At 66.7% G+C, this 57,253-nt stretch carries 46 protein-coding genes, 1 other RNA gene and 1 pseudogene (1 of these 48 cut by a window edge); 17 read left to right on the plus strand and 31 right to left on the minus strand.

What is annotated here, in order from left to right:
* Positions 1-110: 110 nt before the first annotated feature.
* A pseudogene (locus AACH00_RS02985) lies at positions 111-959 on the plus strand (IS701 family transposase); the annotation flags it as partial.
* Between the two features lie 147 nt (positions 960-1,106).
* Here the strand turns inward: AACH00_RS02985 and AACH00_RS02990 are convergent.
* The gene (locus AACH00_RS02990; RefSeq protein WP_341397475.1) at positions 1,107-1,892 is read right to left on the minus strand and encodes a sugar nucleotide-binding protein; all 786 of its coding nucleotides are present in this window, start codon (positions 1,890-1,892) and stop codon (positions 1,107-1,109) included.
* A gap of 170 nt (positions 1,893-2,062) precedes the next feature.
* On the opposite strand from AACH00_RS02990, the gene AACH00_RS02995 reads away from it, so the two are divergent.
* Both AACH00_RS02995 and AACH00_RS03000 read left to right on the plus strand, forming a co-directional pair.
* A complete protein-coding gene (locus tag AACH00_RS02995; protein WP_341397476.1) occupies positions 2,063-2,623 on the plus strand; it encodes a hypothetical protein in 561 nt (186 codons plus the stop codon).
* Positions 2,586-3,293, plus strand: a complete 708-nt coding sequence (locus AACH00_RS03000) for a hypothetical protein (protein ID WP_341397477.1) — start codon at positions 2,586-2,588, stop codon at positions 3,291-3,293. Before AACH00_RS02995 ends, AACH00_RS03000 begins: the two co-directional genes overlap by 38 nt.
* Here the strand turns inward: AACH00_RS03000 and AACH00_RS03005 are convergent.
* The 9 genes from AACH00_RS03005 to AACH00_RS03045 all read right to left on the minus strand — a co-directional run bounded on the left by AACH00_RS03005 (position 3,290) and on the right by AACH00_RS03045 (position 18,191).
* Positions 3,290-4,765: a glycoside hydrolase family 32 protein gene (locus AACH00_RS03005; RefSeq protein WP_341397478.1), complete on the minus strand. Its 1,476-nt coding sequence runs from the start codon at positions 4,763-4,765 to the stop codon at positions 3,290-3,292. The two genes, AACH00_RS03000 and AACH00_RS03005, sit on opposite strands and share 4 nt — an antisense overlap.
* Positions 4,766-4,776: 11 nt before the next feature.
* Entirely contained in the window at positions 4,777-6,132 is a 1,356-nt protein-coding gene (locus AACH00_RS03010) for an alpha-amylase family glycosyl hydrolase (RefSeq protein ID WP_341397479.1), read from the minus strand.
* Positions 6,133-6,155: 23 nt separating this feature from the next.
* Positions 6,156-7,046 (minus strand): maltose ABC transporter permease MalG, encoded by an 891-nt coding sequence (gene malG, locus AACH00_RS03015; RefSeq protein WP_341397480.1) that lies wholly within the window; start codon positions 7,044-7,046, stop codon positions 6,156-6,158.
* A 39-nt stretch (positions 7,047-7,085) separates the two neighbouring features.
* Positions 7,086-8,687, minus strand: a complete 1,602-nt coding sequence (malF, locus tag AACH00_RS03020; protein ID WP_341397481.1) for a maltose ABC transporter permease MalF — start codon at positions 8,685-8,687, stop codon at positions 7,086-7,088.
* The gene (malE, locus tag AACH00_RS03025) at positions 8,684-9,895 is read right to left on the minus strand and encodes a maltose/maltodextrin ABC transporter substrate-binding protein MalE (RefSeq protein ID WP_341397482.1); all 1,212 of its coding nucleotides are present in this window, start codon (positions 9,893-9,895) and stop codon (positions 8,684-8,686) included. Before malE ends, malF begins: the two co-directional genes overlap by 4 nt.
* A 155-nt stretch (positions 9,896-10,050) precedes the next feature.
* The gene (locus AACH00_RS03030) at positions 10,051-12,099 is read right to left on the minus strand and encodes a S9 family peptidase (protein ID WP_341397483.1); all 2,049 of its coding nucleotides are present in this window, start codon (positions 12,097-12,099) and stop codon (positions 10,051-10,053) included.
* 81 nt (positions 12,100-12,180) lie between these two features.
* Positions 12,181-13,707, minus strand: coding sequence for a tryptophan halogenase family protein (locus AACH00_RS03035; RefSeq protein WP_341397484.1), 1,527 nt, complete (start codon positions 13,705-13,707; stop codon positions 12,181-12,183).
* A gap of 20 nt (positions 13,708-13,727) precedes the next feature.
* A complete protein-coding gene (locus tag AACH00_RS03040) occupies positions 13,728-15,245 on the minus strand; it encodes a tryptophan halogenase family protein (RefSeq protein ID WP_341397485.1) in 1,518 nt (505 codons plus the stop codon).
* A gap of 168 nt (positions 15,246-15,413) precedes the next feature.
* Positions 15,414-18,191, minus strand: coding sequence for a TonB-dependent receptor (locus tag AACH00_RS03045; protein ID WP_341397486.1), 2,778 nt, complete (start codon positions 18,189-18,191; stop codon positions 15,414-15,416).
* A gap of 364 nt (positions 18,192-18,555) precedes the next feature.
* Between AACH00_RS03045 and AACH00_RS03050 the strand changes: the two genes are divergently transcribed.
* The gene (locus tag AACH00_RS03050; RefSeq protein WP_341397487.1) at positions 18,556-21,201 is read left to right on the plus strand and encodes an alpha-amylase family glycosyl hydrolase; all 2,646 of its coding nucleotides are present in this window, start codon (positions 18,556-18,558) and stop codon (positions 21,199-21,201) included.
* A gap of 1 nt (position 21,202) precedes the next feature.
* Here AACH00_RS03050 and AACH00_RS03055 read toward each other — a convergent pair whose 3' ends face one another.
* Both AACH00_RS03055 and glk read right to left on the minus strand, forming a co-directional pair.
* Positions 21,203-22,540, minus strand: coding sequence for an MATE family efflux transporter (locus AACH00_RS03055; RefSeq protein ID WP_341397488.1), 1,338 nt, complete (start codon positions 22,538-22,540; stop codon positions 21,203-21,205).
* 66 nt (positions 22,541-22,606) lie between these two features.
* The gene (gene glk, locus AACH00_RS03060; protein WP_341397489.1) at positions 22,607-23,623 is read right to left on the minus strand and encodes a glucokinase; all 1,017 of its coding nucleotides are present in this window, start codon (positions 23,621-23,623) and stop codon (positions 22,607-22,609) included.
* A gap of 396 nt (positions 23,624-24,019) precedes the next feature.
* On the opposite strand from glk, the gene AACH00_RS03065 reads away from it, so the two are divergent.
* On the plus strand, positions 24,020-25,894 hold the full coding sequence (locus AACH00_RS03065) for a glucokinase (protein WP_341397490.1): 1,875 nt from the start codon (positions 24,020-24,022) through the stop codon (positions 25,892-25,894).
* 76 nt (positions 25,895-25,970) lie between these two features.
* Here AACH00_RS03065 and AACH00_RS03070 read toward each other — a convergent pair whose 3' ends face one another.
* From AACH00_RS03070 to rnpB, 5 genes are all read right to left on the minus strand, one after another.
* Positions 25,971-26,621, minus strand: a complete 651-nt coding sequence (locus tag AACH00_RS03070) for a PEP-CTERM sorting domain-containing protein (RefSeq protein WP_341397491.1) — start codon at positions 26,619-26,621, stop codon at positions 25,971-25,973.
* 8 nt (positions 26,622-26,629) lie between these two features.
* Entirely contained in the window at positions 26,630-29,479 is a 2,850-nt protein-coding gene (locus AACH00_RS03075; protein ID WP_341397492.1) for an ExeM/NucH family extracellular endonuclease, read from the minus strand.
* A 109-nt stretch (positions 29,480-29,588) separates the two neighbouring features.
* Positions 29,589-30,650: a carbonic anhydrase gene (locus AACH00_RS03080; protein WP_341397493.1), complete on the minus strand. Its 1,062-nt coding sequence runs from the start codon at positions 30,648-30,650 to the stop codon at positions 29,589-29,591.
* Between the two features lie 120 nt (positions 30,651-30,770).
* Complete coding sequence (locus tag AACH00_RS03085; RefSeq protein WP_341397494.1) at positions 30,771-31,985, minus strand: multidrug effflux MFS transporter; 1,215 nt, start codon at positions 31,983-31,985, stop codon at positions 30,771-30,773.
* 21 nt (positions 31,986-32,006) lie between these two features.
* Positions 32,007-32,338: RNase P RNA component class A (gene rnpB / locus AACH00_RS03090), an RNA gene on the minus strand.
* A gap of 157 nt (positions 32,339-32,495) precedes the next feature.
* Here rnpB and cysK point away from each other — a divergent pair.
* Entirely contained in the window at positions 32,496-33,422 is a 927-nt protein-coding gene (gene cysK / locus AACH00_RS03095; RefSeq protein ID WP_341397495.1) for a cysteine synthase A, read from the plus strand.
* Positions 33,423-33,513: 91 nt separating this feature from the next.
* Here the strand turns inward: cysK and AACH00_RS03100 are convergent, their stop codons facing one another.
* The gene (locus AACH00_RS03100) at positions 33,514-34,017 is read right to left on the minus strand and encodes a TlpA family protein disulfide reductase (protein WP_341397496.1); all 504 of its coding nucleotides are present in this window, start codon (positions 34,015-34,017) and stop codon (positions 33,514-33,516) included.
* Positions 34,018-34,085: 68 nt separating this feature from the next.
* Here AACH00_RS03100 and AACH00_RS03105 point away from each other — a divergent pair, with 68 nt between their 5' ends.
* The gene (locus tag AACH00_RS03105) at positions 34,086-34,601 is read left to right on the plus strand and encodes a GNAT family N-acetyltransferase (RefSeq protein WP_341397497.1); all 516 of its coding nucleotides are present in this window, start codon (positions 34,086-34,088) and stop codon (positions 34,599-34,601) included.
* A gap of 31 nt (positions 34,602-34,632) precedes the next feature.
* Here the strand turns inward: AACH00_RS03105 and pyrC are convergent, their stop codons facing one another.
* From pyrC to AACH00_RS03120, 3 genes are read right to left on the minus strand one after another with little or no spacing between them, the layout of a single operon-like run.
* Positions 34,633-35,685, minus strand: a complete 1,053-nt coding sequence (pyrC, locus tag AACH00_RS03110; RefSeq protein WP_341397498.1) for a dihydroorotase — start codon at positions 35,683-35,685, stop codon at positions 34,633-34,635.
* A gap of 34 nt (positions 35,686-35,719) precedes the next feature.
* Positions 35,720-36,643 (minus strand): LysR substrate-binding domain-containing protein, encoded by a 924-nt coding sequence (locus AACH00_RS03115; RefSeq protein WP_341397499.1) that lies wholly within the window; start codon positions 36,641-36,643, stop codon positions 35,720-35,722.
* A 4-nt stretch (positions 36,644-36,647) separates the two neighbouring features.
* Entirely contained in the window at positions 36,648-38,495 is a 1,848-nt protein-coding gene (locus AACH00_RS03120; protein WP_341397500.1) for an ABCB family ABC transporter ATP-binding protein/permease, read from the minus strand.
* A gap of 53 nt (positions 38,496-38,548) precedes the next feature.
* On the opposite strand from AACH00_RS03120, the gene AACH00_RS03125 reads away from it, so the two are divergent.
* Together AACH00_RS03125 and AACH00_RS03130 are read left to right on the plus strand one after the other, a co-directional pair.
* Positions 38,549-39,019, plus strand: a complete 471-nt coding sequence (locus AACH00_RS03125) for an acyl-CoA thioesterase (RefSeq protein ID WP_341397501.1) — start codon at positions 38,549-38,551, stop codon at positions 39,017-39,019.
* A gap of 2 nt (positions 39,020-39,021) precedes the next feature.
* Positions 39,022-40,062 (plus strand): zinc ribbon domain-containing protein, encoded by a 1,041-nt coding sequence (locus AACH00_RS03130; protein WP_341397502.1) that lies wholly within the window; start codon positions 39,022-39,024, stop codon positions 40,060-40,062.
* Here AACH00_RS03130 and AACH00_RS03135 read toward each other — a convergent pair.
* The 7 genes from AACH00_RS03135 to AACH00_RS03165 all read right to left on the minus strand — a co-directional run bounded on the left by AACH00_RS03135 (position 40,053) and on the right by AACH00_RS03165 (position 48,475).
* Positions 40,053-40,853, minus strand: a complete 801-nt coding sequence (locus AACH00_RS03135; RefSeq protein ID WP_341397503.1) for an SGNH/GDSL hydrolase family protein — start codon at positions 40,851-40,853, stop codon at positions 40,053-40,055. The genes AACH00_RS03130 and AACH00_RS03135 overlap by 10 nt on opposite strands.
* Positions 40,853-41,617: an enoyl-CoA hydratase gene (locus AACH00_RS03140; protein WP_341397504.1), complete on the minus strand. Its 765-nt coding sequence runs from the start codon at positions 41,615-41,617 to the stop codon at positions 40,853-40,855. The genes AACH00_RS03135 and AACH00_RS03140 overlap by 1 nt, the downstream gene beginning before the upstream one ends.
* A gap of 139 nt (positions 41,618-41,756) precedes the next feature.
* A complete protein-coding gene (locus AACH00_RS03145) occupies positions 41,757-42,956 on the minus strand; it encodes an acetyl-CoA C-acyltransferase (RefSeq protein WP_341397505.1) in 1,200 nt (399 codons plus the stop codon).
* A 79-nt stretch (positions 42,957-43,035) separates the two neighbouring features.
* On the minus strand, positions 43,036-45,417 hold the full coding sequence (locus tag AACH00_RS03150; RefSeq protein WP_341397506.1) for a 3-hydroxyacyl-CoA dehydrogenase/enoyl-CoA hydratase family protein: 2,382 nt from the start codon (positions 45,415-45,417) through the stop codon (positions 43,036-43,038).
* 18 nt (positions 45,418-45,435) lie between these two features.
* A complete protein-coding gene (locus tag AACH00_RS03155) occupies positions 45,436-45,876 on the minus strand; it encodes a DUF2147 domain-containing protein (RefSeq protein ID WP_341397507.1) in 441 nt (146 codons plus the stop codon).
* A 98-nt stretch (positions 45,877-45,974) separates the two neighbouring features.
* Positions 45,975-47,765: an acyl-CoA dehydrogenase C-terminal domain-containing protein gene (locus AACH00_RS03160; RefSeq protein ID WP_341397508.1), complete on the minus strand. Its 1,791-nt coding sequence runs from the start codon at positions 47,763-47,765 to the stop codon at positions 45,975-45,977.
* 41 nt (positions 47,766-47,806) lie between these two features.
* Positions 47,807-48,475: a TetR/AcrR family transcriptional regulator gene (locus AACH00_RS03165; protein WP_341397509.1), complete on the minus strand. Its 669-nt coding sequence runs from the start codon at positions 48,473-48,475 to the stop codon at positions 47,807-47,809.
* A gap of 239 nt (positions 48,476-48,714) precedes the next feature.
* Here AACH00_RS03165 and AACH00_RS03170 point away from each other — a divergent pair, with 239 nt between their 5' ends.
* A complete protein-coding gene (locus AACH00_RS03170) occupies positions 48,715-49,272 on the plus strand; it encodes an HNH endonuclease (protein ID WP_341397510.1) in 558 nt (185 codons plus the stop codon).
* A gap of 129 nt (positions 49,273-49,401) precedes the next feature.
* Positions 49,402-49,908, plus strand: a complete 507-nt coding sequence (locus AACH00_RS03175) for an outer membrane lipoprotein (protein WP_341397511.1) — start codon at positions 49,402-49,404, stop codon at positions 49,906-49,908.
* A gap of 15 nt (positions 49,909-49,923) precedes the next feature.
* On the opposite strand, the gene AACH00_RS03180 is transcribed toward AACH00_RS03175, so the two are convergent.
* The 3 genes from AACH00_RS03180 to AACH00_RS03190 all read right to left on the minus strand — a co-directional run bounded on the left by AACH00_RS03180 (position 49,924) and on the right by AACH00_RS03190 (position 52,317).
* Positions 49,924-50,700: a VOC family protein gene (locus tag AACH00_RS03180; RefSeq protein WP_341397512.1), complete on the minus strand. Its 777-nt coding sequence runs from the start codon at positions 50,698-50,700 to the stop codon at positions 49,924-49,926.
* 89 nt (positions 50,701-50,789) lie between these two features.
* Positions 50,790-51,347, minus strand: coding sequence for a group I truncated hemoglobin (locus tag AACH00_RS03185; RefSeq protein WP_341397513.1), 558 nt, complete (start codon positions 51,345-51,347; stop codon positions 50,790-50,792).
* A gap of 46 nt (positions 51,348-51,393) precedes the next feature.
* Entirely contained in the window at positions 51,394-52,317 is a 924-nt protein-coding gene (locus AACH00_RS03190) for a DUF3034 family protein (protein ID WP_341397514.1), read from the minus strand.
* A 155-nt stretch (positions 52,318-52,472) separates the two neighbouring features.
* Between AACH00_RS03190 and AACH00_RS03195 the strand changes: the two genes are divergently transcribed.
* From AACH00_RS03195 to ligK, 6 genes are all read left to right on the plus strand, one after another.
* Positions 52,473-53,189, plus strand: a complete 717-nt coding sequence (locus tag AACH00_RS03195; RefSeq protein ID WP_341397515.1) for an SDR family NAD(P)-dependent oxidoreductase — start codon at positions 52,473-52,475, stop codon at positions 53,187-53,189.
* Positions 53,190-53,210: 21 nt separating this feature from the next.
* Positions 53,211-54,128: a LysR family transcriptional regulator gene (locus AACH00_RS03200; protein WP_341397516.1), complete on the plus strand. Its 918-nt coding sequence runs from the start codon at positions 53,211-53,213 to the stop codon at positions 54,126-54,128.
* Between the two features lie 50 nt (positions 54,129-54,178).
* A complete protein-coding gene (locus AACH00_RS03205) occupies positions 54,179-54,787 on the plus strand; it encodes a glutathione peroxidase (RefSeq protein ID WP_423221884.1) in 609 nt (202 codons plus the stop codon).
* Positions 54,788-54,925: 138 nt separating this feature from the next.
* Positions 54,926-55,618, plus strand: a complete 693-nt coding sequence (locus AACH00_RS03210; RefSeq protein ID WP_341397517.1) for a substrate-binding domain-containing protein — start codon at positions 54,926-54,928, stop codon at positions 55,616-55,618.
* 57 nt (positions 55,619-55,675) lie between these two features.
* Entirely contained in the window at positions 55,676-56,704 is a 1,029-nt protein-coding gene (locus AACH00_RS03215) for an amidohydrolase family protein (RefSeq protein ID WP_341397518.1), read from the plus strand.
* A 68-nt stretch (positions 56,705-56,772) separates the two neighbouring features.
* Positions 56,773-57,253: the 5' portion of a 4-carboxy-4-hydroxy-2-oxoadipate aldolase/oxaloacetate decarboxylase gene (ligK, locus tag AACH00_RS03220; protein ID WP_479723908.1), read on the plus strand. 203 nt of this gene lie beyond the right edge of the window; only the first 481 of its 684 coding nucleotides appear in the window; the start codon lies at positions 56,773-56,775; its stop codon lies off the right edge, out of view.

The following is a 57,253-nucleotide window of genomic DNA, read 5'->3' on the forward strand; positions in this document are numbered from 1 at the left end:
GGTACATCCCACCCGCAGAGGCTGAGGCAAACTACTACCGGCAACTCGCCAGTCAGACTGCCTTGACGGAAGCCTGACTTAACCCAACGGGCCTCCATGAAACCCGGGGCGCTTCAGGTGCGCCCCGCCACTGTGTGCTGGCCGATGCCGGCTACGGCGTGGACACTGGGTTCCGGCAATCGCTGAGCGACATGGGCTTGCTGTACGCGGTGGGTGTCACCTCAGCGGTCGTGGTCTGGCCACCCGGTGTGGAACCCCTTGCGCCCGAACCCTACAGCGGCAAGGGCAGGCCCCCAGTGATGCCACGGCGCACCGCTGAGTTGCAGCCGATGAGCGTCAAGGCCCTGGCCCTGTCTTTGCCAACGCAGGCGTTCCAGACCATCAGTTGGCGCGAGGGCACCAACGAGCCACTGAGTGGCCGATTCGCGGCGGTGCGGGTTCGCCATGCGGGCGGCAACGCCGGCAAGGCGCGTCTGCGCCCACAGCAGTGGTTGCTCATCGAGTGGCCGGTGGACCAAGCCGAGCCGGTCAAGTACATCCTGTCGACCCTGCCCGAGAGCACGCCCCTCAACGACTTGGTCAGCGCCGCCTACCAGCGCTGGCGCATCGAGCGCGACTACCAGGACCTGAAGCAGGACTTCGGACTGGGGCACTATGAGGGGCGCGGCTGGCGAGGCTTCCACCACCATGCGAGCCTGAGCATCGCGGCCTACGCGTTCTTGATGGCCGAGCGACTCATTGCCGACAAACCCGTCGGCGGCAAAAAAAACTTTGCCGAACGCCAAGTGCCTGCCCTTCCCGAGGATTACATCCCCAGGGGCAGTCCTGCGCGCGCAGCGGCACGTGGCCCACTCGATCACGACGCTGCGCAACCAACTCAGCTACGCGCTGCTCGCCCGTCTCGGCCAGTGTCCTTGCTGCGGTCGCGCAAGCAAAAGACTACTCTTGTGACACAGTAAGACTAACCATTCGCCCTGACTGATGCAGGGGGCCTGCACGGCAATGGCGAGGCAAATGTCGTGACGCTGGCTGATAGCGGCCAGCGAGCTAGCCCGTCTCGACCGAAGCATCTCCAGCCGCTTCGGATCGCTTTGCCGACAGCAGCCTCACCTCGCGCCCCCCAACCTCCCCCCCAACCCCGGCAACACCACCCCCTGCCCCTCCCCAGGCATCAACCGCTGGTCATGCGCATACCCCGCCTCTGGCACCACCCGCCAGGCTCGGCCAGCCGCCTGTCCCAGCGCCTCAGCCACCTGCGCAAAGTTCCAGCCTTCCTGCGCGTTGCTGTCCAGGTGAATCAAGCCCGCAGGGGTGTGCGGTGAAGAGCTGGCGCCGTCCAGACGCAGGCATTGCGCCAGTGCAGCCACGGTGTCGTCCATGAATGAGCAGGCGGGACGCCACAGGGTGCTGGCGCCGATGCGGCCGTCGCGGGCTTGCCAGTCGTCCAGTGCGCGCAGCATGTTGTTGCCGGTGGCTGTCAGGTCGATCTGCCAGCCAATGCGAGCCACCACGGCGTGTGGGTGGGCCCGCCGCACGGCTTGTTCGCACAGCGCCTTGCCGCGGCCGTAGTCGTCTTGCGCGGTGGTGGCGTCGCCCACCTGGTGCGGGCCGTCGGGCTCGTGGTGAAACACCATGGCCGTGCTGGTGAAGACAAACGGCAGTCCGCGTTGCGCGGCCCACCACGCCATCCAGCCGGCCCAGTGCGCATCACCCATGGCCAGGTGCGCCACGGCTTGCACGCCTTGGGCGTCCAGCCAGTCGCGGCCGGCGGCTTCGTTGTTCACGTCCAGCACGTCACGTTGCCAGGCCAGCACCTCGTGGCCCTGCTGGCGCAGCAGCGCCGCCAGCTTGGGCGCCAGGGTGCCGTTCAGTCCAGTCACCAGTACCTTCATGCGGGGTTCCGTTTTGCGTTGCAACTGGCCCATTGTTTGGGGCTGGCGGCCATACGGTCAAGGCGCGCTGGCATACGTTGGCAGCGTGGCCGCGGCGCCAGACGAGCGCTTGCCAAATGCGGCGTCATCGGCGATATTCGCAATTCGCGAATGGCGAATATGCACCTCAGATGGACGCTCTCAAACCCCAAGACCTGCTGGTATTGCTGAAGGTGGCGGCGCACCCGCCTCAGCGCTGGACCTACGCCGCATTGGGCGAAGCGCTGGCCATCAGCGCCTCAGAGGCCCATGCCAGCGTGAAGCGCGCTGTGGCAGCCGGCCTTGCCGTGGCGCCTGCCCGCGGCGAATGGGCGCCGGTGCGGCCCAACCTGCTGGAATTCATCGTGCACGGCGTGCGCTACATCTGGCCGGCCTCTCTCGGTGCCGTCAAGCGTGGCGTGCCAACAGCCTTCGGCGCTGAGCCACTGGCCAGCCAATTGGCGGTGGCCCCCGGAGAAGCCCCCGTCTGGGCGCACCCCACCGGCAGTGCCAAAGGCCCTGCCATCTCGCCGCTGTACCGAACGGTGCCGCAGGCCGCGCTGGCCGATCCGGCGCTGCATCGCCTGTTGGCCTTGCTGGATGCGCTGCGCACCGGCCGCGCACGCGAACGAAGCCTGGCGGCCAAGCTGATGGAAGTCGAGCTGATGCAGTTTGATGCGGGCGGCGCTGGGGCTGGCGATGCGCGCCGATGACCCGAACCTGCCCGGCCTTCGCCAGATAGCCGAGGCGCTGGGCGATCTGCGTGAGCAAGTGGTGTTCGTTGGTGGTGCCGTGGCCGGCCTGCTCGTGACCGACCCGCTGGCCGACCCTGTGCGCGCCACCCGCGACGTGGACGCGGTGGTGAATGCCAACTTGGCCATGTTCCATCGCATCGAACAAGCAGTGGCCGCGCGAGGGTTCGCGCGTGATGTCAGCAGCGATGTAATTTGCCGCTGGGTGCACCGGCCCTCGGGTGTGCTGTTTGACCTGATGCCGATGCAGCCGGAGGTGCTGGGCTTTGCCAACCGCTGGTACCCCTACGCGGTAGAGACCGCCGTGTCTGTGAACCTGGGCCAAGACATGGCGATTCGGCTGGTGAGCGCCGTCGCCTTTGTGGCCACCAAGCTGGAAGCCTTTGCAAGCCGAGGTGGCGGCGACTTCGTGACCAGCCATGACCTGGAAGATGTGCTGAACATCGTCGATGGGCGTGAAGAGCTGGCCGATGAAATGGCCGTTGCACCCGCTGAGCTGCGACATGCCGTGTCTGCCGCAATCAACCAACTGTTGACGAACCAGGACTTCGCGAACGTGCTGCCCGGCTTGATCGCCGAGCCTGAGCGTGCCGACCTCGTCATGGCGCGCCTGAAGGCGCTGAGCCCTTAAGGCTGGGCCAGCGGCCACACCGTCAACGCACTGTGCCGCACGTTGCCGCCGTGGGCATACAGCTGCACGCCGCGGCTGGCGTCATCCGGAAAGATCAGCTCGGTCAGCGTGGCCGCGCCGTCGCCGGTGAACACTTCCACAGAGCAGCGGTCCAGCAGCACGCGCAGGCGCAGCGGGCCGGTGGGCAGCGGGGCTTCGCGGGCACCGGCCCAGCGGGCTTCGTCGGGCACGGCGCCTGAGTTGGATCGGTCAATGAACAGCACGTTGCGGCTGCGGTCCACGCCCACCACGGTGTGCTGGCCGGGGCCGCAGCGCACGCGCAGGCCGAACTGCGTGGCATCGGCCGCGCTGATGTCCCATTGCAGCTCGATGCTGCGGCCGTCCAGCGCGCCCAGGTCAACCTCCTGCACGCTGCCATCACCCGCGTCATCGGCAGTGTGGTTCAGGCTGATCTGCGGCCAGGTGCGGGGCGCACCACGCAGCGCGGCCAGGCCGGGCCAGGGGCGCTGGCCCACCCGCGGGCCGCGCGGCGTGTCCCGCAGGAAGAACTCGCGCGGCACCGTCATCGCCCCGCGCCAGGGCGCCGTGGGCGTGTGCTTGGCGTAGGCGTGGTTGTTCATCCAGCCCACCCACACGGGCGCGCCGTGGGTTGCGGGCAAATCGGCCCAGCTGAGCGCGGCGTAGAAGTCGCAGCCGTGGTCTACCCACAGGCCGTGGGGCTCGGTGGGTGCTTCGGCGGTGAAGCGTTCGCCATCAAAGTGGCCGATGAACACCTGCGCGCCGGTGCCGCCCGGGTGGCCGGCGAAGGTGTCGACCTTCAGCACCCAGCGGCGCGGCTCGTCAGTGCGGCCGGCGGGCATTTCGATCAGGTCCGGGCATTCCCAGATGCCGCCCACTTCACCGGCCGGCCCGAAATCACTCAGGTGTTGCCATTGCTTCAGGTTGGGCGATGCGTAGAAGCTCACCTGGTGGTCGTCGGGCCGCACCACGGCCATCACCCAGCGGGCGGTGGGCTCGTGCCAGAACACTTTCGGATCTCGAAAATCCCGCAGGCCGATATCTAGCACCGGGTTGCCTGCGTACTTCTGCCAGGTGCGGCCGCGGTCGGTGCTGTAGGCCAGCTCCTGGCCCTGCCCGCCCTCGGGCACGCGCTTGCAGCCGGTGTAGATGGCCACCAGCACGGGCTGGCCGGGGGCACCGCCAAAGCCGCTGGTGTTGTGCACATCAAGCACCACGCTGCCGGAGTAGATCGACACGCGTTCGTCTTCCGGAATGGCCAGCGGCAGGTGCTGCCAGTGCAGCAGGTCGGTGCTCACCGCATGGCCCCAGCTCATGTGGCCCCACTGGTCACCAAACGGGTTGTGCTGGTAGAACAGGTGGTACTCACCGTCCAGCCAGATCAGGCCGTTGGGGTCGTTGATCCAGTTCGTGGGCGCGGTGAAGTGCCACAGCGGGCGGTAGGCATCAGGCATGGCCGCAGCGCTCATGCTGTGGTGGTGTCTGTCGTGATGTCGGTCGTGATGTGCCACTGCCAGGCATCCAGCTTGGCAGCGCCAGCAACGCCCTGAAACGCCTGCGCCTGCCCGCTGCAGTTCACCACCACGCTGACGCTGTTGCCAGCCAGCGCGCGGCGGAAGGCAAACACCTGCGCATGGCCGGTGTTCAGCACCTCCACCGGCGCGCCGTATTGGCCGTTGGCCAGCGCCGCATTGTGGTGCTTCAGGGCCAGCAGCTCGGCATAAAACGCCTGGTGCTCAAAGCTGCCCCAGTCCATGGTGTCTTTCTCGAAGAAGGCCAGGCGCTTGTTCAGGCCGCTCTCTTGCCCACCCAGAATCAACGGCATGCCGGGCAGCGTGAAGGCCAGCACGGTCATCGCCTTCCAGGCCGGGCCATACAGCTCGGCGTCGGTGCCATGCCACGAGTTGATGTCGTGGTTGTTCGTGAAGCGCATGCGGTAAGCCGACTTCGGAAATGCCTTCGGCGGCTGAGCCACCCAGGCCGCCAGCGCGCTCGCATCGGCGGTGCCCTTGGCCACCTTCTGCAGCACGTCGCTCAAGTCCCAGCCGTAGGTCATGTCGAAGGCCTGCCCATGCAGGTCGGGCTCGGCCCATTCGGCCAGCATGAACATCGGCTTCATCTTGTCCAGCTCTTGCCTGGCCTGGTTCCAGAAGGGCGTGGGAACGAGGCCGGCCACGTCACACCGGAAGCCGTCCAGATCGACCTGCGCCACCCAGAAGCGCATCGCATCGATCATGGCGAGCCACAGCGCCTTGTTGTCGTAGTTCAGCGCCACCACGTCGGTCCAGTACTCCACCTGCGGCGTACCGGCATTGAAGGTGACGGGGAAGACCTTGCCCTTGGCGTCGAGCTTGTACCAATCGGTGTGGGCGCTGGTCCAGGGGTGGTCCCAGGCGGTGTGGTTGGCCACCCAGTCGAGGATGACCTTCAACCCCAGCGCATGCGCTTGCGCCACCAACGCGCGCACGTCATCGAGCGTGCCGAACTCGGGGTTCACGGCGGTGTAGTCGCTGATCGAGTAGTAGCTGCCCAGCGTGCCCTTGCGCTCGATCTTGCCGATGGGCTGGATCGGCATCAGCCAGAGGATGTCGACACCCATCGCTTTCAGGCGCGGCAGGTGCGCGCTGAAGGCCTTGATGGTGCCTTCGGGCGTGTACTGGCGAATGTTGACTTCGTAGATGTTGGCCTGGCGTGACCAGGGCACATGGGCGAAGTCATCAGGCGAAGGCGTGGCGGCAGCGGCGGTTGGCGGGTTCATGGCAGCAGCAGTGAAGAAGGCCGGCGCAAGCGCACAGCCGATGTTGAATTGACGACGTTGCATGGCGGCTTCCGGTTGCGGGTGGCTCAGCCCTTGACACCGCCGGCCGCCAGGCCCGCGATGAGCCAGCGCTGGGCGAGCAGGAAGACCGCCGTGATGGGCAGGCCCGAGAGGATGGCCGCCGCAGCGAAATCACCCCACCGGAAATTGTGTTCATGGACAAACAGCTTGGCGCCCACGGCCAGCGTGAGCTGGTCTTGCTGGCTGAGCAGCACCGAGGCCACCGGGTACTCGATGATGGCGCCGATGAAGGCCAGCAAGAAGACCACCGCCAGGATGGGCAGGGCCATGGGCAGCAGCACGCGCCAGAAGGTTTGCCAGGGCGTGGCGCCGTCCACGCGGGCGGCTTCTTCCACCTCCACCGGCAGGGTGTCGTAGTAGCCCTTCAGCGTCCACACATGCATGGCGATGCCGCCGGAATAGGCCAGCACCAGCGAGGCATGCGTGTTCAACCCGATGGCCGGCACGACGCTGCCCAGACGGTCAAAGATGGCGTAGATGGCCACCAGCGCCAGCACCGCCGGGAACATCTGCATCAGCATCAGCCCCGTCAGCAATTGGCGCCGCCCACGAAAGCGCAAGCGGGCCAGCGCGTAGGCGGCCGTGGTGCTCAGCAGCAGCGTCACCAGCCCTGACACCGTGGCCACCTTGATGGAGTTCCACAGCCAGCGCAGTACGGGCAAATCGGGCGTGATCATCGTGCCGTCTGGCCCCGCCACCGGCATGCCCAGCACGTAGCGCCAGTGCTCGAAGCTGATGGCTTCTGGAATGAGCGAGCCTGCCGCGAAATTGCCCGGCCGCAGCGACACCGAAATGACGATGAGGAAGGGAAATAGCACCGTGGCGCACAGCGCCAGCAAGAACAGGTGGGCCGCCAGCTTGCGCCAGCGTTGGGCCTTGGAATGCACGATGGCCATGGGCAGCTCCTTCAGGCGTGGCGCGGCGGCACGGGGGTGTCAGGGGCGCGCATCGTCATTGATGCGGGTGGTGCGCATCTGCACCAGCGTGATGGCCGCCACGATCAGGAAGATGACGGTGGAGATGGCCGCAGCCAGGCCGAACTGCTGGCCCGAATCCTGGAAGGCGATGCGCCAGGTGTAGCTGACGAGGATGTCGGTGGTGCCGGCCGGCAGCGCGGTGTCGAGCTGGTCCGGCGCGCCGCCCGTCAGCAGGCTGATCAGCACGAAGTTGTTGAAGTTGAAGGCGAAGGCGCTGATGAGCAGCGGCGTGAGCGGCTTGAGGATCAGCGGCATGGTGATGCGGCTGAAGTTCACCCACGGGCCGGCGCCGGCCACGGCCGAGGCTTCATACAGATCCGCCGGAATGGATTTGATGAGGCCCGAGCACAGCACCATCATGTACGGGAAGCCCAGCCAGATGTTGACGATGAGCAGCATCGTCTTGGCCAGCAGCGGGTCAGAGAACCACGCGGGCTTGATGCCGAACAGGCCGTTGAGGATGAGGTTGATCTCGCCGAGGTTCTGGTTGAACAGGCCCTTGAACACGAGGATGGAAATGAAGCCCGGCACGGCATAGGGCAGGAACAGCACCAGCCGGTAAGCGGGGCGGCATTCCAGCGCGTCCCAGTTCAGCAGCACGGCCAGCAGCAGGCCGAGTGCGGTGGCGCCCACCACGGTGAGTGCCGAGAAAACCACCGTCCATACGAACACGCTGGCGAAGGGTTCGCGGAAGCGCTCGTCGCTGAAGATGCGCAGGTAGTGGCGCAAGCCCACGTTCACCCGGAAGCCGGGTTGCAGTTGCTCACCCGAGGCGCTGGTGAAGAAGCCTTCGGATTCATCAGGCAGGTACACCGTGCCGGTGACACGGTCACGCAGGCCGCCTTCGGGCGTGCTGTCGTACAGCGGCTGGGTTTCGGCGAATTCGCGCAGGGAGCCTAGGCGCAGCAGGGTGGGTGGCTGCTGTTGTGCCTGCTGTTGTGCCTGTTGTTGCGGCTGTTGTTGCGGCTGTATTTGAAGCTGCAACGCGCGCAGGGCGGGCAGCCTGTCCACATGCTCACGCAGCGGTGCGGCGGGTGCCAAGGCGGCCAGGTCAGCCTCGGTGGCGGGCACCATGGCCAGCACCAGCGGGGCATCGGCCAGCAGCGGCACGGCGGCGCTCAGCAGCGTGGTTGCGGGGGCGGCGCCATCAGCCACCGGCGCCAGGCGCACACGCCAGCCACTGCCCGCCGCATGCAGGCTGAAGGCCCGCTGCGAGCCCGCCACCTGCAGGCTTTCTTCACGCAGCTGGGCCTGTGCCCGGTCACGGTCCAGCAGGTTGCGGGCGCTGTAGTTGGTGAAGCTCAACCCGAAGGTGTAGAGCATCGGGAAGATCACGAAGATGAGTGCGGTGGCAATGCCCGGCAGCAGGTAGCGCAAGGCACCACTGCGGCTGGACTGGTACGTCCACACCGCCAGCCCGCCCACCGCCAGCAGCACCATCGCCAGCAGGCTCTGCCCCGCTGCATGCACCGCCACCACGCCCCACAGCACCAGCGCGCTCCACAGCACGCCCAGCACCGGGCGCTGCCAGGTTTGCCAACGGCCGATCAGCCCGCTCATGAGGCCTCCCGGATGCGGCGGGCCGCGGCGGCCAGGGCCTCGGCCGGGCTCTGGCGAGATTCACTCAGGTTGGTCAACGACGATTTCATCGACGACCAGAACCGGCCCATCTCGGGGATGCAGGGCGTGAGCACGCCGTCGCGGGCCGAGGCCATGATGCCGGCCACCTTGGGGCCCACATCGGGCCGGGCCAGCAGCTCGGCATAAAACGCCTTGCTGGCCGGTGCGCCCAGCGGCTCGGCCTGGTCAATGGAACGCAGCCCGGCCTGGCTCAGCAGGCAGTGCTCGATGAACTCCACCGCCACCTCACGCTGGCGCGTGGCCCGGTTGATGATGAAGCCGCGAATGCCGGTGAACGGCCGCGCGGCCTGCCCACCCACCGCCGGAATGCGCGCCACACCGAAGTTGATGCCGGCGCGCTTCAGGTTCACCCAGGCCCAGGGGCCGTTGATCATCATGGCCACCCTGCCCTGCGCCATCGCGGCTTCCATTTCGGGGTAGCCGGCGCCCACGGGCATCACGCCTTCGCGCAGCAGGCGGGCCAGCAGCTCAGCCCCGGCGCGGGCACCGGCGTTGTCCACGCCAATGTCAGTGGGGTCGTAGCGGCCGTCGGGCAGGCGCTTGAAGCTGTAGCCGCCTTGTGCGGCCATCAGGGGCCAGGTGAAGTAGGCGTTGGTGTAGTCCCACAGCAGGGCGTGACGGCCTTGGCGGGCCAGGCGCTGCTCCAGCTCGAACACCTGCTCGAAGGTGGTGGGCGGCTGGCTGACCAGCGCCTTGTTGTAGATGAGCGTGACCGCGTCCAGCGCATACGGATAAGCCCAGGTGCGGCCGCGCCACTCGAAGCCTTGCCAGGCCAACGGGTCGATGTCTTCAAACACCGCGCGGCTGGGGTTCACGGCGTGCATCAGGCCGCCGGCCACCCATTCACCGATGCGGTCATGCGGCGCGGTGCACACGTCCGGGCCTTTGCCGGCCGCGGCGGCTTGCTGGAATTTGGCTGGAATGCCGTCGGGCGTTTCCACCACCACCGGCACACCGGTGGCTGCCGTGAACGACTCCGCCGCGCGCCGGATGCCGGCCGCACCCTCCACGCTGTACCAGACCACCAGCGGCTCACGCCCCGAGGCGCTGCCCGCCAGGGCGGAACGGCCGGCCCCTGCTGCCAGTGACAGCCCGCCCAAGGTGATGCGCCTGCGGAGTCGGTTCATGCTCTGAAAAGTAGTTCAACTACATTTTGGCATCGATTGCAAAACCGTCGCCTACAGGTTTATGCCTAGGCTGTTTCTGGCGATTCAGCGCAACTTGCCGCACTTGCCGGTGCCTCATCGCCTTGACACGCGCGCCGCTCAGGCATGTACTAAAACTACTTCGCACCGATGTGCTGCGCCAGGAAGCCGTCCACCTGCGTCCAGAAGTCGATCTGGGTGGGCGGGTCAAACCAGCCGTGACCGGCTTCGGGGTAGACGATCCAGCGCACGTCGCGGTTGTGCGCCTTCAGGGCGTCGCGCATCTTTTCGCCATGCACCAGCGGCACGCGCTGGTCCTTGGCACCGTAGGCCATCAGCACCGGCACCTTGAAGCGCGCGGCCTGGGCCAGCGGGGAGTTGGCCTCGAACTGCGCCGCATCGGCCTTCGGGTCGCCCATCAGGCGGGGCAGCACCCAGCCCTTCACGTCCTTGCCGAAGTCGCTCCAGTGCACGCTGAACATCAGGCTCTGGTCGGTCACGCCCACCCAGTTCACGGCGCAGCGGTACAGCTCGGGGTGCTTGATCGGGCCCATCATCGCGGCATAACCGCCGTAGCTGGCACCGGCGATGCACACGCGCTTGGGGTCCGCCACGCCCTTGTCCACGGCCCAGCGCACGGCGTCGGCCAGGTCGTCCTGCATGGCCAGGCCCCATTGCTTCAGGCCGGCGCGGAAATGCTTGTCGCCAAAGCCGGCGCTGCCGCGGAATTCCGGTTGCAGCACGGCATAACCCCGGCTCGCCAGGAACTGCACCTCGGGGTTCCAGCCCCACTGCGCACCACGCACCCAGGGGCCGCCGTGCACCCACAGCACCAGCGGCAGGTTCTTGCCATCAGAGCCCGGTGGCAGCGTCAGCCAGGCCGGCACGGGCAGGCCGTCGCGGGCGGTCACGCGCACCAGGTCCATCGCACCCATCGGCACGCCCTTCAAATCCGGGCGCAGCTGGCCCAGGCGGCTGAGCTTGCGGGTCTCGCTGTTGTAGAGCAGGCTGAGGCCCGGCTCCTTGTCGCTGAAGGCATTCACCAGCACCCATGGCGAATCACCATGGCGCGCCACGGCCAACTCGTTCACCGTGTTCGGCAGGGCCTTGTCCATGCTGGCCTGCAAGGCCTTGCGGCGCTCGTCGAACCACTGCGTCACGTGCGCGTCGCTCACGTAGCGCACGCCCGCCAGGTTCTGTCCGGCCCACACCGGGGCAGCGCTCAGGTCGTAATCGGGCGAAGCCACCAGGGCCGGCAGCTGCGGTGCGTTGGTGGCCATGTCCCACACATACACACCCATCTTGTCGCCACCCGCCCGGGTGTTCACCAGCAGGCGGCCCTGGCCGTCCACCAGCAACGGCGAGAATGCGGCGTCCAGCACGTCGGCTTCGGCCAGCGTCTTCCAGCTGCCATCGGTTTGCCTGAACAGCATGGCGCGGCGCTGGCCCTTGCTGGTCAGCACGGCGCGCAGTTCTCCGGCCGGGTCAAACGCGAACTCGACGCTGTCTTTGGGCGCGTCCACATCCACCGTGCGGCCCGTGAGCGTGTTCAGGCGTTGCAGCAGGAAATCACTCGGTGCGGCCTTGTCAAAGGTTTGGGGCCGCACCACCCAGATGTCGTCGCCCTGCTTCAAGCCGACACCCGGCAGAGGCCGGGTGGATTGCGGCAGCAGCTTGCTGTTTTCTCCGCTCTTGACGAAGGCGCCCAAGGTTTCAACCAGCTGGCGGAACTGACTGCCGTCCGCGTTCACCGCGAACAGGCCCGGGTTGAAGCGACGGTCTTCGGGTGGCAACTCCCACACGCCCAGGTTGTAGGCCAGGCGCTGGTTGTTGATCCAGAAGATCTCGCCGATGTCGGCATCTTCGGCAGACGCCACGATGCTCGGCTTCATGGTGTCGAGCTCCATCACGGCCAGGCGCGAGAACTGCCCCTTCACCGCCGTGCGGAACGCCACGCGCCGTCCATCGGGCGACAACACCGCGCCACCAAACACCGGCTTCTGGAAGATGGCTTCGGCCGTCTCGCGGCCGGTGCGTGCGGGGGTGGTTTCAGCAGCTGCGGCTGACACCGGCGCGGTGGTGGTCACCAGCAGTGCGCTGGCCTGCAGCAGCAACGTTGCGCCCATGGCGGCGCGCAGAACACGCCGCGCCACGCCGCCGGCCTGGCGCTTGTCCATCGTCTTCATGCTTGTCTCCCTGTGCCTGTGCGGCTGTTTTTCTGGGTGTCTCGGGCGCGTTGTCGGATCACTCGCCGGTCAGCTTGCTGCTCAACGCTCCGAGCAGATGTGCGACACCACCTCGGCATGCGTGGGCATCACCTCCACGCACTTGGCAATGGTGCCGCTCACGTTGTCGAGGTACTGCGCCAAGGCGTCATCGTCGAGGTTGTCCACCAGCGGGTGATAGCTGCCGGCATGCACGCCCTGGCCGTGCATCACCTGCAGCCAGCTCACATGCGTGAACATCTCGGTGCTCTCGCGGAAGATGCGGCCGCTGCTGCGGTACAGATCGAGCTTGGCCTGCAGCGTGTCCGGAATCGGCATGGTGCGCACGTAGTTCCAGAAGGCTGAATCGGTGCGCCGGGTCTGCTGGTAATGCAGAATCAGGAAGTCGCGGATGCGCTCGAACTCAAAGTCCGCCTGGCGGTTGAATTCGTCGATGTCGGCCTGCGCAAAACCGCGGTCCGGGAAGAACGTGGCGATGCGCGCGATCTGCGACTGGATCAGGTGGATGCTGGTCGATTCCAGCGGCTCCATGAAGCCGCTCGCCAGGCCCACCGCAATCACGTTCTTGTTCCAGAACTTCTTGCGCTTGCCGGTGACGAACTTCAGCGTGCGCGGCTCAGCCAGCTTCGGGCCGTCGAGGTTGGCCAGCAGGATGCTGGTGGCCTCGTCCTCGCTCATGAACTTGCTGGAAAACACATGGCCGTTGCCGATGCGGTGCTGCAGCGGAATGCGCCACTGCCAGCCCGCCGCATGGGCGGTGGAGCGCGTGTAGGGCAGCAGCGGCGTGCTGCCGTGCTCGCAGGGCACGGCCACCGCGCGGTCGCAAGGCAGCCAGTGCGTCCAGTCGTCGTAGCCGGTTTGCAGGGCCTGCTCGATCAGCAAGCCGCGGAAGCCCGAGCAGTCGATGAACAAGTCACCTTCGACCCGCTCGCCGCTGTCGAGCACCAGCGCTTCGATGAAGCCATCAGCACCACGCTGGATGGTTTGCGCCACGATGCCTTCGGTGCGGTGCACGCCGCGGGCCACGGCGAAGTCCCGCAGGAAGCGGGCATACAGCGCGGCGTCGAAGTGGAAGGCGTAGGCGATGTCGGCCAGCGGTGAGTTGGCCAGGTCATGGCGGGCGCGCATGAACTTGTTGTCATGGCAGGCCGCGGTGTTGATGGAGTAGTCCTCCAGCGGCCGGGCCAGGCCACGCTGGTGCTGCTTCAACCAGTAGTGGTAGAAGCTGACCATGCCCTCGTCCTGGCCGATCTTGCCGAAGCCGTGGATGTAGCGCTCACCCACCTGGCCCCAGTTGACGAACTCGATGCCCAGCTTGAAGGTGCCGCGCGTCTGGCGGATGAACTCGTCTTCATCAATGCCCAGCGACGAGTTGAAGAAGCGGATCATCGGGATCGTGGCTTCGCCCACGCCCACGGTGCCGATGTCGTCCGACTCGATCAGGCGCACCTTGCGCCAGGGCGGCAGCAGCTTGGACAGCGCCGCGGCGGTCATCCAGCCGGCGGTGCCCCCGCCCACGATGACGATGTTGCGCACCGAATCAGGTGCGGCATGGTTGTCTTGTTGCATGGCGTTGAACTTCGGGTGAATCAGAACTTGATGGACGGCGCGCGGCAATGCTCGGCGATGAAGGCGGCGTGGCTGGGCATCACGTCCAGGCACTTGCCCACCACTTCACGGATGTTGCCGAGGAACTCGGTGATCTCGGCCTGCGGTACCACGTCCACCAGCGGGTGGTAACGCGTGGCCTTCAGGCCCTGCCCGTCCATCACCTGCAGCCAGCTCACCTCGGAGAACAGCTCGTTGTTCTCACGCGTGATGCGGCCGTGGCTGCGGTACAGGTTCATGCGGCGCTGCAGGCCTTCGGGGATTTCCATGTCTCGGCAGTGGCGCCAGAACGGCGTGTCGTCGCGCAGCGTCTGCTTGTAGTGCAGGATGAGGAAGTCGCGGATGCGCTCGTACTCGAAGCGCACCTGGTCGTTGAACTCGTCGACATCGGCCTGCGCAAAGTCGCGGTCCGGGAAGAAGCTCACGATGCGAGCCACCATGGTTTGAATCAGATGGATGCTGGTCGATTCCAGCGGCTCCATGAAGCCGCTCGCCAGGCCCACCGCGATCACGTTCTTGTTCCAGGCCTTGCGGCGCATGCCGGTGACGAACTTCAGCGGGCGCGGCTCGGCCAGCGGCTCGCCGTCGAGGTTGCGCAGCAGCACCGCCGTGGCTTCGTCGTCGCTGATGAAGCGGCTGCAATACACATGGCCATTGCCGGTGCGGTGCTGCAGAGGAATTCGCCACTGCCAGCCGGCCTCACGCGCCGATGACTTGGTATAGGGAATGGGATCGCCGACCTTGGCACACGGCACCGCCATGGCGCGGTCGCAGGGCAGCCAGTGCGACCAGTCTTCGTAGCCGGTCTTCAGCGCCTGCTCGATCAGCAGGCCGCGGAAGCCGGAGCAATCGATGAACAGGTCACCCGTGATGCGGTCGCCGTTGTCGAGCAGCAGCGAATCGACATGGCCGTCGGACGAGCGCAGCGTCACGTCCAGCACCTTGCCTTCGGTGCGCACCACGCCGCGGGCTTCGCTGTACTTGCGCAGGTAGCGGGCGTACAGGCCGGCGTCAAAGTGGAAGGCGTAAGCGATGTCGGCCAGCGGCGTGCCGGGCAGATCACTCGCCGTGCGCATGAACTTGCCGGCATATGCCGCGCGCTGGGTGATGGAGTAGTCGCCCAGCGGGCCTGCCAGGCCGGCCTGCGACATCTTCTGCCAGTACTGGTCAAACGGCAGCGTGCCCAGGTCCTGGCCCAGGCGACCGAAGCCGTGCATGTAGGACTCGCCGAGGCGGCCCCAGTCGTTGAATTCGATGCCGAGCTTGAAGGTGCCCTGGGTCTCGCGCAGGAACTCGTCCTGGTCGATCTCGAGCGCGGTGTTGAAGCGCTGGATCATCGGAATGGTGGCTTCGCCCACACCCACGGTGCCGATCTCGTCGGACTCGACCACGCGGATGCGGCTCTTGCCGCCCAGCAGCTTGGCCAGCGCCGCGGCGGTCATCCAGCCGGAGGTGCCGCCGCCCACAACCACGATCTGACGGATGGCTCGGTCTTTCATGCTCGGTGCTTTCAACGCTGCTTGTTGCTGATGATTGTGCATGGCCCGATGGGGGCCGGGGCTCAGGGTAGAGCCGATGAAATTGCCATGAAGGCTCTCTTGAGATCCCATTAAAAAACCCCCTGCCCGGGCTGTCCCGGGAGGGGGTTTTCATTCACACCCGGGTGATCAGAACTTGTAGTTCACGCCAGCCAGGATGGTCTTGCCGTACTTGATTTCCTTGTTGATGGAAGTCGGCTTCTTGTAGGCACCGCGGTACTCGACGTATTTCGCGTCGGTCAGGTTGTTGACCTGCAGCAGCAGGCCCAGACCCTTGGCCGGACCGCTCTGGATTTCGTAACCCAGTTGCAGGTCGACCACGGTCTCGCCCTTGATGTAGGTCAGCTGACGCTGTGCGAAGTTGTCGGCAATTTCACCCACGAAGTCCGAACGCTCACGACCGGCCACACGAGCCGAGAAACCGTTCTTCTCGTAGTACACGGTCAGGCCGTACACGTCACGCGACAGACCCGGCAGCGGCATGGAAGCGCCACTGTTGTTGCCGGTGGTGTCAGGCAGCGAGATCGAGCTGGTGGTGCCCGAGTAGCTGGCCTGGATACCGAAGCCGTCCAGGAAACCGGCGACTTGCTTCAGCGGCAGCGAAGCCGACAGTTCCACGCCGTCGATCGAACCACCCTTGCCGTTGATCGGGCTGGTGAAGGTACCGATGGTGTCGGTGACCTTGCCAGCGGCGATCGCAGCAGCCAGGTAATCGGCCGAGACGAAGTTCTTGAAGTCGAAGGCGCGGTTCGTGTAGTTCACGACGTAGCTCGACAGGTCCTTGTGGAAGGCAGCCACACCGACGTAGGCGGCGTTGCCGAAGTACTTCTCGAAGGACACGTCGATGGCCGTGGCACGGAACGGCTTCAGATCAGGCGTACCACCGCTGCCGGTGAAGCGACCTGCATCCTGGCCGGAGCTGCCGATGCTGACGGCACGTGCCGAACGCATGTCGTTCATGGTCGGGCGAGCCATCTGCTTGCCCAGGCCCAGACGCATGGTGTAGCCGTTGCCCAGGTCACCGATCAGGTTCATGCTCGGGAGCACGTCGGTGTAGGTGGTGCCGGAGGTGTACGACACCGGCAGGCCAGCCAGCTTGTCATCACCGCTCAGGACGCGGTTGGTGGTGAAGGCGGTCGAGCTCTGGTCGGTACCCACCATCTGCACACCGATGTTGCCACGCAGCGGCAGCGAGCCAGCGGTGGTGTCGATGTCCAGCTTGGCGTAGGCGGTGGTCATCTTCTCCTTGACCTGCCACGACTTGTTCACGATGTCCGGGGTCGAACGGCCGCCCACTTCGAAGACGCTGCCCAGAGCGGCCAGCACGTCAAACGTGGCGATCTGCAGACCGGTGCCGCCAGCGATGCCAACGCCCGAGCCGGGCATTTCACCGTTCTGGTACAGGGCGCCGTTGGTGCCCTTCAGCCACAGGTAGCCTTCCAGGGTGTCCTTGGTCTTCTGACGGTCGCTCAGGTTCAGGCCGACGCTCAGGTCGCTGAAGATGCCGCCTTCAGGCAGGGCGTACTTGCCGTCCAGGCGAGCGGCCTTGATGTCGTCGCGGATCGTCGGCAGCTTGGAGTAGCCAGGCTGCTCGTCGCCGCAGCAGGACCAGCCCTGCACGTCGGTCAGCTTCACGATGCTGCGGTCAGCGTAGTTCAGGCTCGAGTCGAGCTTGAAGCTGCCTTGCGTGTACGTGATGTTGCCCACCAGCGGGGTGGTGCCCGGGCCGTTGGTGGCGGTGCCGGCGTACGACTCGAGGTTGAACGCGTCGCGCTTGGCCTTCGAGTAGCTCAGGTCAGCAATCAGCTGCAGCTTCTCGGTGGCTTGCCACTTCGTGTTCCAGCCGATCGACGAGGTCTTGTCCTTGTTGCCCAGCGCTTCGTTGCGCACCACGGCGCGCACGTTGTTGAACGTGCCGGTGGTGACGGTGCCGTTGTTCACGGTGGCGTTGATCAGGCTGCCCGGACGGTCGCGGAAGCTGTCGTTGGCCACCCACGAGTCGTTCAGACCCATTTCGATGCCGTAGCTCTTCTGGTTCTGGTCGAACTTGGAATAGAAGATGTCCACGGTGCTGGACAGGTCCTTGTTCGGCTTGAACTGGAACGACGCCATGGCGCCGTCACGCGTCTGCTTGGTCTGGCGGGTATAGCCCTTGAAACCGTTGATGACGTTGACGGTCTGGCCGTTGTAGGTGGTGGTGCCACCGCCCCAGTCGCCGTTGTCCTGAATGGCGCCGCCGGTTTCATCCAGGCGGGCAAAGCCCAGGGCCACGCCGATGGTGCGGTCAGCGAACTGGTCGATGTACGACAGGCTGAAACGCGAGCCGGTGCCGGTCACGTCGGTGCCGACGCCCAGACGCTGCTTGCGGGCGTTGATGGCCACGGTGCGGGCGCTGAAGTCCAGCGGGCGCACGGTGCGCAGGTCGATCGTGCCTGCCAGGCCTTGGCCGATCAGGCCGGCGTCAGGGGTCTTGTAGACCACGGCGCCGCTCAGCAGCTCGGACGGGTACTGGTCGAATTCGACGCCACGGCTGTCGCCGGTGCTGACCTGCTCACGGCCATTCAGCGTGGCGGTGGAGAAATCAGGCGACAGGCCACGGATGCTGATGGCGCTGGCGCGGCCACCGGCGGTGCGCTGTGCCGACACGCCGGGCAGGCGGGCGAGCGATTCAGCGATCGAGGTGTCCGGCAGCTTGCCGATGTCTTCCGCCGAGACCGCTTCAACGATCTGGTCGGAGTTCTTCTTCACCGAGATCGCGTCTTCGATGCCCTTGCGGATACCGGTCACGGTCACGGTCTGGGCTTCTTGAGCCATCACGTTGACGGAGGCCACGAGCAGCACCGCACAAGCGGCGCCCACCGGGCTCAGCGCGAACGCACCCTTTTGCTTCTTGATAGAAATATTCACCAGATGTCTCCTAGTGCACTGAGGAACAACCTATGCCCCGCTTGCGGCCACATCCGCGCACAGAGCCCCACTCTTTCAGTTCCCACGTCGAGTTTGTACCAAAACTAGCTTCTATCATTTCCTGCCGTAAACCCTAGGGAGGTCAGATTTGCAACAACTTTTCCCACACTCCCCATAGGTAAACGAGCCAGTTTCGCGTCAGGATCGCTAGACTTCAGTCGCAAAGCAGCAACACGTTTTGTAGTCCAACTACATATATTTGCCAGAGCGACAACATCCTTCCCCAGGCAGCCATGGCATCGGCATGGCGCGCACTGAGGTGATAGGGCGTTACCCTCGCCGGCGCGTACCGCACCCCGCCAACATGAGCCAACAGCCACTGAACAACCCCCGATGGACCGCCCTGGCACTGGGCGCGTTGCTGGCCATGGCTGCGCCTTCTGCCACGGCTGCGCCCGGCAAGGCAGGGCTCAAGCTGCACGTGCCCTCACCCGACTGGCGCGACCAGGTCATCTACTTCCTGATGACCGACCGCTTCGATGACGGCAACCCAGCGAACAACGACCAGGGCGCGGGCGAGTTCAAGCCGGGCAGCGGCGCGCACTGGCAAGGCGGCGATCTGGCCGGTGTGACGCGGCGCTTGAGCTACATCAAGGGCCTGGGCGCCACCGCCGTGTGGATCACCCCGCCGGTGGCCAACCAGTGGTGGAACGGCGGCATCCAGTTCAGCGGCTACCACGGCTACTGGGCAGAAAACTTCACCCAGGTCGACAAGCACTTGGGCAACCTGGCGGACTACCAGCGGCTCTCACATGAGCTGCACAGCGCCGGCATGTACCTGGTGCAGGACGTGGTTCTGAACCACACCGGCGACTACTTCCACTACGCCGGCCCGTGGCAGGCCAATGACCTGGCCAAACACTGGACGGCCACCCCCGACTCCCGCCCATCACCCCGCCCCACGCAGTGGCCGTTCAGCCAGAACGACCCGCGCGACCCCGCCCAGCGCCAAGCCAACGTCTACCACTGGACGCCCGACGTGGTGGATTACGGCAAGCGTGAGCAGGTACTGAACTGGCAAATGGCGGGGCTGGACGACCTGAACACGGACAACCCGGTGGTGAAGCGCGCCCTGCGCCAGAGCTACGCGCACTGGATCCGTGAGGTGGGCGTGGACGCCTTCCGCGTGGACACCGCGTTTTATGTGCCGCCATCGCTGTTCACTGATTTCCTGCATGCCCGCGACGCCAAGGCGCCGGGCATCAACCAGGTGGCCCGGCAAACCGGCCGGCGCGACTTCTTCGTGTTCGGTGAAGGCTTCGGCATTGACCGGCCGGGCGAGCGTGCCGAATCAGACCGCATCGAGCAGTACATGGGCCGCACGCGCATGGGCGGCATGCTGAACTTTCCGCTGTATGGCGCGATGATGGACGCCTTTGCACGCGGCCGGCCCACGGCAGAGCTGGGCCAGCGCATCATGCAGATGCAGCAGATTCACCCGCGCCTGCACTGGATGCCGAGCTTCATCGACAACCACGACGTCGACCGCTTTCTGGCCGGCGGCCAGGTGCGTGGCCTGGAGCAGGCGCTGCTGGCAATGATGACGCTGCCCGGCATTCCCACCTTGTATTACGGCACCGAGCAAGGCTTCGTGGACCAGCGTGCGTCGATGTTTGCGGCGGGCGTGGGCTCGGAGGGCAAGGACCACTTCAACACCCAGGCACCGCTGTACCGCCGGGTGGCTGAGCTGACGGGCCTGCGGCATGCGAACCGGCTGTTTTCACGCGGGCGGCCCGCCGTGCTGGCGGGGCATGCACTCGGCCCGGGCGCGCTGGCCTGGCGCACGGACCACGCAGGGCAAGCGGCGCTGGTGGTGGTCAACACGGCCGATCAGCCGATGCTGCTCGACCGTCTGCCTACCGGCTTGAAGCCAGGTGCGGTGCTGCGCGGCCTTTACGGCCTGGACGGCACACCCGACGCGTTGAAGGTGGGCACCGCGGGACAGGCGACGCTGGAGCTACCGGCACGGGCCGGGCTGGTGTGGCTGGCGGAACGAGGCGCAGCCGGCCGGCACATCAAGCCAACGACCAAGTTGCCAGCGGCAGTGTCGACCTCCAGCACCCCCACACTGAACGCCGTGCCACCCGTGCTGGCGCAAGAGCAGACCACGCTCAGCGGCCAGAGTGATCCGCGACTCGGGGCCATTCAGGTGGTGCTCGACGGCCAACTCGCCGGCGCCGTGAGTGCCATGCCTGACGCCCAAGGGCACTGGCAAGCCGTGCTGGATACCAGCAGCCTGGCCGACCCCGCCGCACAGCACCGCGTGGTGGTGTGGCGGCCCGCCGACCGGAAGACCTCTGCCCCGGCCGGCTTCCGCATTCAACGTGACTGGCAGGTGCGCGCCCGGGTGAGTGACCCAATCAGCGACGACCGCGGCCCGGCTGGCCGGTATGTGATGCCCACCGACCCGCTGTATGCGCAGGGCGCCATGGACATCCGCGAAGTGACCGCCTCGGTGGCGGGCAAGGCGCTGCAGGTGCAGGTGGAGCTGGGCGCGCACAGCACCTTGTGGAACCCGCCGAACGGGTTCGATCACCTGGCCCTGACGCTGTTCATCGAACTGCCCGGCGAGCCCGGCGGCGCCCGCGTGATGCCGCTGCAGAACGCCACGCTGCCGGGCGACATGCGCTGGCACCGGCGCCTGCGCGTGCATGGCTGGAGCAATGCGCTGTTCGGCCCGGAAGGCGCCAGTGCGCAGAACGAAGGCCGGTCCATCACGCCGTCCGCCGGCTTGAGCGTGGACGCCGCGCGCAAGCGCATCACGTTCACGCTGCCGGCATCCGCACTGGGCGCAGCCACGCTGTCGGGTGCGCGGCTGTATGTGAACAGCTGGGACTGGGACGGCGGTTATCGGCCGGTGCTGGCCACGCCCGGTGGGCAGAACCTCGGTGGCGGTGCGCCAGGCGATGCACTGATCGCCGACGACACCGCCATCATCACCCTGCCCTGATTCAGGCCGCCCGGGCGGCGCGCAAATGACGCCGCGTGGCGCGGGCGAAGGGCACCCAGCGCAGGGTGGTCCAGCGGCGCCACATCAGCAGGCCGCGCAGCCATTCATCGGCCGCGTAGGCAGCCCACAAACCGGCCAGCCCCCAGCCCAGATGCAGGCCGAACCACCAGCTGCCACCGGCCAGCACCAGCACCATCGACGCAGCGCCCGCCATCACCGGAAAGCGTGCGTCGCCGGTGGCGCGCAGCGCATTGATGACCACGAGGTTGAAGGTGCGGCCAGATTCAACCAGCACCGTGATCCACAGCAGCAAAGCGCCGGTGGCGATGATGCCGGCGTCTTTCGTGAACAGGCCCACCAGCGTCGGGCCGGCCAGGGCCACCAGCAGGGCCAGCCCGGTGGACACACCCAGGCAGGCAAACAAGGCCTTGCGCACCAGCCGGTTGGCTTCGTGCAGGTGGCCGGCGCCGATCAGGTGGCCGACCACGATTTCCACCGCCACGCCGGACGCGGCACCGAACAGCAGCACGCCGTGCATGATCTGCGTGACGTAGGCATGGGTGGCCAAAGCCGCCGCGCCGAGTGAGGCAGCCACCGACACACTGACCATGTAGCAAAGCCGCCAGGCGATGTTCTCGGCCGCACCGGGCAGGCCGATGTGCAGCAGCGCCACCATCTCGGTGCGCGGCAGGCGCCACCAATCTGACCAGCGTGGCACCAGGCCCAGGCGCCAGCGCCACAGCCACAGATGCAGCGCGCAGCCCAGCACGCGGCTGCCACCCAGCGCCAGCGGAAAGCCCAGCAGGCCCAGGCCCGGCCAGTCGCCCACGCCGCCCATCAGCGGCACCATCAAGGCCAGGTGCGACAGGTGCATGGCAACGATGACCATCAGCGTGTCGCGTGCATGCAGGTGCGAGCGCATCACGCTGGCCATCGAGGCATTCCACGCGTCCAGCATCTGCACCGGGCCCAGCCACATCAGCAGCGGAATCGCCAGCGGCAGCACTTCGGGCGGCGTGTTCAGCAGGCGCAGCAGCGGCCCGGCGAAGAGCATGGCGCCCAGCCCGGCGATGCCGCCAATCCAGGTGCTCGCGCCCAGGGTGGCACGCGCCACGGCGTCGGCTTGGTCACGGCGGCCGCCGCCCAGGCGCTGGGTCAGCACCACGCTGGCACCGGCACCAATGATGCGGAACAGCACGAAGAGCGTGGCGCCCAGCTGGCTGGCCAGCGCAAAGGCAGCGCCGCTGGTGTCGGAGACCCGCGCGGCCATGCCGGTGCCGATCATGCCGACACCAATGCCCAGCCAGAGTTCAAGGTAGAGCGGCCAGACCAGCGGCAAGAGCCGAGGCCGGGCCGCGGGCGCCGCCGACGCTGCCGGCACCGCGGAGGCCGAAGCACCCATCGGTCAGGCGTCGCGCTGTTCGATGGCCAGGGCCGCGCCCGTCAGGGCCGCCAGGGTGTCGGTGATCAGGGCCGTCGGGATGGCCGCCAGATAGGGCTCGAAACGGCCCTTGGCCTCGAACCGCGCACGGAACTGCGAGGTGAAGAAGCGCTCGCCCAGCCGCGGCACGATGCCGCCGCCGATGTACACACCGCCACGCGCACCCAAGGTCAGCGCCACACTGCCGGCAAAGCTGCCGAGCAAGGCGCAGAACTGGTCCACCGTGCGGCTGCAGGCGGCGTCGGTGCCGGCCAGGCCGGCCTGCACGATGGCTTCGGTGGTGAGCTCAGCGGGCGCCACACCCAGCACGCCGGCCACACCGCGGTACAGCGTGGGCATGCCGATGCCCGACAGCAGGCGCTCGGCCGAGACATGCGGGAATTCGCCGCGCACATGGCGCAGCAATTCGCTTTCGAAATCATCAGCCGGTGCCAGCGTGGCATGACCACCCTCACCCGGCAGAGCCAGCCAGCCGTGGCGGGTCTGCGTGACGCCCGCCACACCCAGGCCAGTGCCCGGGCCGATCACGGCCAGTGTGCCGGCCGCTTGCGGCAGGGCGCCGTGGGCGCGCAGCTGGCCCGCACCCAGGCGCGGCAGCGACAGGGCCAGGGCTTCGAAGTCGTTCAGCACCTGCAGGCTTTCCAGCCCGAGTTGCGCCTGCAGGCCGGTGCGCGAGAAACGCCAGTGGCTGTTCGTGAACGCCACTTCGTCACCCGCCACGGCGGTGGCCACGGCAATGGCCGCGCGACGCGGCGCGCGCCAGGCCGCGCCCTGCTCGGCGGCCAGCGTGGCCAGGTAGGCCTGGATGGCGTCAGCCGGCGTGGCATAGGCGGCCACGGGCAGCGTGCGCACGCACGACACGGCAGCGCCCTCGGCGCCCACCCAGGCCATGCGGGCATTGGTGCCGCCAATGTCGGCGACCAGCCACGGGCCGTCGTTCCAGGATTCCGGTTGCGCGCCGGGCGCCGCTGCTTGCTGCATCAAAACATTCGTCTCGTTCACACCCATGATCATTCAACCCAGGTGCAATGTTGGAAATTTTTTATCAAAACTACAAAACCAGAACCGGTTCCCGATCAGCATTTGCGGAATGCAGGACGGCAGAAATCGCCTGCGCAGCGCGCAATTTGCCTCTCAAAACCCGGAAATTGCAGCTATGGGTCATATTAGCCGACACCCGGTTTCAGGCTGGGTACAAATTGGGTACACCGCGCGTCAATGTAGTGAAGTTACGCGCCAACGTCATCGTTGACAACCCGTAGCCTGACCACCACCGACCGCCTCTCCAGCCCCCGCCGCCTGAGTGACAATTGCACAGGCGCCCAACTTGCAAGAGTCGGGCCATGTTCATCGACTGTTCTGCCCGAGCCGCTCCGGATGACCCCCTTCGATCACCCTCGCCTGATCGCCGACATCGGCGGCACCTATGCCCGTTTCGCACTGGAAACCGGGCCGGGGCATTTTGAACACGCGGCCTCCCTGCGCTGCGCCGAGCACGCTGATTTCCACGCGGCCATCACCGCTTATCTGGCCGGCCTGCCCGCCTCCCCCTGGATCCAGCACGCGGCCATCGCGATTGCCTATCCGGTGGAAGGCGACCAGGTGCGGATGACGAACTACCACTGGCAGTTCTCGATCGAGCAGATGCGCGAGCGCCTGGGCTTCGACACCCTGGTGGTGGTGAACGACTTCACCGCACTCGCCATGGCCCTGCCCAAGCTGCGGCAAGACCAGCGCCGCCAGGTGGGCGGCGGCACCCCGCGTGAACCCAGCGTGGTGGGCCTGCTGGGCGCCGGCAGCGGCCTGGGTGTGTCGGGTCTGATTCCGGCGGCTGATGGCTGGATCGCCCTGGGCACGGAAGGTGGCCACGCCAGCTTCGCACCGCATGACGAGCGCGAGGTCGCCATCCTGCGCCACGCCTGGAAGCAGTTCCCGCACGTGTCGTTCGAGCGTTTGCTGTCGGGCTCGGGCATCGAGCTGATGTACCGCGCACTGGCTGACCATGCCGGCCGCCCGGCTGAGCGCCTGGCCGCACCGGAAATCACCCAGCGCGCACTGGCCGGCACCGACCCGCTGTGCAAGGAAACGCTGGACGTGTTCTGCGGCCTGCTGGGCACCGCCGCCGGCAACCTGGCGGTGACGCTGGGCGCATTTGGTGGCCTGTACATCGGCGGCGGCATCGTGCCGCGCCTGGGCGAGTATTTCGACCGCTCACCGTTCCGCGCCCGCTTTGAAGACAAGGGCCGTTTCAGCGGCTACGTCAGCGCCATTCCCACCTACGTGATCACTGCGCCTGACGCCACGTTTGTCGGCGCCTCAGGCATTCTGGAAGCGCAGCTGCGCACGCTGGACACCTCGCCGGCCAGCGCCATCCTGGAGCAGATCCGCCGGGTGCAGGACCAGCTCTCGCCGGCCGAGCGCCGCGTGGCCGCCCATGTGCTGGCCCACCCGCGCGCGGCATTGAACGACCCGATCGCCGAGATCGCCCGCCAGGCCGAAGTGAGCCAGCCAACGGTGATCCGTTTCTGCCGCACGCTGGGCTGCGAAGGCCTGTCTGACTTCAAGCTGAGGCTGGCCTCCGGCCTGACCGGCACCATCCCGGTCAGCCACACGCAGGTGACCGACGACGACTCGATGGTGGAGCTGGGCGCCAAGGTGCTGGGCAACACCGCCTCGGCGATCCTGCAGGTGCGTGACCAGCTCAACCGCGACAGCATCGACCGCGCCATCAACCTGCTCGACAGCGCCAGCCGCATCGAGTTCCACGCCACCGGCCATTACGGCCCCGTGGCGCAAGACGCGCAGTTCAAGTTCCTGCGCTTCGGCATCTCGTGCACCGCCTGCACCGACCCGCGCCTGCAGGTGCTCTCGGCCGCGGTGCTGGGGGCGCGTGACGTGGTGGTGGTCATCAGCAATTCCGGCAAGGTGCCTGAGCTGCTGGAAGTGGTGGAGCGGGCGCATGAGCGCGGCGCCAAGGTGGTGGCCATCACGGCCAGCCAGTCGCCGCTGGCCCGCAAGGCGGATGCCGTGCTGATCGTCGACCACGAGGAAGACGTGTCGACCCACGTGCCCATGGTCAGCCGCATCCTGCACCTGCTGGTGATCGACATCCTGGCCGTGGGTGTGGCGATGCGCCGCAGTGGTGATGGCGAACGTGCCGCGCCCATCCTCTCAGCCGGCAGCAAGCGCCGCGCCACGCCGGGTGTGGCCACGGCCGTGCCGCTGGCCACGCTCACCTCGCACAGCCGCTGAAAAAGCAGAAAGGCCGGGTGGGTACCCGGCCTTGGATGTGCTCATGCCGCGTCAGTGATGAAGCGGCATGACAACCTCAAGCGCGACGGTTGCGACGACCGCGCCAGCCCAGCGCGCCCAGGCCAGCCAGCATCAGCGCGATCGACGAAGGTTCCGGCACCGGCGAGATCTGCACGCTGGACAAGCCCACGCGCGAATCAGCGGTGAAGTCACCCAGGTCAACCACACCGAAGCTGACCTGGTGCTTGCCCGCACCCAGTGCCAGGTTGAAGCTCTGCCAGCCGGTGTTGCCATCGGCCACCGAAGCCAGACGGTGCAGATTGCCGTCCACCACCACGAAGGCGTAGTCGTGGAAGGCGGCATCGGCACCGGCAGTTTCCTGGGTACCGAACTGCCACTTGAAACGCAGCTGGCCTGCCGCCTGGGTGTTGAAGCTCTGCGTCAGCAGCGAGCCCTCATAGGCCTCGCCCGCCGCCGTGTCGAGCGCCAGCGCGCCCGACAGGCCCGCGGCCGAAGCCAGGGTGCCGGCATCCACCGCGAGCGGATCCACCGTGTCCAGCCAGAGCTGGTTGCCGTTGAGGTTGGCACTGCCCAGCACCGACCAGCCGTTCAGGCCGTCGCTGAAGTTGCCGTTCACCACGTCGGCTTGCGCCTGGCCACACAGGCCGGCCGCCGCCATCAACAGCACCAGGCTGCGCTTGATCATGTTGTTTGTCGTTTTGGTCATGGGGAATCTCACTTCTTCTTGCGTTCGGCAAAGACGGTGGCGCGTTGCACCAGGTCGCGGCTCACCACCAGCTGGCTGGCGCTCACGCCGCGCAGGGTGACCAGGGTGCGGAAGGCCGCGGTGCCGGTCGGGCCGTCGGTGTCGATCTGCACGGCGCAGCCAATGGCCACGTCCTGCAGGCGCACCAGGCCATCAGTCACCGCGTCGGTGCCCGTCCAGCCGAGGCTGGCCAGCAGGTTGCGCAGGTCGATCAGGTCTTTGCCCGGCGCGAAGTCGGTGATGGTGTCGCCGGCATCGCGGATGCTGTTGTAGACGTAGGTGTTGACGCCTGCGCCACCAGTCAGCGTGTCAGCACCTTCACCGCCGATGATGGTGTCGTCACCCGCCGAGCCGGTGAGCGTGTCGCGGCCCGACGTGCCTTGAATCACCTTGCTGAGTTGCAGGCCGAGCACCACCGGGTCGTGGTCCGACGAGCGGTACGGCGTGGCGGTGTAGTAGTCAGGGCCGCAGGTGGCACAGGCGGGCTGCTTGAACTCGGTGTTGTAGTCGATGATGGCGGGCTCATCGGCGTTGATGTGCCACTCCACGGCCCGGGTCACCTTGGCGCTCATGCTGGCGGTGGTCAGAGCGTGGTCGAGGCGGCCGGCGGCGCCGTCAAACACGTACGAGTAGCCGAAGCTGTTGTAGCGGCCGATCTGGTCAACGAAGCCGGTGCTGGTGAGCGCGTTGATCGGGTCTTCCTGCGCATAGGCATTGAAGTCACCCACCATCAGCGCGTCAGGCGCACCGGCGGTGGCGGTGGGCAGCCAGGTGGCCAGGCGCTGGGCCTGAGCCACGCGCTGGGCGTTCCAGCAACCCTGGCCGTCACCGGCGTCGGTGTTGCCTGCAGCGTCCGGGTCACCCGCCGCCGGGCAGCTGCCCTTCGACTTCAGGTGGTTGACCACCAGGGTGAACTTCTCGCCGTTCGCGGCTGCGAAGGTCTGGGCCAGCGGCGGACGGTTGTTGATCGCCGCGGTGTCGCTCTGCGAGGCACCGACGCGCGTCAGCTTGCCCGGCTTGTAGATCATCGCCACCTTGATGGCGTCGGTGCCCGTGCCGGCGGCCGGATCAGGCACGGCCGCATAGGTGCCGGCACCTACGCGGGCGTTCAGGCCATCCACCAGGTTCTGCACTGCCGTGCTGCCGTTGTTCTGGATCTCCATCAGGCCCAGTGCATCGGCGTCGATGGCGGCCATCGCTTCGATGATCTTGCTGCGCTGGCGGTTGAACTCCGCCAGGTTGCTGGCGCCGCGGCAGTTGCTGGCCGCGTTGCTGTTGCCCAGCGTGCAGCCCTGGCCGGTCTGGCCACTGGCGGTGTTGCCGTTGGTGAAGGTGGTGAAGTAGTTCAGCACGTTGAAGCTGCCGAGCTTGAGGTTGCCGCCCACCTTCGGCGGCACCACGGTGCGCGCATTGGCGCGGCTGAACGTGCCCACTTGCACCGGCTGGATCTTCCAGTCACCCGGCTCGGTGTTGGTGCTGCTGGCCAGGCCGAAGTCGACCACGCCCGTCACGCTCGACAGCGTGTCGCCGGCACGCACGGTGTTGTCACCGGCCAGCCACGGCGTGGGGTTCGGGTTCTGCAACGAGGTGGCGTCGTCCAGCATCACACGGCTGCGGGCGTTCAGGGCTGCCAGCGCCAGGGCCTGGCTGCTGCCCGGGCGGTGCTTGTTGGTCGGGGTTTCCAGACGACCGGCCGACAGCGTCAGCTGGCCGAATCGACCCAGGAAATAGTTCTGCGACACGGTCAGCGGGCCGGCGATGTTGACGAGCATGCCTTCAACGCGCTCGAAGTCATCGCGCGAGGCGAGCGGCAGCGTCAGGTTCACCGGGGTGATGCTGTAGCCGGTGCCCAGCACCTGCAGCTGGCTGATGGTGGTGAGCTGGGTCACGGTGTTGGCCACCGTGTCGGCGTTGCCTGCAGCACCGGTGTTGAACTCGGCCACGGTGCCCACCAGCGAGACCAGCTGGCCGGCGGCCACGGTCGGCTTCGTGCTCGTGAAGACCAGGATGCCGTCAGACGTGGCGGGATTGCCGTCGCCCACCAGGTCTTGCATGTAGAAGCTGTTGTTGGTGACCAAGGTGACAACGCCTTGCGTGCGCACCGCGCGGCCGACATGGGCGCTGGTGCGGCCCGTGCCCTGGATCTGCGGAATGCTCAGCGAGACGGTGGTGTCGCTGCCGCCACCACTGCCACCACCGCTGCCGGCGCAGGCGGTGTAGCTGGTGGCCGAGTTGCGCGGAATGGCGTCAACGGCCATGAAGTCGGCCTTGTTGTCGTTGGTGTCGGTGCAGCCGGCGGCGGCGCGCACATCGGCCAGCGTGGCCGACGGCGCAGGGGCCGGGCCAGTGCTGCCCTCAAAGGCGCCGGCGGTGGTGCCGTAGCCGACCAGGTCTTCCAGCGTGGCGCCGGTCGGGTTGGTGCCGGTCAGGGCCGTGGTGCTGGTAACCAGCGCCACCTTGCCCGCCGTGGCGCTCATGGTGAAGGTGCCGGTGGCGTCAGCCGTGGGCAGGTTGGTGGTGCCGCCGCTGCCTGTGGATTGCTGCACCAGGTAGTACTGGCCTGGCTGCAGGGTGACGTTGGTCAGCGCCGTGACACCCCAGCTGCTGCCGGTGGCCGACGCGTACTGCACGGACCACCCATTGAGCGACACCGGTGCCGAGCCCGCATTGCGCAGCTCGATGAAATCGCTCTTGTAGACGGAGCCGGTGTTGCCGCCGCCGCCATACACCTGGCTGATGACCACGCCACTGGTGGATGCAAATGCCAGGGGGGCACAAAACGCCAGCAGCAATGCCGCCGACAAGGGTGTCTGTCTCATGGATGAACCTGCGTGTGAGTGAATCTTCCCGGGCTCGTGGCCCGGTGGATCGCGCAGGATCGCCGCTGCTGATGACGCGGCAGTGTCAGTCAGATGACACGAAATGAGATCAGTTCGAGTCCTTGATCAGGCGGCCGGAATTTGGCTGGATCGGGCGGGCGTTCATCGGATAGAGCCGCGCGAAGATGCCGATCTGGTCGAGCGACAACTGCACCGGCTGCTTCATCACCAGCCACAGCACACCCTCGCTGCAAGGCGGCGTGGTGAGCGAGCCCATGTAGGTGTAGTAGCGCTTGTCCTCGGGCAGCAACTGGTTGAGGTCGATCGCCACCGGCGATGCCAGCTCTTCGCCCTTTTCCAGCGGCAGGGAATTCCACACCGCCTGGATCACGCCTTGCGCACTGCCGCGTTCCAGCAGCACCGCCACCACGGCCAGGCGGCCTTCGGGGTCCTTGTGCACCAGGTGGGCGACCATGTCGAACTGCTTGCCATTCACACGCTCTTCAGACGGGCGGTGGAAGTGGAACTGCAGCAGGTCATAACGACGGCCATTCACCGTGATCGCATTGCCGGCAGGCAGGTTGACCTGCACCGTGTGGCCGTTGTCGATGACGCTGAAACCGCTGGTGTGATAGTCGAACTGGATGGCCGGCAGCTGCACCTGGATGCCACCGCGGATGTCGATCGGGCTCTGACGCTGGCCGATGGCGCAGGTCTTGAACTCGGGCTTCATCTTGCCCCAGCTCTCGGGGCCGGTCTCACCGCCGTAGGCCCAGTGGGCAGCGTGGTCGTGGCCGGGCTCAGGCACGGCGGCGGGCTTGGCAGCAGCAGCCGCCTTGGGGGCACCGCCGTGACCCGAACCACCGCCACTTCCGCCACCACCACCACCGCCTTCGGCCTTGTTGGGCACGCGCATCACGGCGCCGCTCTTGTTCTCAGGCGATTTGGTGGCGCCGAGCCGTTCAGCCAGCTTCTGGCGCAGCACTTCCATCGAGTCACCACTGGCGGCAGGTGCGGCAGGGGCTTCCTTGGGTGCTGCCTTCTCGGCCGGCTTGCGCTCCGGTGCGCCATGGCCGTCACCGCTGGCATGCGCAGGCTGCACCGCCAGGGGCAGCGCCAGGCTCAAGGCGGCCAGCACGGGCCAGAGGGCAAACGGGGACGAGCGGGTCATGAGGGCTCCACAGCGATGTCTTGGGGGTTCGCCATGGATATCGGCCGCCCGCTGCGGCGCTTGAGAGTTGCCCGCTGGTGGCCCGCTGCCGGATCAGGCCAGATCAGCCTGGATCACGACTCAGGAACTGGTGACCATCTGCGGCTTGACCCAGCGCCAGGACAGCAAGCCGATGCTCAGCATGCACAGCGACGCCAGTGCCAGCGCCACGGTGGAGTGCATCACCAGCGGCGCAATGACGCCCGCCACGAAGGCATTGGCCACACTGCCGATGCAGGCCTGCAATGACGAGGCCATGCCCCGCCGGTCGGGGGCCTCATCCAGCACCATCAGCGTCACCACCGGCACCATCAAGGCCCAGCCGAAGGCGAAGAAGGCGATCAGCGGCAAGGCCCAGAACGGGTTGGGCGGCAGCAGCAGGTTCAGCGCCACGTTCAGCAGCGCCACCGTCACCATCACCCGGAAGCCGCGACGGATCTGTCGCTGCGGTGGCAGCTGGCCCGCCAGCCGGCCCGACCACCACGCACCGCCCATGATGCCGCCGATGGTGAGCATGAAGAACCAGAAGAACTGCGTGGGGCCCAGGTGCATGTGCTCACCCAGAAACACCGGCGCCGACAGCACGTAGAGAAACACCCCGTTGAACGGAATGCCCGATGCAAATGCCAGCGCCAGAAAGCGCGGGCTCGAGGTCATCTGCCAGTAGCCGGCCAGCAGGTGGCGGGCGTTGAAGGGCTGCACCTGCGAGGGGTGCAAGGACTCAGGCAGCATGCGCCACATCGTCAGCCACAGCACGGTGCCGACGGTGGCCAGGAACCAGAAGATCGAGTGCCAGTCGGCATGCACGAACAGGAAGCCGCCGATCATCGGCGCGATGGCCGGGGCCACGCCGAAATAGATCGTGACCTGCGACATCACCTTCTGCGCCTGCTCGGGCGGGAACATGTCGCGGATGATGGCGCGTGACACCACCACGCCAGCCCCGGCCGACATGCCCTGCACGGCGCGGAAGAACACCAGCGCGCCGATTGACTGGCTGAGGGCGCAGCCCACCGAGGCCAGCGTGAACAGCGCCACACCAGCCAGCACCACCGGCTTGCGGCCGAAGCTGTCGGCCAGTGCGCCGTGGAACAGGTTCATCACGGCAAAGCCGAGCAGGTAGGCCGACAGGGTCTGCTGCATCTCCACCGGCGTGGCTTGCAGCGCCTGGGCAATGCCCGAAAACGCCGGCAGGTAGGTGTCGATCGAGAACGGACCCAGCATGCCGAGGCAGGCCAGCAAGGCCGCCAACAGCCAGCGGGGGCCTCGCCAGATGGTCGATGCGTCGGGGTTCATGCGTGTGGGGAAAAGTGAAAAGTGTGAAGTCAGCCGATAGGCCGGATTCTGTGCGACCCGGGCAACTTGCGCTGCCAGGGCCGTGACCGCCATTCCTCTGGGCTGGGATGTTGCCACCCCTGCTCGATGCCACCTACCCGCCAGCTCAGCGAGCCGCTTCAATGCTGGCCTATTTGGTGTTGCTGCGCGTAAAGATTGCCGCGTTTCACTCCGGACTTAACCGGCTCGTCTCTGTGGCTCTGATTCGCACCTCGCGGTGGACGGGCATTACCCGCTACGCTGCTCTATGCAGTCCGGACCTTCCTCCAGTGCCACCTTTCGATGCTTGCACCAGCGGCGGTCTGGCCGACTTCACAGGTGCATTGTCCCACGGCTTGGGCGAGCGGCGCCGTCGGGCCGGCCTCATAACCAAAAGCAGGAAGCTTCTGGGCGACAAGCGCCGGGCTTTGGGGCAACATCGCCGCCACTCGCGCCTGTGTGCGCACCCTGTTTTTCGTAGGAGACGCCTGCATGAAAGCCACCAACGTTCTGGCCACCATCGGCAACACGCCGCACATCCGCATCAACCGCCTGTTCGGCAGCCAGGCGCAAGTCTGGGTCAAGTCCGAGCGCAGCAACCCCGGTGGCTCGATCAAGGACCGCATCGCGCTGGCCATGATCGAAGCCGCCGAAGCCGACGGCCACCTGAAGCCGGGCGGCACCATCATCGAGCCGACCTCGGGCAATACCGGCGTCGGCCTGGCCATGGTGGCCGCGGTGAAGGGCTACAAGCTGGTGCTGGTGATGCCCGACTCGATGAGCGTGGAACGCCGCCGCCTGATGCTGGCCTACGGCGCCAGCTTCGTGCTGACCCCGCGCGCCCAAGGCATGAAGGGCGCGATTGCCAAGGCGCAGGAGCTGATCGCTGAAACCCCGGGCAGCTGGATGCCGCAGCAGTTCGAGAACCCGGCCAACATCGCCGTGCACGTGCGCACCACCGCCGAAGAGATCGCCGCTGACTTCCCCGAAGGCCTCGACGCCATCATCACCGGCGTGGGCACCGGCGGCCACCTGTCTGGCGTGGCCCAGGTGCTGAAGGCCCGCTGGCCGAACCTGAAGGTGTTTGCCGTGGAGCCGAGCGCATCGCCGGTGATCTCCGGTGGCGCGCCCTCGCCCCACCCGATCCAGGGCATCGGCGCCGGCTTCGTGCCGAAGAACCTGCTGACCGAACTGCTGGACGGCGTGATCCAGGTGGAAGCCGAAGCCGCCAAGGAATACGCCCGCCGCAGCGCCGCCGAAGAAGGCCTGCTGGTGGGTATCTCCAGCGGCGCCACCCTGGCCGCCATCGCCCAGAAGCTGCCGGAGCTGCCTGCCGGCGCACGGGTGCTGGGTTTCAACTACGACACTGGCGAGCGCTACCTGTCGATCGAAGGCTTCCTGCCGTCGGAGACGGTTTGAGCGTTTGAGGGCTGATCGCCTTCAGGGGCGATGAGGAAAAGGGCCAGTGCAAGCACCGGCCCTTTTTTGTTGACGGCCCCCCTGCCGCCCATCAAGGCAACAAATCCGCCACCTGGTTCCACGCCGCTGGCGGAATGCGGCCCTGGAAGGTGGCGGCCACCTTGCCTTCGCGGTCGATGATGAGCGTGTGGGGCAAGCGGTCGGCCGTGCGCCAGGCGGCCGGCAGTTGCACCTCGCCCTGCCAGAAGCTGTAGACGGACTGCTCGCCGGGCGCCACTTGCCGGCGCAGGCGCTGATAGGTCTGTGCGTCTGACTTGCTGGTGTCGAGGTTGATGAGCACCAGATCAAACGGTGCGGTCTTCCAACCTTGCGCATTGGCGCGCAGCTCCGGCAGTTTGTCGATGCAAACCGGGCAATCGCTGCGCCACAGCACCGCCATCACCACGCGGCCGCGTCGCGCGCCGAGGTCGTAGCGCTGGCCTTCGAGTGTGGTGCCTGCGAAGGTGGGTGCAGCCACCGGCTCAGCGGCGTGAGCGATGGAGGCCGGGGCGATGGCGATGAACAGCAGCGCAGCCAGAAGCAGATGGGGTTTCATGCTGCATTGGTCGTGGCAGGCGCCTGCAAATTACACTTTGCCGGCAATAAATCGACGCCTCGAACGCCATGGCCCCCGCTACCTTCACCCTCGAAGTCCGCCGCATTGCGCATGCGGCCGAGCTGTTCGAGGTGCTGCGTGACCCGCGGCTGTACGAGTTCCTCGACGAAGACCCGCCGACTTCGGTGCAGGCGCTTGCAGACAAGCTGGCCCGCAGCGAGTCGCGGCAGTCACCAGACGGCAAGGAGCACTGGTTGAACTGGGTGGTGCGCACCGCCTCAGGCGCCATCGCCGGCTATGTGCAGGCCACGGTGGAGGAAGACAAAACCACCAACGTGGCCTATGTGTTTTCGCCCGCGCACCAGGGCCAGGGCATTGCCACGGCAGCCGTGGCGCGCATGCTGGAGCTGGTGGCGGCTGATTACCAGCCCGCCCTGTTCTTCATCGTGGCGGATGCCGGCAACGTGCGTTCACTGAAGGTGGCGCAGCGGCTGGGCTTCAGCCCGGCGCCGGCCGAGGTGGCCGCCACGCGGCCGACCAGCCCCACCGATGTCGTGTACTGGCGGAGCGCGCCTCCGACCTGAACCTCACGCGCCCCGCCTGCCCTGCGCAGGCTCAGTCCACCAGGCGCCAGTTCAGCGTTTCACCGGCGCACAGGGGCTTCAGGCTGGCTTCGCCGAAGGGCAGGCTGTCGGGCAGGGTCCAGGGCTCGCGCTTCAGGGTGATGCTGCCGGCGTTGCGCGGCAGGCCGTAGAAGGCCGGGCCGTGGTGGCTGGCAAAACCTTCCAGCTGGGCCAGCGCGCCCGCGTCTTCAAACGCCTGGGCATACAGCTCGATGGCGCTCAGCGCGGTGTAGCAACCCGCGCAGGCCGCGGCGTGCTCCTTCAGGTGTGCCGGGTGCGGGGCGCTGTCGGTGCCGAGGAAGAAGCGGTCCGAGCCCGACGTGGCCGCAGCCACCAGGGCCAGGCGGTGCACCTCGCGCTTCAGCACGGGCAGGCAGTAGTAATGCGGGCGCAGGCCACCCTGGAAGATGGCGTTGCGGTTGTAGAGCAGGTGGTGCGCGGTGATGGTGGCGGCCGTGTGGCTGCCGGCCTCGGCCACGTACTCGGCGGCTTCCTTGGTGGTGATGTGTTCAAACACCACCTTCAGCTCCGGGAAGTCGCGGCGCAGCGGCACCATCACCTGGTCGATGAAGGTGGCTTCGCGGTCAAACACGTCGATCGCCTGGTCCGTCACTTCACCGTGCACCAGCAGCAGCAGGCCTTCGCGCTGCATGGCTTCGAGCGTGGGGTAGCACTTGCGGATGTCGGTCACGCCGGCGTCGCTGTTGGTGGTGGCACCGGCCGGGTACAGCTTCAGGGCGACCACGCCGGCGGCCTTGGCGCGGACAATTTCTTCGGGCGGGGTGTTGTCCGTCAGGTACAGCACCATCAGGGGCTCGAAGTTCACGCCTGCGGGCACGGCCGCCTGGATGCGGCTGCGGTAGGCCAGCGCCTGCTCGGCGGTGGTCACCGGGGGGCGCAGGTTGGGCATGATGATCGCGCGGCCGAACTGGCGGGCGGTGTGCGGCACCACGGCGGCCAGGGCGGCGCCGTCGCGCACATGCAGGTGCCAGTCGTCCGGGCGGGTCAGGGTCAGCGAGGTGATCGGGGAGTTGGGCGTGCTCATGCCCCGATTCTCCCAAAACCCGAAGGGGCTGTGCTCAGCCCGGGGCTTCGCCGCTCTGCAGCCAGGCCCACAGCTCATGCGCAGCGGGCTTGGCATGGCGTGCCAGCTCGGGGCGCTCGCGGTACATGCGCACTTCCATCGTCAGCTCATAGTCACTCGGGCCGGCGGCCACCAGGCGGCGCGCACGCAGTTCCTTGCGCACCGAGCTGGCCGGCAGGAAGGCCAGGCCGTGGCCCTCCAGCGCCATCGCCTTCAGGCCCTCGGCCATGTCGGTTTCGTAGATGGGATCAAGGTGCAGCGTGGTGGGCGCGTGCTTGATGATCTGCTCCACCAGCCGGGCCATGTAGGCGCCGGGGGCATAGCTGAGGAACGGCACCGGCGCGCCGGGCTTGCCGGGCAGGCGGAACAGCGGTTGGCCGTCGGTGCCGGCCTTGGCGTAAGGCGCCAGGGTTTCCTGGCCCAGGCTCAGCATCTCGTAGCGGTCAGAGCTGAGCTGCAGCGGCTGGGTGGCATGGTGGTAGCTGATCAGCAGGTCGCAACTGCCTTCGGTCAGGCGCATCACGGCGTCGTGCACGTTCAGTGCTGACAAGCGGCTCTTCACGTCGCCAAAGCGCTGGCGCAGGTCCATCAGCCAATGCGGGAAGAAGGTGAAGGCCATGGTGTGCGGCACCGCAAACTCCACCATGTCCTGGCCGCTGGCCTGGTGGCTGCGCATCATGTTGCGCGTGGCCTGCAATGAACCAATGATTTCCAGCGCCTGGGCGTGGAAGGTTTCACCGGCGGGCGTGAGGCGCGTGGGGTAGGCGCTGCGGTCGACGAGGTCGATGCCGGCCCAGGCTTCGAGGGCCTGGATGCGGCGTGAAAACGCCGGCTGCGTAACGTGGCGCAGCTGGGCCGAGCGCGAAAAGCTGCGGGTTTCGGCCAGGCTGACGAAGTCTTCAAGCCACTTGGTGTCCATCGGTTCAGTTCTCCTCGGGGCCGCTGTTGGCGCCACCCCGCTCACCTGCATTTTGCAGGCGCCACATGTGGGCATAACGCCCGTCCTGCGCCAGCAGCGCGGCATGGGCGCCGCGCTCGATGATGCGGCCCGCCTCCATCACCAGGATCTCGTGGGCGTCCACCACGGTCGACAGGCGGTGTGCGATCACCAGCGTGGTCTTGCCCGCCGAGGCACTGGCCAGCTCGGCCTGAATCGCCCGCTCATTGGCTGAATCAAGCGCCGAGGTGGCTTCGTCGAAGATCAGCACGGGCGGGTCTTTCAGCAGCGTGCGGGCAATCGCCACGCGCTGCTTCTCGCCGCCCGAGAGCTTCAGGCCGCGCTCGCCCACCATGGTGTCGTAACCCTTGGGCTGGGCCTGGATGAAGTCGTGGATGTGCGCCGCGCGGGCCGCGCCTTCGATGCTGGCCTGGTCAGCGCCGGTGCGGCCATAGCCGATGTTGTAGGCCACGGTGTCGTTGAAGAGCACCGTGTCTTGCGGCACGATGCCGATGGCACGGCGAAGGGTGTCTTGCTGCACCACGCGGATGTCCTGACCATCAATCGTGATGCGGCCTTGCTGCACGTCATAGAAGCGGTACAGCAGTCGCGCCAGCGTGCTCTTGCCGGCGCCGCTGGCACCCACCACCGCCACCGTCTTGCCGGCCGGAATCTCGAAGCTGAGGTCACGCAAGATGGGCCGCGCGGGGTCGTACGCAAAACCCACGCCTTCAAAGCGCACCACGCCTTCAGACACCTTCAGGGCCGGCGCGCCGGGTGGGTCGGCCACTTCGCGCTCACGCTCCAGCAGGCTGAACATCTTGTCGAGGTCGGTCAGGCTCTGCTTGACCTCGCGGTACAGCACGCCGAGGAAGTTCATCGGAATGTAGAGCTGGATCAGCAAGGCGTTGATCAGCACCAGATCACCCAGACTCAAGCGCCCTTCCACCACGCCGGTGGTGGCGCGCCACAACATGGCCAGCAGCGACAAGGCAATGATCAGCTGCTGCCCGGTGTTGAGCAGCGACAGCGAGGTTTGCGACTGGATCTGCGCCTGGCGGTAGGCGTCCAGGCCCACGTCGTAGCGCTGGGCCTCGAACTCTTCATTGTTGAAGTACTTCACCGTCTCGTAGTTCAGCAGCGCGTCCACCGCACGGCTGTGGGCCTTGCTGTCGAGCTCGTTCATGCGGCGCCGGAACTGCGTGCGCCACTCGGTGACGGTGATGGTGAACACCACGTAGGCCACCAGTGCCGCCAGCGTGATGAACACGAAGCCCATGTCGAACTGGGTGCCCAGCAGCACCATGGCCAGCGTCAACTCCACCACCGTGGGCAGGATGGTGTAGAGCGAATACGAGATCAGCGATTGCAGCGCACGGGTGCCGCGCTCGATGTCGCGCGTCATGCCACCGGTCTGGCGCTCGAGGTGGAAGCGCAGGCTCAAGGCATGCAGGTGGCGGAAGGTCTCGAGTGCAATCTGGCGTGCGGCGCCGTGGGTGGCCTTGGCAAAGACCAGTTCACGCAGCTCGGTGAACACCGAGGTCGACAGGCGCAGCGCCGCATAGGCCAGCAGCAAGCCGGCCGGCACCACCACCAGCGCGCGGGCATCCACCGGGCCGGGGGCGAAGTGGTCTACCAGCTGGCGCAGCAGCAGCGGCACGCCCAGGTTGGCCGCCTTGGCCGCCACCAGAAACACCAGCGCCGCCGCGACCCGCCAGCGATACACCCACAGGTACGGCAACAGGCGCTGCAAGGTGCCCCAGTCAGAGCGCGCGGGCGGCGTACCTGCGGCGGCCGCAGCCGCCTCATCCGTGGGCGGTGAAAAACGTCGCATCGTGGAACAATCCGATCAATCCAATTTTCCGGGCCTCTCCAGGGCAACCCACCATGAGCGATTCCCTCTCAGCCAATGCCGCCAGTGTGCCCGACACGCTGCGCCGCAGCCTGCCGACCGACAAAGAGCTCGTGATGCGCGTCATGCCGATGCCGGCCGATGCCAACGGCAATGGCGACATCTTCGGCGGCTGGATCATGGCCCAGGTCGACCTGGCCGGTGCCGTGCTGCCGGCGCGCGTGGCCCGCGGCCGCATCACCACCGTGGCCGTCAACGAGTTCATCTTCAAGCAGCCCGTCTCGGTGGGTGACCTGCTGAGCTTCTATGCCACCGTCACCCGCGTGGGCAACACGTCCGTCACCGTGAAGGTGGAGGTGTATGCCGAGCGCAACCCGGCCGACCTGCATGTGGTGAAGGTGACCGAGGCCAGCCTTACCTATGTAGCCATCGACCGCGACGGCAAGCCGCGTCCGATTCCGAAGAACCCGGCCACCCCTGCCGCTGCCACCCCCACCCAAGGCTGATCATGTTCAAGAGCTTGCGGGTGCCCGAGCGCGTCTTCGCGCTGGTGATGTGGATCGTCTCGTTCCTGTTCGCCGGCTTCCTGATCGGCCTGGGCGGCAAGCTCATCGGTGATTTGCCCAAGGTGGAAGACCGGCTGACGGTGGAGCAGTTCGCACCCGAAGGCGCAGTGGCTGCCGAGCGCCAGCAGCTCATCGACCTGACGGAGCGCGAACGCGAGCTGCGTGAGCAGATCGAGCAGGCCCGCCTGGCACTGGCCACCGCCGGCCAGGACCACCGCAGCGCCGCCGAGGCCCACCGCAACTGGCTGGCCAGCCGCAACGCCACCGGCAATCCGGCGCAAGACCCGGAGGTGCTGCAACGCACCCGCGGGCTGGACGCCCTGCTGGCCGCCGAGCGGAAAGCCAATGCCCGCGTGGAGCAGTTGAACCAGCAGATGCTGGACACCCAGCAGGCCCACAGCGCTCATGAGCGCCGTCAGCAAGACCTGCTGGATGGCGCGCAGGCCGCCTACCAGCAGGCGCAGTTCCACCAGGAGCTGCGCGTGTTCGGCTTCCGCCTGGCGCTCACGCTGCCATTGCTGGTGATCGCCGGCTGGCTGATTGCCAGGCACCGCCGCAGCGACCATTGGCCGCTGATGCGCGGCTTCGTGCTGTTCGCCGCCTTCGCGTTCTTCTTCGAGCTGGTGCCCTACCTGCCCAGCTACGGCGGCTATGTGCGCTATGCGGTCGGCATCGTACTCACCGGCCTGGGCGGGCACTGGACGGTGAAGGCGATGCGCCGCTACCTGGCCAAGCGCGCCGAAGTAGAGCAGCAGACCGAAACCCAGCGCCGCCAGTCACTGACGACCGAGGAAGCGCTGAAGAAGATGGCCGCCAACGTGTGCCCCGGCTGCGAACGCGCGCTGATGAGCACCGGCGAGGTCAAGCCCGACTTCTGCGTGCATTGCGGCCTGAAGCTGTTTGACCACTGCGGCCACTGCAACACGCGCAAGAACGTGTTCTTCCGCTACTGCATGCAGTGCGGCACGGGGGCTCAGGGCTGAGGCTGACCGGGCGGCATCAAGGCCGCGAGCTGCGCATCCAACGCAGCCACCCAGGCCCGGTAGCCCAGCAGGCCGGGGTGGAAACCGTCTGCGGCAATCCAGCCGGGCTCGGCCTCATCGGCTGAGCCTGTTATGGGGCCGGCATGGTGGCCAGACACAGGAAGCATCGGCAGCTCCGGCAACGGCACATGGTGTCGATGCGCTGAGCCCGCCACATGCGCCCGCAACGCGGCATCCAGCGCGCGCGCATCGCGGCCCAGCACCTGGCGCAGCGGGGTGGGCAGCAAGGGGAATCGGCCCACCGGCGGCAGGCCGCTGTGCAGCGTCAGGCCCACACCGCAGCGGGCCACGGCTTGGGCATGCAGCTCATCCAAGGTGCGCAGCCAGGTGCGGGGGCGGGTCTGGCCCACCGCGTCGTTCACGCCCAGCGCCAGCACCAGCACATCGGCTGGCGCCAGCTCGCCACTGCTCGCAGCGCCGTTGAAGGCCGCCAGCGCATCGGCAGCCGTGTGGCCGCTGGTGGCCAGCAATTGCCAGCTCACGGCCGCGCCAAGGCGCGCGGCACACGCACGTGCCAGCGGCTCAGCCAGCGCTTCTGTCTGCGTGGCCACGCCCACACCCGCGCCGGAAGAATCGCCCACCACCAGCAGGCGCAACACGGGGGTGCCCTCACCAGCCACGCCAGCGCGCGGCCCGGCGGCTTCAGGCAGGCGCAGCGCATCACGCCGCACCTGCCGGCCCTGCACCAGCAGCACGGGCGCCAGCGCCAGCTTGGCCAGCGCCCCGAGCATCAGGAGAACTTCGAGAAGTCGGGCTTGCGCTTCTGGAAGAAGGCCTGGAAGGCTTCCATGGCTTCGGGGCTGCGCAGGCGCTGGCCGAAGATCTCGCCTTCGGTGGCGATGGTGGCTCGCACCAGCTCACGCTGGCCCGCCTTCATCAGCTTCTTGCTTTCACGCACGGCGCTGGGCGGCAGGCCGTTGAAGCGCTCGGCCATGCGGCGGGCGTGGTTCAGCACTTCGGTGCCCGGCAGCACGGCGTTGGCCAGGCCGGCTTCCACCGCCTGCTCACCGGTGAACGGGTCACCCAGCAGCAGCTTCTCGGCGGCCTTCAGGTGGCCCATGCGCTGCGGCACCAGCAGGCTCGACGCGTACTCGGGCACCAGGCCCAGGCTGACAAACGGCATGGCCAGGCGGGCTTCGTCCGACACATAAACCAGGTCGCAATGCAGCAGCAGCGTCGTGCCAATGCCCACGGCGGCGCCGGTCACGGCGGCCACCACCGGCTTCTCGCAGGCTTCCAGCGCGGCCATGAAGCGGAACACCGGCGAATCCATGCCCTGCGGCGGGCGCTGCATGAAGTCTTCCAGGTCATTGCCCGAGGTGAAGATGCCCGGCTGGCCGGTGATCAGCACCGCGCGCACGGCCGGGTCGGCGTCGGCAGCCACGATGGCGTCGGCCATCGCCTGGTACATCACCTGGGTCAGCGCGTTCTTCTTTTCAGGGCGCGCGATTTCGATGGTGGCCACGCCGTTCAGGGTGGCGGTCTTGATGCTCATGGATGTCTCCGGGTGAGGAATGCTGGGGGCCAGATACAGGAAGAGCCGACCACGGGATCACCACGGTCGGCTCAGGGTGTCGACCCGGCACCGGATCAGCGGTGTGGATCGGCCATTTTCAATGACAACGAGTCAGTGGTCAGACGGCCTCGAAGATGCCGGCGGCGCCTTGGCCGGTGCCGATGCACATCGTCACCATGCCGTACTTCAGCTGGTGGCGGCGCAGGGCGTGCACCACGGTGGCTGCGCGGATGGCACCGGTGGCACCCAGCGGGTGGCCCAGGGCAATCGCGCCACCCATCGGGTTCAGCACGTCGGGGTTCAGGCCCAGGGTGCGGATCACGGCGAGTGCCTGTGCGGCGAATGCTTCGTTCAGCTCGATCCAGCCCATGTCTTCATGCTTCAGGCCAGCGTACTTCAGCGCGGCCGGAATGGCTTCGATCGGGCCGATGCCCATGATTTCCGGGCGCACGCCGCGAGCAGCGAAGCTGCGGAACTTGGCCAGCGGGGTCAGACCGAACTGCTTCACGGCCTTTTCCGAAGCCAGGATCAGCGCGCCGGCGCCGTCGCTGGTCTGCGAGCTGTTGCCAGCCGTGACGCTGCCCTTGGCGGCGAACACGGGACGCAGCTTGGCCAGGCCTTCGAGCGAGGTGTCAGGGCGTGCGCCTTCGTCCAGCGAGACGGTGCGGATGCGCGTCGACACTTCACCCGTTTCCAGGTTCGGGAAACGCTCAACCACGTCGACCGGGCAGATTTCGTTGGCGAACTCGCCAGCCTGCTGCGCCTTGATGGCCTTCTGGTGCGAAGCCAGCGCGAAGGCGTCCTGGTCTTCGCGGCTGACCTTCCACTGCTCAGCCACGCGCTCGGCCGTCAGGCCCATGCCATAGGCAATGCCGATGTTCTCGTTGCTGCTGAACACTTCCGGGTTGAACGACGGCTTGTTGCCGCCCATCGGCACCAGGCTCATCGATTCGGCACCACCGGCGATCATCACGTCGGCTTCGCCGATGCGGATGCGGTCGGCGGCCATCTGGATGGCCGTCAGGCCGGAGGCGCAGAAACGGTTGACGGTGACGCCACCGACGGTGTGCGGCAGGCCAGCCAGGGCCACCGCGATGCGGGCCATGTTCATGCCCTGCTCACCTTCGGGGAACGAGCAGCCGATCACGGCGTCTTCAATGGCGCCCGGATCCAGCGTCGGCACCTGGGCCAGGGCGCTTTGAATGGCGCGGACCAGCAGGTCGTCGGAACGGGTGTTGCGGAAGAAGCCGCGACCGGACTTGCCGATCGGGGTACGACTGGCCGCAACGATGTAGGCCTCTTGCACTTGCTTGCTCATCTGAATCTCCTTGTCCACCGCCCTCATTCAGGGCGTGGACCTTGCATTTACCAGGCGGACGCAGCCGCAGAGGATGGGGTCAGTTCCGCACCGGCTTGCCGGTTTGCAGCATGCCCATGATGCGTTCCTGCGTCTTCGGGTGCTCCAGCAGGCCGCAGAAGTGCTTGCGCTCCAGCGCCATCAGGTACTCCTCGGAAACCAGCGTGCCGGCATCCACGTCACCACCGCACACCACGTCAGCGATCAGGCTGGCGATGTGGAAGTCGTGGGCGCTGATGAAGCCGCCGTCACGCATGCCCACCAGGCTGGCCTTGATGGTGGCCAGTGCGCTGCGACCTGCCACCGGGAACAGCGTCTTGGCTGGTGCGCGGTAGCCGGCGTTGAACATCGCCTTGGCCTGGTTGATGGCGACGAACAGCAGCTCGTCCTTGTTCGGCACGATCACGTCGCTGTCGAGCAGGTAGCCCAGCTTGCGCGATTCCAGCGCGCTGGTGCCCACGGTGGCCATGGCCGCAGCCTGGAAACCGTCCTTGGCGAAGTTCAGCAGGTCGACCGTCGGGGTGGCAGCACCCTTCTCGGCCGCACGGCGTGCGATGTAGGTCAGACCACCACCGCCCGGCACCAGGCCGACACCCACTTCGACCAGGCCGACGTAGGTTTCCATCGCGGCGACGCGCTGGCTGCAATGCACGGCCAGCTCGCAACCACCGCCGAGTGCGATGCCGCGCATGGCGGCGATCGTCGGCACGGTGGCGTAGCGCACGCGCAGCATCATGTCCTGCAGCTTCTTCTCTTCCGGCGCGATGCCCTTGGCACCCGACTTCATGAAGACAGGCATCAGGGCTTCGAGGTTGGCGCCTGCGGAGAACACGTCATCCGGCGACCACACCACCAGGCCCTTGTAGCCGGCTTCGGCCAGCTCGACGGCCTTCAGCAGACCTTCGGTGACGGTCGGGCTGATCAGGTGCAGCTTGGCGGTGATCGAGGCGATCACGACTTCGCCGTCCAGCGTCCAGACGCGCACTTCGTCGTTCTTGAACAGCTCGGTGCCGCTGGTCAGCGGGTTCACGGCGCCACTGCCCAGCACGCTCTCGGGGAAGTGCTGACGCTGGTAGACCGGCAGGCTGGAGCGCGGCAGGTACTTGCCCTGCGCAGCCGACCACGAACCTTCCGGCGTGTGCACGCCGTCACGTCCGTCAAACACCCAGGCCGGCAGCGGTGCATTGCACAGGGCCTTGCCGGCGTCGATGTCTTCCTTGATCCAGGTGGCGACTTGCTGCCAGCCAGCTTCCTGCCACAGCTCGAACGGACCCTGCTTGCTGCCGAAGCCCCAGCGCATCGCGAAGTCGATTTCGCGGGCGGAGTCGGCGATGTCAGCCAGGTGCACGGCCACGTAATGGAACGCGTCGCGCAGGATGGCCCACAGGAACTGGGCTTGCGGGTTGGTGGATTCGCGCAGCAGCTTGATGCGCTCAGCCGCCGGCTTCTTCAGGATGCGGTCAACCAGTGCGTCAGCCTTGCCGCCACCGGCCACATAGCTGGCGGTGGCCGGGTCCAGGCGAAGGATGTTCTTGCCTTCCTTCTTGTAGAAGCCCGCGCCGGTCTTCTGGCCCAGCGCGCCCTTCTCGATCAGCGCGGCCAGCACCTTCGGCGTGGCGTAGCTGGGGAAGAACGGGTCGGTGGCCAGGTTGTCCTGCAGCGTCTTGATGACGTGGGCCATCGTGTCCAGGCCCACCACGTCGGCGGTGCGGAAGGTGCCTGAGCTTGCGCGGCCGAACTTCTTGCCGGTCAGGTCGTCGACCACGTCGTACGACAGGCCGAACTTCTCGGCTTCATGGATGGTGGCCAGCATGCCGGCGATGCCGACGCGGTTGGCGATGAAGTTCGGGGTGTCCTTGGCGCGCACGACGCCCTTGCCGACCGTGCTGGTGACAAAGCCTTCGAGCTGGTCGAGGTATGCCGCTTCGGTCGTCGGGGTGGGGATCAGCTCCACCAGGTACATGTAGCGCGGCGGGTTGAAGAAGTGGATGCCGCAGAAGCGCGGCTTGATTTCTTCAGGCAGCGCCTCGCTGAGCTTGGTGATGCTCAGACCCGAGGTGTTGGACGCCACGATGGCGTGAGGAGCAATGAAGGGCGCGATCTTGTTGTAGAGATCGAGCTTCCAGTCCATGCGCTCGGCGATGGCTTCGATGATCAGGTCGCAGCCCTTCAGCAACTCGAGGTGTTCCTCGTAGTTGGCCGGCTGGATGCGCGAAGCCAGGTCCGGCGTGCCCAGGGGGGCCGGCTTGAGCTTCTTGAGGTTGTCAATCGCCTTCAGCGCGATGCCGCTCTTAGGGCCTTCCTTGGCCGGCAGGTCAAACAGCACGACCGGCACATTGACGTTGACCAGATGGGCGGCGATCTGCGCCCCCATCACGCCGGCGCCCAGAACGGCGACCTTGCGAACCTGGAATCGACTCATTGCTTCTCCTTGTGTGTCTTACTCGACACGAATCCATGTCTGGGTGCGGCCGAACATCGGAGCACCGATGTAGCCACGCATTTCCAACTTCTTGCCGCCATCGATCGGCTTCAGCTTGGCCTTGTAGACCTTGCCGTTGTTGGGGTCGAGGATGTCGCCACCCTCGAAGACACCCTTGTCGTCCTTGTCTTCACGGATGTTGCGCAGGATGACCATGCCGACCACCGGCTTGTCCTTGCGCTCATCGGTGCACTTCTCGCACACCGCGTTGGCCTTCGTCGGATCCGACAGCTTCTCGATCTTGCCGCTGTAAACGCCACCGGCTTCGGTGATGCGGACCAGCGACTTCTCCTGCTTGGTCTCGTCGTCGATGGTCTTCCACAGGCCAGCCGGGGTGGACTGGGCCAGGGCGGTGCCGCAGGCGGCAACGAGGCTGAGGGCAATCAAGGCAGTTTTCATGGTGTCTCCGTACTGAAAAAAGGCCGAACTGGGTGCGGGGTGGCTGGTCTGTGCCAGCCGAGCCCCGTTGGGTGACGAGAGTCTGAAACGCGAATGTGTCAGAACAGTGCTTCGTCCATCGCCATCAGCGGCTGCAGGCCCGAGCGTGCATTGCGGATCAGCGTTGCGGTTTCAGGCAGCAGCTTGGCGAAGTAGAAGCGGATGGTGTGCAGCTTGGCGGTGTAGAACGGATCACCACTGTTCTGCTTGTCCAGGGCAATCTTGGCCTGGCGGGCGAACAGGTAGGCGAAGGTCAGGTGGCCGACCACGCGCAGGTAATCGACGGCAGCAGCGCCGACTTCGTCGGGGTTGCCCATGGCCTTCATGCCGATTTCCATCGTCAGCTTGGTGACCTTCTCGCCCAGGTCCGCCAGCGGGTTGATGAATTCCTGCATGTCTTCGCGGACGCCTTCTTCTTCCACGAACTCGGCGACCTTCTTGCCGAACTTCTTCAGCTTCTTGCCGTTGTCGCCCAGCACCTTGCGGCCCAGCAGGTCCAGCGACTGGATGGTGTTGGTGCCTTCATAGATCATGTTGATGCGCGCGTCACGCACATACTGCTCCATGCCCCACTCGTGGATGTAGCCGTGGCCGCCGAACACCTGCATGCAGTGCGACGTGGCAAGCCAGCCGTTGTCGGTGATGAAGGCCTTGATGATCGGGGTCAGCAGGGCGACTTCGTCAGCGGCTTCGGCACGCACTTCCTCGTCGGGGTGGTTCAGTTCCTTGTCCAGGCCGATCACGGTGTAGATGGCGAGTGCACGGCCACCTTCAGCGAATGCGCGGGCGGTCAGCAGCATCTTGCGCACGTCCGGGTGCACGATGATCGGATCAGCCGGCTTGTCCAGGGCCTTCGGGCCAGACAGGGCACGCATCTGGATGCGGTCCTTGGCGTAGGCCACGGCGTTCTGGTAGGCCACTTCGGTCAGGCCGAGCGACTGGTTGCCGACGCCCAGACGGGCGGCGTTCATCATCACGAACATGGCCGCCAGGCCCTTGTTCGGCTGGCCCACCAGGGTGCCAACGGCGTCTTCCAGCACCATCTGGGCGGTGGCGTTGCCGTGGATGCCCATCTTGTGTTCCAGCGCGCCGCAATGGATGCCGTTGCGGGCACCCAGCGAGCCGTCGGCGTTCACCAGGAACTTCGGCACGATGAACAGCGAGATGCCCTTGGAGCCGGCCGGTGCGTCCGGCAGACGAGCCAGCACCAGGTGGACGATGTTGGCGGCCAGGTCGTGTTCGCCAGCCGAGATGAAGATCTTCTGACCGGTGATCTTGTAGGTGCCGTCGGCTTGCGGTTCAGCCTTGGTGCGCAGCAGGCCCAGGTCGGTGCCGCAATGCGGCTCGGTCAGGCACATCGTGCCGGTCCACTCGCCGCTGGTCAGCTTGGGCAGGTAGGTGGCCTTCTGCTCGTCGGTGCCGTGCGCATGCAGGGCTTCATAGGCGCCGTGCGACAGGCCCGGGTACATCGTCCAGGCCTGGTTGGCGCTGTTCAGCATTTCATAGAAGCACTGGTTCAGCGTGTGCGGCAGGCCCTGGCCGCCGTAGGCCGGGTCGCAGCTCAGCGCAGGCCAGCCGCCTTCGACGTACTGGGCATAGGCTTCCTTGAAGCCGTCCGGCGCCTTCACCTCGTGGGTGACCTTGTCCAGCGTGCAGCCTTGCTTGTCGCCGCTGCTGTTGATCGGGAACAGCACTTCGGAGGCGAACTTGCCGCCCTCTTCCAGCACCGCATTGATGGTGTCGGCATCCATCTCGGCGTAGGCCGGGATCTCCTTGAAGGTGCTGGTCACATCGAACAGCTCGTGCAGCACGAATTGCATGTCGCGCAGCGGCGGGGTGTACTTGGCCATGGTGGACTCCTGAGAAGAGGAAACGGGAACGAAAGACAAGTTCAGCGCACGTGCGCTGGCGAGGGAAACGCCACCACCTTGGGGGCAGCGTAATACGACACGGTGCGCGCAAAACCGGCACGGGCGCGTTCAACGGCCCCGGGGTTGCGCAGGAATCGGGCGTCGTGGTGCAGCGCCAGGATCAGGCCATGCACCTCGAACAACATTTGGGCCGGGTCGGTGTCATCACGCAAGTGACCCACATCAATACCCAGGCGGATGGCGCGCTCCATGGCGGCGTGCCAGGCCTTGACCATGCCGGCCAGCGCATCGCGCACGGGGCCGGGGCGGTCATCAAATTCAACGGCGCCGCTGATGTAGATGCAGCCGGAGTCGATTTCCACCGACACGCGCTTCACCCAGTTCTCGAACATCGCCTGCAGGCGCGGCAGGCCGCGGGGCTGACGAATGGCCGGGAAGAACACCTCTTCCTCGAACTTGTTGTGATACTCGCGGATCACCGAGATCTGCAGCTCCTCGCGGGAGCCGAAGTGGGCGAACACGCCCGACTTGCTCATGTCGGTGACTTCGGCGAGCGTGCCGATGGACAAGCCCTCCAGGCCCATGTGCGAGGCCAACCCGAGCGCAGCCTCGATGATGGCGGCGCGGGTCTGCTGCCCCTTCTGCAGGGTGCGGGCGCTGGGACGGCGGGTGGCTGGTTTGGTCGGCACGACGTGTTTTCGGTCAACTGGGGTTCGTTATGAAACGAACGGTCGTGCTATTTTGCAGAATTCAGCGCGGTATGCGGCAGATCACCCCGACTATTTCTAGGGTTGCTGTCCTAATGGTGCGGTGCACACTTGATTTACCGAGGGTTTTCCCTTGAATTCTGGTGGTGCAGCCGGCCCAAGGAGTTCGCCGGACTGTCACTCAAGCGCGCTATGCTCCGAGCTGAAGGAGTCGCCGCAACATGGATGTGCTGCAGCTGGACATTTCAGGTCGCCCCCAGGCGTGGATGACGGTCAAGGAAGCCGCCACCCTTTACGCCAGCGACGCCATTGCCTGGACACTGGGCGACACCTGCGCCACCCTGCGGGGCGGCATCCAGCGGTCCACCGGCCTGGTTTCACGCATCGAGGTGCACTCGATCATCGCGGTGCGGGGCAGCATGCCCAGCCGGGCCTGGCGCACCACGCCGGCCATCACCAACCCCAAGCTCTTCTCGCGCGACCGGCATGTGTGCGCCTACTGCGGCCACCGATTCGCCAGCGATGACCTGACCCGGGAGCACATCATTCCGGTGTCACGCGGGGGCGCCGACAGCTGGATGAACTGCATCACGGCCTGCCGCGGCTGCAACGGCCACAAGGGCAGCCGCCTGCCCGAAGAAGCGCGCATGACGCTGATGTACCTGCCCTACGTGCCCAGCCTGCACGAGGACATGATCCTGCGCGGGCGGCGCATCCTGGTCGACCAGATGGAATTCCTGCTCGCCAGCGTGCCGCGCTCCAGCCGCCTGCACGACTGACCCCCACGTTCACGCATCTTTGCGCACCCGGCTGAACTTGTCGGGCAGCAACGCATCCAAAATGAACTGGTACGTCAACCGGACTGCCTGACAGCCCGTTGACCAGATCTATACAGAACGGATAACCCCATGAAGCGTCTCGCACTCTCTCTCGCCATCATCGCCAGCCTGGCAGCCTGCTCCACGACCAGCCCGGACGTAGTCCAGCGCGGTGATGCGCAGCGCATGTCCACCGTTCAGGACGGCACCGTGCTGACGGTTCGCCCCGTCACGGTGGACGGCAGCCAGAGCGGCATCGGCGGCGTGACCGGTGGCGTCGTGGGCGCCGTGGCCGGCGCGTCGGTGGGTGGTCACCGTGAATCGGTGGCGGTGGGCGTGCTGGGTGCCGTGGCCGGTGCCGTCATCGGCAACGCCATCGAGCGCAACGCCACCCGCGAAGAAGCCATTGAAGTGCTGGTGCAGCTGAAGAACGGCGACCGCCGCGCCATCGTCCAGGCCAAGGGCAGCGAAGTGCTGAACCCGGGCGACGCCGTCATCATCGTCACCACCGGCAACAAGGTGCGCGTGACCCGCGCACCGTACGGCGGCGCACCGGCAGCGCCGCAAGCCCCGGCGCCGATCTACTCGCCGCGCTGATCTTCCGCGCTGGGTTCAGGCCGCAGCACGCGGCCCGACCAGCGCGAAGACCCCGCCTTGCGGGTCCAGGCCCTGCACGATCCAGAGGCCGCCCGGCACCTGCTCCGGGCCGAACTGCACCTGCCCGCCCTGGGCACCGATGGTGCACATCGCGGCATCCACGTCGGCCACGTTGAAGTAATACAGCCAGGCCGGCCCGCCCGGGGTTTCCGGCAGACGCGTCATCATGCCGCCGACCGCTTCGCCCGTGCCCGTGGCGAACATCTGGTACGAGCCGGCCGAACCCATGTCCAGCAGGTCCAGCGCCTGCCAGCCAAACTGCGTCGCATACCACTGCATGGCTGCGGCATGGTCATCGGTGCTGAGCTCATGCCAGCCGACATGGCCGGGAGCGGTGCTGTCAGCCGGCGCTTCGTCAACCAGCGGGCAGAAGAGATCAAACGCCGCGCCTTGCGCGTCGGCCACCACGGCAAAACGGCCAACGCCAGGAATGTCTTCGGGTGCGCGCATCACCTGCCCGCCGCCCGCCGCCAGGCGCTCCGCGGCGGCGTCCACATCGGCCACGGCCACGTAACCCACCCAACCCGGGCGGGCGCCTGCTGCACATGCCTCGGCCGGCAAGGCAAACAGGCCTGCCACCGCGGTGTCTGCGGCTTGCAGCAAGGTGTAGTCCACGCCGGGCATGCCGGCATCCACCGGCGTCCAGCCCACCACGGCGCTGTAGAACGCCCGCGCTGCAGGCGCGTCGGTGGTCATCAGTTCGTACCAGACAAAGTGGGAAGCACCGGCCATGGCTGTGTCCTTGCAGAGTGGGTGGCCATGCTAGGGCGCATCGCCACGCACTGCAAGCTGCCCTGCTGGCGCGGTTTCTAGGGGGGCGCTTATTCCACGTTGATGATGTCGCGGTGCATCGGCGCCAGCTGGGCCAGCAGGCGGTTCTGCACGGCAAACGGAATCGCCTGATCGTCCATCGCCTGCTGCAGCACCTGCACCAGCACGTTGAAGTCGGTACGGCTGATGTCCATCGAGCTGTGAATCTTCCGGTTGTTGGCCTTGCGCTCACACGGCCCGCCGCTGACCTGGCAGAACTGCAAGGCGAGCTGCTTGCGCGTCTCCGCGTGGTCAATCTTGGCGAAAAAGGGGTTCATGCGCTGGTCCGCCAGCAAGCCCTTCATGAATCTGTCCACGAGAGTGTTCAGCCCCTGCTCACCGCCCAGTGCCCGGTACAGGCTGTCGTTGGCCGGACGGGCCGGCACATAGGTGTCGGTCAGATCAGGCAGTTTGACCTCCTGGGCACGCGCCGAGGGCCAGGCCATCAGCGCCAGCAGGCCGGCGCACAGCAGCCAGCTCAACACACGGACGGGCAGGCCCCGGCGCAGGCCAGATGCCAGCGTCGAACGACTTGGTCGGAAGTTCAGGGCAACAACAGACAGATTCATGGGGTGACTCCGCAAAACCGGGCCGCAATGAGCAACGGCAGATGGATCAGGGGGTGAGCTGTGCCGAGAGGTACAGGCCGCGCTGACGGCGGGGGGTCACGGCAGCCACGACGCGCCCCAGGTCGACCCAGGCCGCCGTGAACGACATCTGCTTGCTCGGTGCCCAGGCCACGAAGACATCCTTCCAGTCGTCGGCCTTCAGGCCACCACCCAGCAAGGACGGGTTCAGGTTGTCCGGGTTGAAGCGGTATTCCAGGCCCACGGCCACGTTCTTCTGCAGCAGCCAGGCCACTGAAATCTCGGGTTGCAGCGAGTAAGACCGGTGGCCGGTGCCGCCAAAGCCGAGCAGGCCGTTCTGGTTGGCGCGGGTCGCTCGCAGCGTGGCGTTCAGCAGCAGGCCCTGCCCGAGCAGCAGCTTGGTGGCGCTGACGTACACCTCGGTGTCGCTGCGGTCGGCGCCGAGCGCATCCAGGGTCAGCGCCAGGCCACCGGCGTGCAGTTGCTTGTGCTGCACACCCACGGCCACCTGGGGCATCAGGTTGTCGCTGTCGAGCACGGCCTCACCCGCCACACGCACCTTCACGCCCAGCACATCGAGCTTGAGGTGCAGGCCGGGCAAGCCCAGCGCCGTGCCGGTGGCGCCGGTATCAAAGTCCTGACGGGCGAGCGAGAGCTCGACGCGGTCGCTCCAGCTGGCGGCCACACCGGCGGCCTGCAAGGTGTAGTCGCCCGTGGCCAGGCGGCTGTAATGGCCGCTGGCGCCCCATTCACCCGGGCCGGCGTAGGTGCCGGTCAAGGCCCACGGGGTGAGGCCGCCGCCGGCTGCGCCGTCGACCGACGCCACGCCACCCGTCAACAGCAGCTTGCCGTGACGATCATCGACCGCCGACGTCTGCGCCAGCGCACTGGAAACGGCCACGAGGCCGCCACAGGCCAGGGCCAGCCATGCATTGAGTTTGAGTGCGCGCATCGGACGTAACGCTCCATGGTTCTTGGCGTATCGCAGTTCGAACTGAACATGACACATCCCGCCGATTTTTGGGGTGACGCTGTCAGGCCGAAGCCCGGAACAAAGCGGTCAACCCCTCGCAATTCATGTCAATGCCGCGGTGCGACACTGGTGCGATGACACACGACGGCAATCAACGAGGCGGCGGCTGCGCCGTGGTGATCGGCGCGCAGGGCGGCATCGGCGCCGCCTTGATGGCTGCACTGCAGGCCCGCCCCGATCAGTTCAGCCAGGTGCTGGGTTTTGGCCGCCACACTGAGCCAGCGCTCAACCTGCTCGACGAAGCCAGCATCGCGCAGTGCGCAGCCCAGGTCGCGGGCACCGGCCTGCCGCTGCGCCTGGTGATCGACGCCACCGGGTTTCTGCACGGCCAGGGCTTCGAGCCTGAAAAGACCATGCGGCAGATTGACCCGGCCCACATGGCGCATGCCTTTGCCATCAACGCCATCGGCCCGGCCCTGTTGATGAAGCACTTCCTGCCGCTGATGCCGCGCCAGGGCGCCGCCTGCTTCGCCACGCTGAGCGCCAAGGTCGGCAGCATCGGCGACAACCGGCTGGGCGGCTGGTACAGCTACCGCGCAGCCAAGGCGGCGCTCAACCAGCTGGTGCGCACCGCATCCGTTGAATTGCAGCGCCGCGCACCGCAGGCGGTGTGTGTGGCGCTGCACCCGGGCACGGTCGATACCGGCCTGTCGCAGCCCTTCGGCAAGCAAGGCCTGAAGCTGCACACGCCAGAAGAATGCGCCGCCAACCTGCTGGCGGTGATCGACGGGTTCACGCCCGAAGCCACCGGCCGGTTCTGGTCGTGGGACGGCGCCGAGCTGCCCTGGTGAGCGACCTATGATGCCGCCACCATGAACCTCAAGCAGCTGGAATACTTTGTCAGCGTGGCCGAGCTCGGCAGCTTCAGCAAGGCGGCTGAAGCGCTCGACATTGCCCAGCCGGCGTTGAGCCGCCAGGTGCGCGCGCTGGAGACAGACCTGCATGAAACCCTGCTCAGCCGCAACGGCCGCGGGGTGACCTTGACCGAAGCGGGCCGGCGCTTGTTCGAGCACAGCGTGGGCATCCTGCAGCAGGTGGCGCAGGCCCGTGAAGACATGGGCACCAGCCGCGACGAGCCGGTCGGCCAGATCACCATCGGTCTGCCGCCCAGCATGGGCCGGCAGCTGACCTTGCCGCTGATCGACGCCTTCCAGCGCCAGCTGCCCAAGGCGCGGCTGGCGATCGTGGAAGGCATGTCGGCCCACATCGCCGAATGGATCGCCTCCGGGCGGGTCGACATCGGCCTGCTCTACAACCCGGACGCCCAGCCCGCACTGGACATCGCGCCGCTGCTCGACGAGCGGCTGTGCCTGGTGGAGCGGCAAGCCAACGGGCCGCGCACGCCCGTGCCGGTGCGTGAGCTGAAGCAATACCCGCTGGTGCTGCCGGAGCGCCAGCACGTCATCCGGCGCCTGCTGGACGCCCAGGCCACGCTGGCCGGCTTGCAGCTCGACATCGCCTGGGAAGTTTCCAGCATCGCCGCCATCATTGACCTGGTGTGCGCGGGCTATGGCCGCGGCGTGCTCACGGCCAGCGCGGTGCGGGCTTCGGGCCGGGCAGACGAGCTGGCGGTACGCACCCTGGTGGAGCCCAGCCTGATCAGCGTGCTGTGCGTGGCCGTGGCCGCCCACAAACGCCCCACACCCTTGATGCGCCAGGCCCGGCGCCTGCTGGAAGAGCTGGTGCGCGCCCTGCCCCAGGGCGCCGCAGCCCACTCGCAACCCGGATAAGGCTTCCGGGCTAAGATGAACTCCTCAGTTCAATTTCAGGACGCCACAGTATGAACCGCATGATTCAAGCCACCGTGCTCACTCCGCTGTTGGCGTGGGTGCTTTCCAGCGCCGCCCTGGCCCAAGCCACGCCGGCCGCCCCGCCCAAGCCCGCCACCCCCGCCGCCGCTGGCAGCTGCCCGGCCGTGCTGCAGCACAGCTTCAAGCGCCTGCAGGACGAAGCGCCCCAGAACATGTGCCAGTACGCCGGCAAGGTGGTGCTGGTGGTGAACACGGCCAGCTACTGCGGCTTCACCAAGCAGTACGAAGGGCTGGAGGCGCTGTATGCCAAGTACAGCAGCCAGGGTCTGGTGGTGCTGGGCTTTCCGTCGAACGACTTTGGCGGCCAGGAGCCCGGCAAGGACAAGGACATTGCCGAGTTCTGCTTCAACACCTACGGCGTGAAGTTCCCGATGCTGAGCAAGTCCAGCGTCAAGGGCTCGGCGGCTAACCCGATGTTCAAGCAGCTGGCCACGATGACCGGCGACACCCCGAGCTGGAACTTCCACAAGTACCTGATCGACCGCAGCGGCAACAAGGCCACCGCCTTCGGCAGCATGACCGAACCCGGCAGCAAGACCATGGTCAGCGCCATCGAAAAGGCCTTGGCCGAGCGCTGAACATCCGGCATGGCCACGGCGGGGCGGGGCGGGAGCCCCGTCAGCCATGCCACCTTGTTATAGCTGCTAGTTGATTCATGCCCTAGCAGGCATGGGAGCTGCCCTCCAGAATGCGCTCGTTCCACCCACGAGCCATTCATGACCACTCCTGCGATCCGCGGCATCTCCTCGATGGCCACCCGGCCCCTGCTGGCAGAGCTGACCGCCGCGCACACCGCGGCCACGGGTCAGGCCGTTGCCATCGAATCGGTGGGCGGTGTGGACGCCGCCAAGCGCGTGCAGGCCGGTGAAGCCTTCGACGTGGTGGTGCTCGCCTCCGACGCCATCGACAAGCTGATCGCCGCCGGCCACCTGGTGGCGGGCAGCAAGACCGACCTGGTGCACTCCGGCGTGGCCATGGCCGTGCCGGCCGGCGCGCAATTGCCGGATCTGTCGAACGAAGCCGCCGTGCGCGCCGCCGTGCTGGCCGCGCCCAGCCTGAGTTATTCCACCGGCCCCAGCGGCGTGGCCCTGGCTGCGCTGTTCGAGCGCTGGGGCATTGCGACTGAGATCAAACCGCGGCTGATCACCCCGCCGCCGGGCGTGCCGGTCGGCTCGCTGGTGGCCAGGGGCGAGGTGGCACTGGGCTTTCAGCAGCTCAGCGAGCTGATCCACGTCGAAGGCATCACCATCGTCGGCCCCTTGCCTGACGACATCCAGATCACCACCACCTTCAGTGCAGCCATCGGCGTGCAGGCCAGCCAGCCAGACGCTGCCGCCGCCCTGCTCGCCTACCTGCATTCAGACGCCAGCGCGCCCGCCAAACAACGGCAAGGCATGACGCCGGCCTGAGCCCATTCAGGCGCGCGCCGCGCCAACCCACACAGACAAGCCCTTGAGGAGACACCCATGATCATCGACGTGCACGGCCACTACACCACCGCCCCGGCCGCCCTGGGCGCCTGGCGCGACCTGCAGATCGCCAGCCTGAAAGACCCGTCGAAGGCGCCGAGCGCGTCTTCGCTGAAGATCAGTGACGACGAACTGCGCGAGACCATCGAGAACAACCAGCTCAGGCTGATGAAGGAACGCGGCAGCGACCTGACCATCTTCAGCCCGCGCGCCAGTTTCATGGCCCACCACATCGGCGACTTCAACACCTCCGCCACCTGGGCCGCCATCTGCAACGAGCTGTGCTTCCGCGTCAGCGAGCTGTTCCCCGACCACTTCATTCCGGCCGCGATGCTGCCGCAGTCGCCCGGCGTGGACCCGGCCACCTGCATCCCCGAGCTGGTGAAGTGCGTCGAGCAATACGGCAATGTCGGCATCAACCTGAACCCGGATCCGTCGGGCGGCCACTGGACCAGCCCGCCGCTGAGCGACCGCCACTGGTACCCCATCTACGAGAAGATGGTCGAGTACGACATCCCGGCGATGATCCACGTGAGCACCAGCTGCAACAGCTGCTTCCACACCACCGGCGCCCACTACCTGAACGCCGACACCACGGCCTTCATGCAGTGCCTGACCTCGGATCTGTTCAAGGACTTCCCGACGCTGAAGTTCCTGATCCCGCACGGTGGCGGCGCAGTGCCTTACCACTGGGGCCGCTTCCGTGGCCTGGCGCAAGAGCTCAAGAAGCCGCTGCTGCAGGACCACCTGCTGAACAACATCTTCTTCGACACCTGCGTGTACCACCAGCCGGGCATTGACCTGCTGACCAAGGTGATCCCGGTGAAGAACATCCTGTTCGCGTCGGAAATGATCGGCGCCGTGCGCGGCATCGACCCCGAGACCGGTCACTACTACGACGACACCCGCCGCTACGTGGCGGCCACCGCCAACCTGACCGACGAAGAGCGCTTCCAGGTGTTCGAAGGCAATGCCCGCCGCGTCTTTCCGCGTCTGGACGCCGCCCTCAAGGCCAAGGGCCTCTGAGCGCCCGAGCGCCTGACCACCGCCACGTCGTCAACCATTCACCGCACAGCACCACCATGAACCTGCCCATGAACCAGCTCGGCATCGTCAAGCGCAACATCACCCGCGCCGATGCCGCCGCCGTTGAAAAGCTCTCGCGCTTCGGCGTGGCCACCATCCACGAGGCCATGGGCCGCGTCGGCCTGATGAAGCCCTACATGCGCCCGGTCTACAGCGGCGCCAAGATCTGCGGCACCGCCGTGACCGTGCTGCTGCAACCCGGCGACAACTGGATGATGCACGTGGCCGCCGAGCAGCTGCAGCCCGGTGACGTGGCCGTGGCCGCCTGCACCACCGACAACGAAGACGGCTTCTTCGGCGACCTGCTGGCCACCAGCTTCCAGGCGCGCGGCGCCAAGGGCCTGATCATCGACGGCGGCGTGCGCGACGTGGAGGAGCTGGAGCGCATGGGCTTCCCGGTGTTCTCCAAGGCCATCAACGCCAAGGGCACGATCAAGGCCACGCTGGGCTCGGTGAACGTGCCCGTGGTGTGCGCCGGCGCGGTGGTCA

This window comes from Ideonella margarita, assembly GCF_038066635.1.
GTDB classification, from domain to species: Bacteria; Pseudomonadota; Gammaproteobacteria; order Burkholderiales; family Burkholderiaceae_C; genus Ideonella; species Ideonella margarita.

Bases quoted from the DNA above. Each gene is read 5' to 3' on its own strand.
- AACH00_RS02990 (WP_341397475.1), bottom strand. From the start codon at position 1,892: ATGAAGGTACTGGTGACTGGACTGAACGGCACCCTGGCGCCCAAGCTG.
- AACH00_RS02995 (WP_341397476.1), top strand. From the start codon at position 2,063: ATGGACGCTCTCAAACCCCAAGACCTGCTGGTATTGCTGAAGGTGGCG.
- AACH00_RS03000 (WP_341397477.1), top strand. From the start codon at position 2,586: ATGCGGGCGGCGCTGGGGCTGGCGATGCGCGCCGATGACCCGAACCTG.
- AACH00_RS03005 (WP_341397478.1), bottom strand. From the start codon at position 4,765: ATGCCTGATGCCTACCGCCCGCTGTGGCACTTCACCGCGCCCACGAAC.
- AACH00_RS03010 (WP_341397479.1), bottom strand. From the start codon at position 6,132: ATGCAACGTCGTCAATTCAACATCGGCTGTGCGCTTGCGCCGGCCTTC.
- malG (WP_341397480.1), bottom strand. From the start codon at position 7,046: ATGGCCATCGTGCATTCCAAGGCCCAACGCTGGCGCAAGCTGGCGGCC.
- malF (WP_341397481.1), bottom strand. From the start codon at position 8,687: ATGAGCGGGCTGATCGGCCGTTGGCAAACCTGGCAGCGCCCGGTGCTG.
- malE (WP_341397482.1), bottom strand. From the start codon at position 9,895: ATGAACCGACTCCGCAGGCGCATCACCTTGGGCGGGCTGTCACTGGCA.
- AACH00_RS03030 (WP_341397483.1), bottom strand. From the start codon at position 12,099: ATGAAGACGATGGACAAGCGCCAGGCCGGCGGCGTGGCGCGGCGTGTT.
- AACH00_RS03035 (WP_341397484.1), bottom strand. From the start codon at position 13,707: ATGCAACAAGACAACCATGCCGCACCTGATTCGGTGCGCAACATCGTC.
- AACH00_RS03040 (WP_341397485.1), bottom strand. From the start codon at position 15,245: ATGAAAGACCGAGCCATCCGTCAGATCGTGGTTGTGGGCGGCGGCACC.
- AACH00_RS03050 (WP_341397487.1), top strand. From the start codon at position 18,556: ATGAGCCAACAGCCACTGAACAACCCCCGATGGACCGCCCTGGCACTG.
- glk (WP_341397489.1), bottom strand. From the start codon at position 23,623: ATGCAGCAAGCAGCGGCGCCCGGCGCGCAACCGGAATCCTGGAACGAC.
- AACH00_RS03065 (WP_341397490.1), top strand. From the start codon at position 24,020: ATGACCCCCTTCGATCACCCTCGCCTGATCGCCGACATCGGCGGCACC.
- AACH00_RS03070 (WP_341397491.1), bottom strand. From the start codon at position 26,621: ATGACCAAAACGACAAACAACATGATCAAGCGCAGCCTGGTGCTGTTG.
- AACH00_RS03075 (WP_341397492.1), bottom strand. From the start codon at position 29,479: ATGAGACAGACACCCTTGTCGGCGGCATTGCTGCTGGCGTTTTGTGCC.
- AACH00_RS03080 (WP_341397493.1), bottom strand. From the start codon at position 30,650: ATGACCCGCTCGTCCCCGTTTGCCCTCTGGCCCGTGCTGGCCGCCTTG.
- AACH00_RS03085 (WP_341397494.1), bottom strand. From the start codon at position 31,985: ATGAACCCCGACGCATCGACCATCTGGCGAGGCCCCCGCTGGCTGTTG.
- cysK (WP_341397495.1), top strand. From the start codon at position 32,496: ATGAAAGCCACCAACGTTCTGGCCACCATCGGCAACACGCCGCACATC.
- AACH00_RS03100 (WP_341397496.1), bottom strand. From the start codon at position 34,017: ATGAAACCCCATCTGCTTCTGGCTGCGCTGCTGTTCATCGCCATCGCC.
- AACH00_RS03105 (WP_341397497.1), top strand. From the start codon at position 34,086: ATGGCCCCCGCTACCTTCACCCTCGAAGTCCGCCGCATTGCGCATGCG.
- pyrC (WP_341397498.1), bottom strand. From the start codon at position 35,685: ATGAGCACGCCCAACTCCCCGATCACCTCGCTGACCCTGACCCGCCCG.
- AACH00_RS03115 (WP_341397499.1), bottom strand. From the start codon at position 36,643: ATGGACACCAAGTGGCTTGAAGACTTCGTCAGCCTGGCCGAAACCCGC.
- AACH00_RS03120 (WP_341397500.1), bottom strand. From the start codon at position 38,495: ATGCGACGTTTTTCACCGCCCACGGATGAGGCGGCTGCGGCCGCCGCA.
- AACH00_RS03125 (WP_341397501.1), top strand. From the start codon at position 38,549: ATGAGCGATTCCCTCTCAGCCAATGCCGCCAGTGTGCCCGACACGCTG.
- AACH00_RS03130 (WP_341397502.1), top strand. From the start codon at position 39,022: ATGTTCAAGAGCTTGCGGGTGCCCGAGCGCGTCTTCGCGCTGGTGATG.
- AACH00_RS03135 (WP_341397503.1), bottom strand. From the start codon at position 40,853: ATGCTCGGGGCGCTGGCCAAGCTGGCGCTGGCGCCCGTGCTGCTGGTG.
- AACH00_RS03140 (WP_341397504.1), bottom strand. From the start codon at position 41,617: ATGAGCATCAAGACCGCCACCCTGAACGGCGTGGCCACCATCGAAATC.
- AACH00_RS03145 (WP_341397505.1), bottom strand. From the start codon at position 42,956: ATGAGCAAGCAAGTGCAAGAGGCCTACATCGTTGCGGCCAGTCGTACC.
- AACH00_RS03150 (WP_341397506.1), bottom strand. From the start codon at position 45,417: ATGAGTCGATTCCAGGTTCGCAAGGTCGCCGTTCTGGGCGCCGGCGTG.
- AACH00_RS03155 (WP_341397507.1), bottom strand. From the start codon at position 45,876: ATGAAAACTGCCTTGATTGCCCTCAGCCTCGTTGCCGCCTGCGGCACC.
- AACH00_RS03160 (WP_341397508.1), bottom strand. From the start codon at position 47,765: ATGGCCAAGTACACCCCGCCGCTGCGCGACATGCAATTCGTGCTGCAC.
- AACH00_RS03170 (WP_341397510.1), top strand. From the start codon at position 48,715: ATGGATGTGCTGCAGCTGGACATTTCAGGTCGCCCCCAGGCGTGGATG.
- AACH00_RS03175 (WP_341397511.1), top strand. From the start codon at position 49,402: ATGAAGCGTCTCGCACTCTCTCTCGCCATCATCGCCAGCCTGGCAGCC.
- AACH00_RS03180 (WP_341397512.1), bottom strand. From the start codon at position 50,700: ATGGCCGGTGCTTCCCACTTTGTCTGGTACGAACTGATGACCACCGAC.
- AACH00_RS03185 (WP_341397513.1), bottom strand. From the start codon at position 51,347: ATGAATCTGTCTGTTGTTGCCCTGAACTTCCGACCAAGTCGTTCGACG.
- AACH00_RS03190 (WP_341397514.1), bottom strand. From the start codon at position 52,317: ATGCGCGCACTCAAACTCAATGCATGGCTGGCCCTGGCCTGTGGCGGC.
- AACH00_RS03195 (WP_341397515.1), top strand. From the start codon at position 52,473: ATGACACACGACGGCAATCAACGAGGCGGCGGCTGCGCCGTGGTGATC.
- AACH00_RS03200 (WP_341397516.1), top strand. From the start codon at position 53,211: ATGAACCTCAAGCAGCTGGAATACTTTGTCAGCGTGGCCGAGCTCGGC.
- AACH00_RS03205 (WP_423221884.1), top strand. From the start codon at position 54,179: ATGAACCGCATGATTCAAGCCACCGTGCTCACTCCGCTGTTGGCGTGG.
- AACH00_RS03210 (WP_341397517.1), top strand. From the start codon at position 54,926: ATGACCACTCCTGCGATCCGCGGCATCTCCTCGATGGCCACCCGGCCC.
- AACH00_RS03215 (WP_341397518.1), top strand. From the start codon at position 55,676: ATGATCATCGACGTGCACGGCCACTACACCACCGCCCCGGCCGCCCTG.